Here is a 57,671-nt window from a genome sequence, read left to right as displayed (position 1 = left end):
ACTTCTTTAAAAATACGCGTCCTGATTTCCTTAGCAATTAAAGACGCACTTGGGTTTCCTACTTTGTTCTCAGTAACATCTAAGTAAGCTTCGTCCAAAGAAAGCGGTTCAACCAAATCTGTATAGTCGTAAAAAATGGCTCTGACTTGTTTTGAGATGTCTTTATAACGATCAAATCTTGGTTTTACAAAAATCAATTCAGGGCAGTTGCGTTTGGCCTGGATGCCACTCATGGCGCTGCGTACGCCAAATTTTCGCGCTTCATAACTTGCCGCAGCCACAACCCCGCGTTTCTCGCTACCACCAACGGCTAAAGCTTTACCTTTAAGTTCAGGATGGTCCATTTGCTCCACAGATGCGTAAAAAGCGTCCATATCCACATGAATGATCTTTCTTATTGGTAAATCGTTTGGCATGCCGTAAATTTATAACATCTAAGCGTAACAGAAATTATAAAAAATGGTTAAAACAGCTATTGTTTTGGGGGCGACAGGACTGACAGGGAACATTTTGTTGAAAATGCTCTTGGATGATGAACGTTATGGTCACGTGACGGTTTTTGGAAGAAATAGTTGTGATATTAAGCATCCCAAATTAGAAGAGTATATTATTGATTTATTTCAATTAGAGCATTATGCCAATAAATTTAAGGCTGATGAAGTCTATTGTTGTATCGGGACCACCAAAGCAAAAACTTCAGACAAGGACACCTACATCAAAATTGATTATGGAATTCCTGTGGCTGCTGCAAAACTCTGTAAAGAGAACGGCATTGAAACCTTTGTAGTTATTTCCGCATTGGGTGCCAAAAAGAATAGTAAGGTGTTTTACAATAGAACCAAAGGAAAAATGGAAGCTGAGGTATTGGCACAACAAATTCCAAATACCTATATTTTACAACCTTCTTTGATTAGCGGGAAACGGGAAGAATTTAGATTGGGTGAATATGTGTTTAAAACACTGATGGGTCTTATAAAACCAATTTTTCGTTTTGGAGATCTAAAACGTTACCAGCCCATTGCTCCAGAAACGATTGCGGAGTGTATGGTGTGGTTGACCAATAATGTGTATGCTTCAGTACGCATTAAATCAAAGAAAATCCAGGAAATAGGTGAGTGATTTGATTGAAATAGAGCGTAAATTTTTAGTTGTTTCTGATGCTTTCAAATCCGAAGCTTTCAAGCAAACCCGCATTGTTCAGGCTTTTTTAAATTCAGATAAAAATCGAACGGTGAGAGTGAGGATTAAAGGTGAGCAAGGGTTTTTGACTATAAAAGGGAAATCTTCAGAAGACGGCATATCCCGTTTTGAATGGGAAAAGGAGATTTCCAAATCAGAGGCTGAGGCACTTTTAAACTTATGCGAAGACGGGATGATCGATAAGATTAGATATGAGGTCAAATCTGGTGCCCACGTGTTTGAAGTAGATGAGTTTTTAGGATCTAATGATGGACTCATAGTTGCGGAAGTAGAGCTAAAACATGTTTCTGAAAATTTTAAAAAGCCAAAGTGGTTGGGAGAAGAAGTTACAGGCCAGTTAAAATATTTTAACTCTCACTTGGTAAAGAATCCTTTTAAAAACTGGTCTTTATAATAACCTTATAAAAACGATTGTTATGAAAAATATAGTTTGGATGATAAGCGGCATGCTTTTTTTAACATCTTGTAATGAGAAATACAGAAAAATAGATAAAGATGATGTTATAGTCAGCTCTGAACGATTGGATTCTGTAGTCTCTGAACCAAAAACTCAAACCCAAATTAGAGAGGAATTGCTTACCAATGGGTATCAAATATTTGATATGATTGATGAAAAAACTAAAGACACCATTATTATGCAGCAATATTTTATTGCTTTTTTAAAGAGTGGGCCAAATAAAATTCAAAATGAAGAAGAATCCAAACGTTTGCAAAAGCAGCACCTAGAACATTTAAAGCGTATGTATGATCTTGGTTATGCTGATATTTCGGGTCCGTTTGGAGATGTTGGAGATATCAGGGGCATTACCATTTATAGTGTTCCATCTTTAAAAATGGCTGATAGTTTGGCAAATGCTGATCCTATGGTCAAAGCGGGTGGTTTGGCCATTGAAATGCATCCATGGTGGGCGCCCAAGGGATATTCCTTGAGGTAAGATCAAAAAAAACCACCGTTTTAGTAACAGTGGTTTTATAAATATCTTTTGTAAGATGCCTATGCTTTGCCTTTTTTAGCGCAACATTCTTTTTTACAATCGTCAGAGCATACTTTTTTTTCGGTAAAAGCTTAATCTCCACTTTTTTTGTCTGAGCAACATGCCATTTTACAGTCGGCAGCACAGGCCTGTTCTGTAGAAAAAGCATCAACAGTTTTCATGTCTTTCACACTGTAAGTGTCTGCAACAGATACTACCGCCTCTTCTAGAGATGATGGTGTCACTTTTGCGTTGTCATATTCCACCATAGCCAAACGGTTGTCAAAATCAACCGTAGCTGATTTTACCCCTTCCATTCTGGCAATTTTCTTTTCAATAGTTTTGGCACAACCCATGGCGCAGGTCATTCCTTCGATACCAAATTCTGCTTTTGCATACGTAGCATTGGGATCCAATTGTTTTTCAGAGGACAATTCTGGCTGTTCCATCTCCACTGTTTTTACTTCTGGGGTCGCATTATTATTGCAGCTCACTGTAAATAATGCCAAGGTTGTAAGCAAGGCAAGTGTTTTTAATGTTTTCATAGTTATAGAAATTAGAATTCTGATTGAATTATAGTTTTTTAGAATGGCTATAAAAAACAAAATTAAGAAATTATCACGTTTTTTGCACCAATTAAAATTTTTACTTCAGACATTTAATCAATGAAAGGTATACATATTAAATGGGTTTATCTTATAGTGCTTGCAGTTATTTGGGGGAGCTCATTTATATTGATGAAAAAAGCGCTACTAGGCATAACCCCCTATCAATTGGGTGCATTGAGAACTGTTTTGACAGGTCTATTTCTTTTTAGTGTTGGCATTAAGGCGGTAAAGAGTATTGATAAGCGCCAATGGAAGTGGTTGATTTTGTCTGGATTTTTAGGCTCTTTTTTTCCCGCTTTTTTCTTTGCCATTGCAGAAACTGAGATTGACAGCTCAGTGGCTTCCATACTCAATTCTTTAGTGCCTTTAAATACGGTATTAATGGGATTTGCAGTTTTTGGTATTGCTTCAACCAAACGTCAAATAGTTGGAGTGATCGTTGGTTTTATAGGAACGGCATTGCTGATTTTAAAAGGGGCAGAACTCAATCCTAATCAAAATTATCTGTATGCACTGTTTGTAATACTCTCCACTGTGATGTATGCTGCCAACGTAAATATTATAAAACGCTACCTTCAAAACGTAAAACCGTTGCATATAGCAGTGGGTAATTATGTCGGAATTTTTATTCCCGCACTCGTGGTTCTTTTATGGTCAGGATTCTTTACCGAAACGACCTATACAGCGCCTAATTTTAAAATGGCATTACTTTATGTTGGCATCCTCTCTTTATTTGGAACAGCGCTGTCAAAAGTGTTGTTCAATAGTTTGATTCAAATGTCAACACCTGTTTTTGCTTCGTCTGTAACTTATCTAATGCCTTTAGTTGCCCTCATGTGGGGTGTATTGGATGGGGAAGGATTTAGTGCCTGGCAGGGGTTGGCGGCCTTTGTTATCCTGATAGGCGTATTTTTATCACACAAACGTAAAACATAAAAAAAGTCTGAAGTTTTAGGCTTCAGACTTTTCTATCATGTATTACTTATGTGTTATTTGAAATCTGCTTCAGTAACACCTTCATTAACCTTAACATTGGTCACGTTCATTTTAACAACTTGTGGTCCTGTGGTTACAGACATGCTGTAAGGATACAACACCTCTTTTACAGGTGAATAATTTCCATAATCTTCAACAGTTGTCATTGATTGTCCTTGTACTTCCATTGTTTTCTCAACTCTTTTCAAAAGACCTGACTCTACATCGTAATAGCGGAAAGAATCTTTGTCATCTGCAGAAACTTTTACTTTATAAACATCACTTCCTTCAATACTGGTAACGCTTTCTAAAGACAATGCGCCTGGCTCGTAATAAAGTTCCGGAAAGATGGAATTTTGAGCTTTTTGGTCTGCAATTTGATCAACGGTAAGGTCTTTCTTCGCGCCTTGTTGTTCTATATATCCCGTTGTACCGTCAAACTTTTGTTTCATCACCACGCCCATTCCTTCAATAGACATTTCCATAGAAGTTTTGTTTGGTGCCATAGCTTTCATTTCGCCCATAGGAGAAAAAGGCATTCCTTCAATAGTCACATTAGCGGACGTCCAAACTGATTTTACATTTTCGGCTTTGTCTTTTCCGCCAACGGCTTTAAAATAGGAGTCCATGACCGTTTTTGCGGTTACTCCGGCTGGGATTGGTTTTGAAAATTCAGGTTTGGCAACCGGATTTGCATACGTATCAAAGTACATAATCGGAATTCCTGTTTTTTCAAGGTTTTCTAAAACATCAGCCCCTTTACCTACCACAACAATACGTGCATTTTCTGGTTTGAAATATGTATTGGCAACACGCGTCACATCTGCAGCAGTCACGGCATTTATCTTTTGCAAAAAGGTTTCATAGAAGTCTTTTGGCAAGTTGTTCAATTTGATATTCAAGGCATATCTTGCAACCGTTTGCGGGCTTTCTAAAGCCAATACAAAATCACCTACATATTTTGCTTTTGCGTTTCTAAGGGCTTCAGCTTCTACAGGTTCTGATTTGATACGGTTAATTTCCTTTAAAGTTTGAACCACGGCACTGTCAGTAACCATATTTCTTACCGCTGTACTTGCAGTAAAACGACCAACATACTTGTCAGCATCTACACCAGAGCGAGCGCCATAAGTATACGCATGTTTTTCGCGCAAATTCATGTTGAGGTAGCTATTGAAACCACCACCCAAAATTTTATTGGCGATCAAAACAGCGTGATAATCTGGATCATTCATTTTCAATTCGACATTGTTGGTCAATGAAATGTTTGATTGGACTGCATTTGGCATATCCACAAAATTAATTTGAGTGTATTGTACATTTGGCGTTGCTTCTGGCACGGTAGATTGGATATCTATAGATTTTGTCCATTTTCCAAAACGTTTCTCGATTTGAGATTTGATTTTTTTGAAATCAACATCGCCAATAACTACCAAATAGGCATTATTAGGATTGAAGCTCTCTTCATAAAATGCTGAGATATCTTTATAAGCAATAGTGTTTACAGACTCAGTAGAAACAAATTCACCATAAGGATGTTTTACGCCATAAGACAGGGCGCTTCCTACGCGTCCAGCAACGGCATCAACACTCTTCTCTTGTGTTTTTAAACCTTCAATAAGTCTATCTTTTTCTTTGTTGAACTCCTCTTCAACCAATAATGGGTGAATGGTTGCATCTGCCATTAACTCTAAAATGCGATCAGAATATTGAGAAAGAGTTGTTGCATAAGCTCCCGAAGAGCCAAAGTTCAAACTCGCGCCCAAGAAATCGATTTCTTCGTTAAACTTGTCTTTAGGGACAGACGTTGTTCCGTTACCCATCATAGCACCGACCAAAGTTGCAACGCCAGCAATGGCACCTTCGGTTTCTGGTTTATTGTCAATAGTTAGGTTAAAGGAAACTCTAGGGAGTTTATGGTTTTCTACAACCATTACCTTCATCCCATTTTTAAGGGTGAATTCTTGAGGTGATTTTAAATCAATCTTTGGAGCAGGTCCGGGTTGAGGTTGTTTTGAACGGTCAATTTGTGCATGGGCAGAAAAGGCCATAAAAAATACCATTAAAAATGCTGATATGTAAATTTTCATATGATATGATGTTTGTTTTAGATTTTGATTATTGGTTATCTTTTTTTGGAAGATAGTCAAGTTCTAGACGTTGGTTTGGACTCAAATATTTTTTAGCAACATCTCTAATTTCTTCTCTTGTGATTGAGCGATAGATGTCAATTTCAGTATTGATGAGATTAACATCATCTTTTAGCAAATAATTGGTTGCCAAGTTTTCAGCAATCCCCTCAACACTTGAATTGGAGTTGACATATTGATTCTCAAATTGATTTTTAAGTTTTTGGTAATCTCTTTCAGAAATCAATTTGTTTTGAAGTTTTGCAATTTCCTCATCCATTTCGCTCAATAAAGTGTCCAATGTGACATCGCCCAAAGGCAACGCTAAAATTGCAAAAACGCTATAATCCATTTGAGCTACGTTGATAGCTTGTGCTTGAAGTGCCATTTTTTGCTCATCTACCAATTTTTTGTAAAGTACAGAGCTTTTTCCACCACTTAAATAACTAGAAATCATATCCAAGATATAAGATTCACGTTCTTTAAATCCTGGAGTGCGATACGCAGCAATAACTGCAGGAATTTGAATGTTGTTATCGTACGCTTTTGCTTCAATGGTTTCTGTGATTGGGGTTTCCTTTGGAAAATTTCTCACCACTTCAGCTCCTTTTGGGATAGGACCAAAATAATCTTTGATCATTTTTTTTGCCTCAGCTTTGTCTATATCACCAGCAACAACTAATACGGCGTTATTTGGCACATAATATTTTTTGAAATAGGCCTGAAATTCTTCTAAAGTAGCAGCATCCAAGTGTTCCATTTCACCAATGTTTTTCTCTTTGTAAGGATGCACTTTAAATAAGTTCTCTCCAATAGCACCTAAAAATCCACCGTAAGGCGCATTGTCGTAACGCAATCTTTTTTCTTCCTTAACAACTTCATTTTGAGTATCCACACCTATTTGGTTGATGATTGGGTGCATTAAACGCTCAGACTCCATCCATAATCCTAATTCTAAATTGTTTGAAGGGAAAATCTCATAATAGTAAGTTCTGTCCAAAGATGTATTGGCATTATTGGTGCCTCCGTTTGAAGAAACTACGTTGAACCATTCGCCACGAGCAATATTTTTAGTGCCTTCAAATAAGAGATGCTCAAAAAAATGGGCAAAACCAGTGCGTGAAGGTTCGTAATCTTTTCCGCCTACATCATACATAACTGAGGTGATTACTACCGGAGCTGAATTGTCTTGATGAAGAATAACGTGCAGCCCGTTATCTAAATCAAACTCCTCAAATTCGACCTGTTGTGCATGGGCTATAACGCCAAATAGCAACAAGGAGGCCAAACAGAATAAACATTTTTTCATAGTGTTTTATTTTAAATATTAGTTATTTTACACTGTAAGTAGTATTTATTTTACATTTGTTACAGCTGTTCACGAAAATAATAAATCATTATGCCAATAAGGCACGTGGCCTGAAAATAAATCTTAAAAATTGGTTTAATAGAGATTTTTTTACGAATTTTAAGATTCTAAAAGTTTAAAAACACAATATACATGAACAGATCTTTGTCAGTAGCCTTGAAATACGGGTTGTTTATTGCTGGTAGTTTAATTGCTTATTTCTTAATTTTAAGATTGTTTGATTTACATAATAATGCTTGGTTACGTATGTCCAATGGACTCTTCATGGCTGCAGGCATTTACTTTTCTATCAAGTATTACAAACTCAAATACAAATCAGAATTTACTTACGTAGACGGATTTAAAACAGGATTGGTCACTGGCTTTATTGCCACAAGCGTCTTTATCGTGTTCATGGCCATATATATGTTCCATCTAGATAAAGAATTTGCGCAAACTATTTTAGAAAGATGGTTTGATGATACAAATCAAGGTGCAGGCTTATTAATAATTATTATCTTAATAGAAGGTTTGGCGTCAACAGCTGTGTTGACCTTAACCTGTATGCAGATCTTCAAGAAAAGCAATCATGTAGGACAACAGGAGAAGTTAGTTGATAATAAGTCAAATGACAAACAATTGAATTAAATTCATTCCATCTGTTATAAATCATTTCAAAAATCTTGAACAAAGTTCTTGTTTTTAAGGAGTCGTAGCATCCGCTCCTGTTCAGGTTTAACAATTTTGCAACGACTTTCATCTAAGAAGACCCTAGGGAATCTAAAAATTTTAATTCCTGCTCTAGCGTGATGCCTTCTGATATTCCAATTTTCTGATGTATATAACACAAAAGTGAAGACCACCCTAGAAAAAACATCCAGAAACTCTTTAGGACAGTTTAAAGTCTAAGATTTTTAATTTCCATAGCCGGTTTAGTGCAAGTTTCACAAGTGTTGAAAAACATGGCTCCTATCTTTCATTGAATTTAATAACGAATATTGACCGCCGACCGTAAAAAACGTTTGTAGTTTAATTATTTAGGTGTATATTTGCACCCATTTTAGAATAAAAATTAACTAATTTAAACGTTACGCTATGTACGCAATTGTAGAGATAGCAGGGCAACAATTCAAAGTTGTAAAAGACCAGAAAGTGTTTGTTCACCGTTTAGCAACAGAAGAAGGAAAGACAGTGTCTTTCGATAATGTTCTTTTGATTGGTGATGGTGATACAATTACTTTAGGCGCCCCAGCTATAGACGGAGCTCAAGTAGGAGCAAAAGTCTTAAGTCACCTTAAAGGTGATAAAGTTATCGTTTTCAAAAAGAAAAGACGTAAAGGTTACCGTGTGAAAAACGGACACCGTCAATCTCTGACTGAAATCGTTATTGAAAGCATTGTTGCTTCGGGCGCTGTAAGAGCGACCAAAGATGAAAACAAAGGAGCTAAAAAAGCTGAAAAAACTGAAAAAGCTAAACCAGCTAAGGCTGACAAAGCTGCTCCAGCAAAAGAAGCTAAAAAAGCAACTAAAAAAGAAGTTGAAGTCAGTGAAAATTTGGTAACTCGTGCAGAGCATAGAGCTGAAGATTCAAATATCGAAATGAACATCGATAAAGTACTTCACAGCATCGGTACAGCTACTAAGGCTGAAGCTGATGATCTGAAAGAAATCAACGGTATTGGCCCGGCTTACGAAGAGCGTTTGAACGAAGTAGGTATTTATACTTATGAGCAAATCAGTAAATTGAAAGCTGCTGATAGAGACGAACTTTCAGGTATTGATGGTATCACTCGTGAGAAGATCGAAACTGAAGAGTGGGTGAAACAAGCTAAAGCTTTGTTGAAAGACAAAAAATAATATAGTAACAATTAAAACCTTAAGACAATGGCTCATAAAAAAGGAGTTGGTAGTTCTAAAAACGGTAGAGACTCAGAATCGAAACGCCTTGGTGTGAAGATTTTTGGTGGTCAAGCTGCTATTGCTGGAAATATCCTCGTAAGACAAAGAGGCTATACACATCACCCAGGTGAAAATGTGTATGGTGGAAAAGACCACACATTGCATGCGCAAGTTGATGGTCTAGTGAAATTCACAAAAAAGAGAGACAACAAGTCTTATGTATCAATTGAACCGTTTGAGGTTTAATTTGTACAGATTCTTTTAATACTTCAAAAACCCTTTCTGGTAACAGAGAGGGTTTTTTATTTGAGGGTTAGTTTTTTTTGCCTGATAGGTCTGGGAATTAGATAATCTCCATCTTCTTCAATAGGAAACTAGCATTCATATTCTTGCACACGCCGGTCTTGAAGGTGTAATCAAAATGCAATTCGTCATCGATGATTTCAGCGTCAAAATAGTAGTTCTTTACTTCTGCTAGTTCTTTTTCTATATCACACAAACTTAAATCATGGGTAGCGATAATTCCTGTGGCATCAGAAGCCACTAGTTTTTCCACAAATTTGCGTGATCCAATGGCTTTATCTGTACTGTTGGTGCCTTTCAGAATTTCATCTAGGATAATAAAGTAGGGTTCTTGCTGAATGGCGTCTACGATGAATTTTAAGCGCGTCAATTCTGAAAAGAAGTATGAACTGTCGTCCGTCAACGAATCGCTGGTGCGCATGCTCGTGATCAGCTTAACAGGATTGTATGTGCTAGAAGAAGCACAAACCGGCAGACCAACATTAGCCATGACAATATGAAGCGAAACTGTTCTTAAAAACGTACTTTTTCCGGCCATATTCGCACCTGTAACAATGAAGAATTGTTCATTTTGAATGGTTAAATCATTGTCTACACGCTTTGCAACTTTTAATAACGGATGGCCTAGATCTTTTGCTTTGATAACCTCTTTATCATTCGTAACTTGAGGAAAGACATACTGCGGGTGATTGAAAGCATAATTTCCCAAACTGTTGTAAGCATCAAAAAAGGATACCACCTCAAACCAGTCTTCCACTTTGTTTTTATAATCTGCAAGCCATTGTTCTACTTTATAGCTGTTTTTTAAGTCTGTAAGGAAATAGCCGTTTCCAAAGATGGCTGAAATAAAATTATTTCTATTATCTAAAGCATCCATAACTTTGGACAATTTGTTAAAAATTATTGAAGCCGCTTCTGATTCTGACTTAATTTGCTTTTGCTTATCAACCAATACGTCAGATGTGAAGTTTTCATTTTCAATTTGATCGAGCAGTAGGGCATATTGCTTAAAAGTGTCCTTTATTTTTTCTGTATGATAGGCCAATACGTTGATTTTTTTGAGATAAATCGCAGTAATTGCCAAACCTACAAATAACCAATATCCTAAGAAGTCCACACTTAATACTTTCAAAAAAAACATTGACAATAGGATGACTGACCCCACAACATAGATCGTTGGGATCCACTGCATCGTTTTAGGTAAAAAGGATTTGTGGTCCTTTAACCAACTGATAATTGCATGTGCCGAAGTTTCCACGGTTATCAAACTTGCTGTGGCAGAATATAACTGTCGCCATTCGGGTTTTGAAGCGAGTTCTTTTATAGCCTCTTGACGTTGTTCAATGTCATTTACGTTATTTGCCTTTAATTCGGCTGCTAATTGCTGTGTGCCTTCTTTAATGACAGTTCTGTTGATAAATTGAAAGAATGAACCTCGGCCAAATAAATCGATGTCCAGACTGTAAAAATGTAGAGGGTCTTGAAATGACAGACCTTGATCTCTGTCGTGAAAATTACCTTTACTGATTTCAAGTTCTGTTTTATTGATATCTGTCAAGGCTATTTTTAACTGTCTTTGGGCCTTAATATCTGTGTGTTTAGATAATAGAACTATAAAAATCAAGAGGCCGGCAATAGCGATGCCTGCGGCCAATTGCCAGTTGGAGTAGGTCATGTAAACACCAAAAGCCGTCAACAAAAACACCAAAATACGTAGGGTACTGAAAAGTGTCATTTGTTTATATAAGGCGCTTGCCTCAGTTTGATAGCGCTCTGATTGTTGTTGGTAATATGTATTTGGGTTATCCATAACTAAAAAGTTTAATCTAAAGGCGCATCTTGTCTATTATGGCGAAAATTGAAATCACAGTATTGACGGCCTTTTTGTAAAATTCCGGTTGGATGTTTTCAAAGTCATCCGTTGGTTTATGATAGTCTTTATGATCCTCTACGCCAAAGTATAGAAAAGGTATGTTTTTTTTGTGAAAAGGTGCATGGTCTGATGAATTGGTCCAATTCTCTAGTCCATCTTTACCATCATGACCCATCAACAGCGTGATATCTTTTACAGTTTTATACTTGGAAATTACAGTGCGTAAAGTGTTGTTAAAAGCTGTCCCGACAACATATAGTTCATTGTTATCATTACGGCTAATCATATCCATATTGATGTTTAGGTTAATACGTTCCAATGGAACAATAGAATTATTGACGAAATAGCGTGACCCACTAATCCCCAATTCTTCTGCATCAAAAGCGGCCAAAATAACAGAATGCTCTGGTGGATGCTTTTCAAAATATTCAGCAAAAGCAAATAGGGCTGCTATTCCTGATGCGTCATCATCTGCTCCATTATATATTTGATTATTTTTTATGCCTTCATGGTCATAATGGGCACTGATGACAATATAGTGGTCCTGATGTTTTGAGCCTTTTATATAGCCTAAAACATTCACGCCTTGATACGATTTTCCTCTTGCCGTAAAAGAAAATGGTTGCTGGTAATCATCTGCTAAAGGCTGAATATTAAATTTTTTATACTTCTCTATAATGTAGTCTTTTGCTTTTTTGCCACCTTCAGTGCCGGTGCGTCGGCCTTCAAAGGCATCTGAAGACAGCATCTTAATATTGGCAATTAAACTTTCAGTGTTGAAATTATAGTGGTCTTGTGCTTGTTTTGGTTGCTCAAGTTTTTGTGCGCTGGATAGCGTAACAATGCATAAAAAGAAGAAAATGGAAATGCACAATCTGTGTTTCATGATAGAGGAGATTTAGGATATAAAGAAACAAAAAATCCCAATAATGAATTGGGATTTTGTTAGCGATTAATTTTTTCCCTTTGGGAAGGCTAGAATGGGATTACCCTTTGAAAGTTGCAGATAGGTATTCACGGTTCATGCGTGCGATATTTTCTAGAGAAATGCCTTTAGGACATTCTACTTCACATGCTCCAGTATTGGTACAATTACCAAATCCTTCTTCGTCCATTTGTTTTACCATGTTCAGTACGCGCTCAGTTGCTTCAATCTTTCCTTGAGGCAATAAGGCAAATTGAGACACTTTAGCACTAACGAATAACATTGCGGAAGAGTTTTTACAACTTGCCACACAGGCACCACAACCAATGCAGGTTGCTGCCATAAAAGACATGTCTGCATCATGTTTGTTGACCGGAATAGTGTTTGCATCAACAGTTTTTCCTGAGGTATTCACAGAAATAAATCCACCTGCATGTTGAACACGATCAAAAGAACCTCTGTCTACCACCAAATCCTTGATTACAGGAAAGGCGGTGGCTCTAAATGGTTCAATATGAATGGTATCACCGTCCTTGAACATACGCATGTGTAGTTGACAGGTGGTAACTAAACGATCCGGGCCATGAGCTTCACCATTGATAAACAATGAGCAAGAACCGCAAATGCCTTCACGACAATCATGGTCAAAGGCAACGGGCTCTTCGCCTTTATTAATGAGTTGGCCGTTTAAAACATCCAACATTTCTAGGAAAGACATGTCGCCATCAATACCATCAATTTGGTAATCGACGAGTTTTCCTTTGGTGTCAGCGTTTTTTTGACGCCATATTTTTAAGGTTAATTTCATAACGTTACTTCTTATTTATAACTTCTCTCTTTCACTTCAATATTCTCATACTCCAATTCTTCTTTATGGAGAATAGCATCTTTAGGTTCGCCTTGGTATTCCCAGGCAGATACGAATTGGAATTCAGGACTTCTTAAGGCTTCTCCTTCTGCTGTTTGGTGTTCTTCCCTAAAATGTCCTCCAGCAGATTCTTCTCTTTGGAGTGCATCTTTGGCAAACAATTCGCCTAATTCCAAGAAGTCTGCAACACGCATCGCTTTCGCCAATTCTTCATTCAACTCGTTTTGGGTGCCAGGAACTCTTACATCTTTCCAGAATTCTTTTCGTAGTTCTGAAATTTGGACTATAGCTTCTCTCAAACCTTCTGCATTACGTGCCATTCCACATTTATTCCACATGATCTTTCCAAGTTTTTTATGGAAATAATCTACTGAATGTGAGCCATTATTGTTGATCAAATGATCTAAATTTTCTTTCACATTCTTCTCTGCTTGGTCAAACTCTGGACTATCTGTAGGGATTTTGCCAGTTCTAATATCTTTTGATAGATAATCGCCTATGGTGTAAGGCAATACAAAGTAACCATCGGCTAAGCCCTGCATTAGTGCTGACGCACCAAGACGGTTGGCACCGTGGTCAGAGAAATTGGCTTCTCCAATAGAATATAAGCCAGGAATATTGGTCATCAAGTTGTAATCCACCCAAAGTCCACCCATGGTATAATGCACCGCAGGATAAATCATCATTGGTGTTTCATAAGGGTTCTGGTCTACAATTTTTTCATACATCTGGAAGAGGTTGCCATATTTTTCTTTAATGACTTCTTGACCTAATCTCTTTACCAATGCGGCATCATTTTCATCCAAACCTCTTACGTGTGCACGTTCTTTTCCATAACGTTGAAATGCAGCAGCGAAATCCAAATATACTGCTTCTCCAGTTTTATTGACACCATAACCTTCATCACAACGCTCTTTTGCTGCACGTGAGGCTACATCACGAGGCACCAAGTTTCCAAAAGCTGGATAACGGCGCTCTAAATAATAGTCTCTATTTTCTTCAGGTATGGCTGTTGGTTTTAAATTTCCTTCTCTAATAGCCTTAACATCATCCATGTTTTTTGGAACCCAAATACGGCCGTCATTACGAAGCGATTCTGACATCAATGTTAATTTAGACTGATGGTCTCCAGAAACAGGGATACATGTTGGGTGAATTTGAGTGTAACATGGGTTTGCAAAGAAGGCACCACGTTTGTGGGCTTTCCAAGCAGCAGTCACGTTACTTCCCATAGCGTTAGTGGACAGGAAGAATACGTTTCCGTATCCTCCAGAACCTAAAACTACGGCATGGGCAGAATGACGCTCAATCTCTCCAGTGACTAAATTTCTTGCGATAATTCCTCTTGCTTTTCCGCCAACAACAACAACGTCCAGCATTTCATGGCGGTTGTACATTTTTATTTTACCACGCCCTATTTGACGGTTCATGGCTGAATAAGCACCTAACAATAATTGCTGTCCGGTTTGACCAGCGGCATAAAATGTACGTGACACCAATACCCCACCAAAAGAACGATTATCTAAATAACCACCGTATTCACGAGCAAAAGGAACCCCTTGCGCTACGCACTGGTCAATGATATTGGACGAAACTTCGGCCAAACGATAAACGTTTGCTTCACGAGAACGGTAATCACCACCTTTTACGGTATCATAAAATAAACGGTATACAGAATCACCATCACCTTGATAGTTTTTTGCAGCATTGATTCCACCCTGGGCAGCAATAGAGTGTGCACGTCGTGGCGAATCCTGAAAACAGAATGCTTTTACGTTGTACCCCAATTCTGCTAAAGTTGCTGCAGCTGAACCTCCGGCTAATCCAGTACCAATAACAATAACGTCAATGTTACGTTTGTTGGCAGGATTGACAAGATCAATGTGATTTTTATAATTGGTCCACTTGTCAGCCAGTGGGCCTTCTGGTATTTTTGGATCTAAAGCCATATTAGATATTTTTTTTAGTAATTAAAATGATGGTAAAGTGCGATGAAAATAAATCCTAATGGGATAATGATTGCATACGCCTTACCAAACCCTTTTAATCCTCTTGTATATTTGTTATTGGCTCCTACCGACTGAAATGCGGAGCTGAAACCATGTAATAGGTGTAATGATAAAAACACAAAAGCAAGACAGTAGAGGGCAACGCGCCAAACGTCTACAAATTTGTGCTGTAATTCTTCAAAATAACGGTAATTGCCATCTGGAAGTAATCCAGACATATCACCTTGGATGTATTTGGTATTGATTTCTGGTAACCAAAAATCGTAAAAATGAAGTCCAAGGAAAAGCAAAATTGCGCCACCTGTGTAAATCATGTTTCTGCTCATCCATGTAGAATTGGCATTGCCGTTATTCTTGGCATAGGCGATTTTTCGTGCGTTTCTGTTTCTTACTTCCAATACCATTCCCATCACAAAGTGAAAAATGACACCCAAAATTAAAATGGGTTGAAAAATATATTGCACAATCCAGAACGTTCCCATAAAATGGGAGGTGTTGTTAAAAGCCTCTGGACTAAACACAGAAAGGATATTAATTGCAAAATGTTGTAATAAGAAAATCATAAGGAAGAATGCAGAAAGCGCCATGGCAAACTTTCTTCCAATTGAAGAATTAAAAATTCCGCTCATCGTTTGAAGTTAGTTTATTGAGGCGCAAAGATACGCCTCAAACGTTTGAATGCCAAAAAATAGCTTCATTTATACTTATTTGGAATCATTTTAATTAGAGCTCAAACTTTTCACTCCCGTCACTTCGCGATTGAAAATTGGGAAGTCTGTGAATTACAGTTTAAATCATTTGATCTCCAATTTTGTTTGTTGATCTCCTATTTGAATGGTATACGTCCCTTTTGGGAGATAAAATTTCCCGTTTTTAGATGGATCTATTTTAAGATTAGAATCTTCTTTGAGCAATGCTTTTCTCCCATTGTCGGTGATAGTCAAATCATAGTCTATATAATTAAATCCTTTATTGGCATCTACTTTTATAGTTTGTAAATCAGCGTTTTTGTCTGATAAAATGGTAATCGTTTGTTTGCCTGAATCTTTTGCATAAAATTCTAATGTTGTAGAAGGCTCAAAAGGCTTAGACCAGCTTCCAAAAGTATCTCCCCAACGTGGTGAAAACCTTACCGATTTTGCATCAAAAAGCGTGATGGCTTTATTCATTTTATCGCTATCTATGTTTTGTAACCCTTCAATATTTGCCAAATAAATGCTTCGGCCATGAGTGCCCAATAACAAATCATTAGCTTCTGGTTGAATGGCAATATCGTGTACCGCCACAGCTGTCAAACCGTTGCTAAAGGCATCCCAAGAGTTGCCCATGTCAAAAGATACATAAGCACCATTGTCTGTCCCTACAAAAAGAATATTTTCATTCTTCGGGCTTTCTCTAATCACATTTACTGGAGATGTAGGAATGTTGCTACTGATGCTCTTCCAAGTCTTTCCGTAATCATCACTCATATACAGATAGGTCGTGAAATCATCCCATCGATACCCGTTAAGCGCCACATACACACGCTCCTTTTTATGTTCTGATGCAATAATTCTACTTACCCAAAGATCTTTTGGTAAGGTAGCAGTGATATTTTCCCAACTGCCGCCAGCATCTTTGGTAACGTGTATCAAACCATCATCACTACCAGTATAGAGCAACCCAAATTGAAAAGGCGATTCACTAATGGAAGCCAACGTTCCATAGGCCACGTTTCCTTTTTTGCCACCATTGGTCAAATCATCACTGATAGCTGTCCAATCCGTACCTTGGTTCATGGAACGCATCAATTTATTGCCTCCCAAGTATAAGATGTCTTGATTGTGAGACGATAACAGAATAGGGGTTTGCCAGTTGAATCGATAGGGGTTTTCGCCTAATTCATGTTTGGGTTGAATGTAGGTCTGTTGGTCCTTTTCACGGTCGATTCTGAAATAATTCCCAAATTGAAATCCGGTGTAAACAATGTTCGAATTTCTGCTGTCCACCTGAACTTGCATCCCATCACCACCCATAATACTTTTCCATGGGTATTGGCCAGATTGGTGCCAGCCTACATCTTCTCTGGCATTGTGAGCACCAACCCAAACACCATTGTCTTGCAGGCCACCATATACATTATAAGGTTTTTCATTATCTACAGCAATGGCGTAGAATTGTCCAACCGCAGTTGAATTATGCAAAGTCCAATTGGCGCCATCGTCATACGTCATATTGACGCCACCATCATTCCCGTTAATGATGTGATTTGGGTTTTTCGGATTGATCCAAAGCGCATGATGATCAGCATGTACATTAGGGGCATTCATGGACGTAAATGTCTTTCCGCTATCTTTTGATTTTAAGATTGGTACGCCATAAACATAAATATGTTCTGGATTGTTTGGAGCCACATAAATATGTCCAAAATAATACCCATAACTATAATAGAGGTCATCAATATAGCCCTCGTGTGTTTTTTTCCAAGACTTACCACCATCTGTACTTTTGTAAATTTCAGCGCCAATTACAGGAGTATCGAACAATTGCGAATTGGCATCCTCAAGATATTTTGCCAAATCAATAGGCTTTACAATCCCACTTCTAACCATTTGCTTCACATTTTCTGAACGGTATTTTTCTTGAAAACCGTTCATTCGCAAATAGGAATTTAGCTTTTTGTCTTCAAGCTTTAGGAAATTTTCAACGCTCATCGACTTAAATTCGTCTTTACTCATCACGTCCTTGCTTTCTTTTTTATCATTTGCAGGTCTGTGGAACTGATTGTCGTGAATAGCGTAAATGGTATTGGCATCATAAATAGCCAACCCAATCCGTCCCACGCCTTCGCCAACCGGAAATCCGCTTTTTTCAGTAGTAACTCTAATCCAGGTATTTCCCGCATCGGTACTTTTATAGATGGCAGAATTGTTGCCGCTTCCCTCAAAATTCCAAGCCTTGCGGTCTTTGGTCCAAGCTGAGGCGAACATTAAATTATAATTGTTAGGATCATGTTGCATATCGATAACGCCGGTTAGGTTATCCAAAAAAAGCGTTTGTTGCCAAGTTTTGCCCCCATCCATAGTTTTGTAAATACCACGTTCAGAATTTGGAGAATATAAGTGTCCAGTCACGCCAACAGTCACTTCGTCAGGATTGTTTGGGTTGATGAGAATGCGTCCTATATGATGTGAGTCTGTTAAACCCATGTTTTGCCAAGTACTGCCGCCATCTGTAGATTTTAGTATGCCGATGCCCGCATAGCTTGAGCGTGAGGCATTGTTTTCGCCAGTTCCTACCCAAATCGTATTCGAGTTCCAATCTACTGCAATGTCACCAACATTTTGAGTGTTGGCATTATCCAAAACGGGTTCAAAAGTGGTTCCATTATTTTTGGTATGCCATAGCCCCCCTGAGGCATATGCTGCATAAAATTCGATTGGATTTTCAGGATTCACTGCTAAATCTGTAATACGGCCACTCATAACGGTTGGCCCAATATTTTTAAAAACCACATTTTTTACCAAAGAATTTTTGGTCATGTCGTCTTTCTGCTGAAGTGATTTTTCAATGGTTTTGGATGGGGTGGACGGTTGCTGTCCAAATGTTAAAAAAGAGCATAGGCTCAATAATAAATAGGAGATTTTTGACAATTTCATAAGACTAGTTTTTTTAGCGTTTGAAAATTAACCATAATGTACATGCCAGCAAAATTTGGGGTTAAAAGTTTCATAAAAGAAGGAGATATTTTTTTTAGGGGCACTAAATCTGTAAATTTGGAAAAACTACACATCATGAAATACGATCAAATAGACGGCAACCTCTTTATAAAAAATCGTAAAAAACTTTATGGCTAAGATGAAGCCGAATAGTTTGGCGGTTTTCAACTCTAATGACATCTATCCTATCAGTGCAGATAGCACGATGCCGTTTCAACAACACCGTGATATTTTTTATCTAAGTGGCGTGGATCAAGAAGAAAGTATTTTGGTGCTCTTTCCTGATTGTCCAAAAGAAAAGCATCGTGAAATTTTATTCTTAAAAGAAACCAATGATCATATTGCCGTTTGGGAAGGTGAAAAATTGACCAAGGATGCTGCTTTTGAAACGTCTGGCGTCAAAACGGTGTATTGGTTGAAAGACATGGAAAAAATAATGTTTGAATTGATGACGCAATGCGATACGGTTTACATCAACACTAATGAACACTACCGTGCCAATGTGGAAACTGAAACTCGTGAAGACCGTTTTACAAAATGGTTAAAGGAAAAGTATCCTGCACATGCCGTAGCTAAGAGCAATCCTATTTTACAGCGTTTACGTGCTGTAAAAGATCCGATTGAGATTGATTTGATGCAAAAAGCCTGCAATATTACTGAAAAAGGTTTTAGGAGACTTTTAGGTTTTGTAAAGCCTGGCGTTTGGGAATATGAGATTGAAGCGGAATTGATGCACGAATTTTTACGTAACCGCTCTAAAGGTTTTGCTTACACCCCTATTATTGCTTCAGGTAACAACGCAAATGTGTTGCATTACGTGGTCAATAACCAAAAATGTAAAGCCGGTGATTTGATCCTCTTGGACGTTGGTGCAGAGTACGCCAATTATGCCAGTGATATGACGCGAAGTATTCCAGTGTCAGGGAAATTTTCAAAGCGCCAAAAAGAGGTGTACAATGCTGTTAACCGAGTGAAGAAAGATGCTTCCAAAATGTTGGTTCCAGGGACAGATTGGGCAGAATACCATAAGGAAGTTGGGAATTTGATGACTTCAGAATTAATAGGTTTGAAATTATTGGACAAAGCCGATATTCAAAATGAGGATAAAGATTGGCCAGCCTATAAAAAATACTTTATGCACGGAACCAGCCACAATATTGGGTTGGACACACATGATTACGGAATTTTAACTGAGCCAATGCAAGAACAGATGGTGTTTACCGTTGAACCTGGTATTTATATTCCTGAGGAAGGTTTTGGTATCCGTTTGGAAGATGATTTGGTGATTCAAAAGAAAGGCGAACCGATGAACTTGATGGGGAACATTCCTATTGAAGCAGAGGAGATTGAAGACCTTATGAATTCATAAGAACTAAAATAAGGCACTCAACAAAAGTGCCTTTTTAATTTTAGATTGAAACTTGAGAGGTTGTCGCCGCGAAGCGCTGATGCTCTCAGGTTTTTTTTATGGGGGCACCAAATCAAATACATAGCGGTTGAGTTTTCTTAAAGTCTCTACTTTATCACTCGTGTTGATCAGCAATGAAATGTTATTGTTGCTGCCGCCATATGATATCATTCTAACGTTGACGTCCTGTAATATCTGGAACAATTTTGGCGTATCAGGATGATAGACGATATGGTGGCCTACCAGACACACAATGGTTCGAAATTTATCAACTTCCACCATCGCAAACTTCTCCAACTCCGCAACAATGTCAGACAGATGTTTGGTGTCATCAATGGTCAATGATATGGCAATCTCTGAAGTTGTGATCATATCAATGGAGGTTTCATATTTCTCAAATATTTCAAAAACTTTTTTCAAGAAACCGTGTGCCAATAGCATTCTGGCAGATTTAATTTTGATAGCCGTAATGCCATCCTTGGCGGCAATGGCTTTGATGCCTTCACCATGAATGGCATTGGTAATTAAGGTGCCATAGGAGGAAGGTGACATCGTATTTTTTAAACGGACAGGAATGTCAACATCTCTTACCGGGGTGACGGTTTGAGGGTGTAAAATTTTAGCTCCAAAATAGGCCAATTCGGCTGCTTCATCAAATGACAAATTTGAAATGGCGTGGGTTTCTGGTACAAAACGCGGATCGTTATTGTGAAAGCCGTCAATATCTGTCCAAATTTGAACTTCTTTGGCCTTTAAGGCAGCACCAATAATAGTAGCCGTGTAATCACTGCCGCCACGTTGTAAGTTGGCAATTTGGCCATCAGCATCCAAACAAATAAAACCTTGGGTGATGTAAATATCCGCCTCAGGAAGTTCTTTGATCATACGGTTAAAGTTCTGACGGATATAAAAATTATCTGGTTCATTGAATTTGTCAATCCGCATAAAGTCAAGCGCAGGCAATAGGCAGGCATTCAGACCTTCTTGTTTTAGAAAGCGGCTGAAAATAAAGGTAGATAGCAATTCGCCTTGAGCAATTATTTTGTTGGCAATCAAAGTCGAAAAGTTCGCATTTGCTGCTGCTTTCAAAGTGTCAAAAATGGAACTGACATAAGCATCAACTTCTGTTTTGACATCAAGATGATGAATCAATCGGCTCACCGTAAGGTTATAAGTGGTGTGAAGATCAGAGATAAGCTCCAAAGCGTTTTCTATTTCCTTAAACTTAATACACTCTGAAATTGTGACTAAGGCGTTGGTGGTTCCGGACATGGCGGATAATACCACAACTTTACGCTGACCATCATTGATTATGTTTTTAACGTTGGTCATGTTTTCTATCGACCCTACTGAGGTCCCTCCAAATTTCAATACAAGCATAATCTTAGATTTTAATCGTGCGAAAATAAACGTAACATGTCTTAGCGCCATAGAAATTAAAATATTTGACTAATTTTACACAAAATGTTATATAATTAACAAATGAAAACTATCGCAGCTTGTGTAGGACAGATTTTGATTGGACAGCCTTTTTTGGAGGAGGCTTTGTCAAGAGGGATTATTAATTACTCTGCTTTAGCGGAAGAATTGGTGGTTCCTATTAGTGAGCTGTTGAAAAAACCAGTAAAATCTGGTGCGATTATGATGGCGTTGCGAAGGTACCAGCCGCCCACCGATTTTAGAAATTCATTAAAACTTAAGCGCGTCATTCAAAATCTGGGAGATATTACAGTTCGGTCTAATTTAACCGATTTCACTTTTCAAAATTCAAAAACTTTAATCCATAGCCACTCCAAAATTATGGAACAATTGGACGGGTATTCGAACGTGTTTTATGCGTTTACAAGAGGCATCTATGAAAGCAATATCATTATTTCGACGGCACAGAAACACAATATTCTAAAGAGTTTCCAATACGAGATTTTACTAGGAGAAAAGGCAGAATTATCTGCAATTACCATCAGCTTGCCTTCAGACAATTCGAAGGTGACTGGACTCTATTACCAAATCTTCAAGCGGTTGGCTTGGGAAGACATCGCCCTATATGAAGTGGTCTCAACTACCAATGAGTTTACAATTTTGGTCGAGGATGAGGTGGTGGACAGAGCCTTTTCTGTTATGAAGCGTTTGAAAGATTAAATTTTTGAAAAATGTTAAGCGTCACAAACGCTATTAGAGCAGGAAAAATCCAGCCTAAATTATAGGGTGCCAAAGGAATGACATCAATAATAGTATTCAAACGTTCTGAAGGCATCAAAATTTTCAAAAAGTCTGGAATGCTGAAGATAAATGCCGTGATGACCACGCCTTTAAATACCAGAGCTGAAGCCCATTTTTCTGGAATGACGTTCAACAAAATTAAAATGATGGTAATCGGATAAATAAACATGAGCGCAGGAATGGCTACATCAATAATAAATCCAACATCAAATTGCCCCATTAAAATTCCTAAAAAGCATCCTATCACTGCAGTGAGCGTATAAGCGGTTTGTGAGTTTTTGAAGACGCCTTTTATGTAATCTGCCGTTCCGGTAATAATTCCCACGGCAGTGGTAAAACAAGCCAGTGCTATTAAAATACTCAATAAGCTGGCACCCGCACTTCCTAATGTTTTGTTGCCCAAACCAAGAAGTAATGTTGACCTTGAAATAGTTTCAGGAAATTCGGAATTGTGTAACGCTCCTATCAAAATAAGACCTGTATAGATGATAAACAATCCGAAGCCAGCTAATAGTCCAGATTTAAAAATGAGCTGCTTTTTTTCTGAAGAAGAGCGGGAATCCTTTAAATTGATGGAGATTATTAAAACCGCGCCCACTACAAGTGCTGCAATGGCATCGAACGTTTGGTAACCTTCTAAGATGCCATCAACTACAGGGGTTTTAAATTGTGTGGATTGCATGGTGTCTGGAGATGAAAAAATAGCAATGCCTATAATTGCCAGTAATATAATAATGATGATGGGCGTCAAATATTTTCCCAAGAGATCCAAAACTTTTGAGCGGTTCATCACAAAGATAAAGACCAATATAAAATATAGGGAACTCGTTAAGAGGCTGCTGCTATTAAAAAATGGTGCAATGGCCATTTCGTGAGTTACTGATGCCGTTCTTGGCGCAGGTAGTATGACGCAAATACCATAAACAATCAAGCAATAAATGGTGCTGAAAAGAGGCGACACTTTTTTTCCAAAATCAAATAATGTACCCTGAAGTTTGGCATGTGCAACAATTCCGAAAATTGGAATAATCACTGCGGTAATGATAAAACCAATGGTGACCAACAACCAATCATTTCCAGCTTTAAATCCTAAAAAAGGGGGTAAAATTAAATTTCCAGCGCCAAAAAACATCGAAAATAAAGCGAAACCGGTGATAAAGACGTCTTTGGTTTTATTCATAGTGTGCAATCCTGTTTTGATAGCCAACTCATTACGGTCAACTGAAGACTAAAACATATCTTTGCCGAATATAGCTCAAAAATGATTTTAGAATACAAAGACATCCCAATTTTTTATAAGGATCAAGGCCAAGGAAACGTAGTTGTTTTGCTTCATGGGTTTCTCGAAACCTCTATCATGTGGAAGAATTTGATTTCGGAAATTGATAACACCCACAGAGTTATCGCCATAGACTTGTTGGGCCATGGTCAAACGGGCTGTTTAGGATACATCCATACCATGGAAATGATGGCAGAGGCCGTAGGGTTTGTATTGGATTATTTGAAAATAAAAACAGCTATACTTATTGGACATTCTATGGGTGGCTATGTTGCTTTGGCTTTTGCTGAAGCGCATCCTGAAAAAGTTGAGCGACTATGTTTAGTGAATTCTACACCGTTTTCAGATTCTCCTGAACGCCAAATTAACAGAGATCGTGCGGTGAGGGCTGTAAAACAAAACCATAAAAATTTTATCAGGATGTCCATTGCCAATTTGTTCAGTGTTGACCATAGAGAACAGTTTGTCGAAGAAATTGAGTTCATAAAGATGGTGGCCATGAAGTTGCCAGTTCAAGGAATTGTTGCAGCTTTAGAAGGTATGAAAATCAGGAAAGATAGAAGTGGAATATTAAAGAATAGTGATGTTCCCAAATTGGTCATCCTTGGGCATCAAGATCCTGTATTGGAATATGATACCGTGCTGCCGCAATTGAAAGGTTTAGGGGTTGAAATTGTCGCATTTGTTGGTGGGCATATGTCTTATATCGAAAATATTAAAGAATTTACTTACAAAGTTAAACTCTTTATCGAAAATTAAAGTGTTTTGACGTTAATTTTAGTTTTTTTTTTTAAGTTAGTCATCTCTAACTATAATAACCATGAAAAAAACTACCAATGCTCCAGCCCCAATGAAACTATATTGCAATCTCTTTGGTCACAACTATGAAGTTTCTAAAAAAGTTACCTCGCATGTAAAAGAATATACCTGCAAATGCTGCAAAAAGCAATTAACCACCAACAGCGATGGCGCGTTGACTGAGTTGACGCCCAAATTTAAAGAAATCAATTCAATATTAGAAGAGATGTACGTGCGTAGGATGGAGCGCTCACAAGAAAAAGCTTTCAGTTCTTCATATTGAATTAAAAACAGGCTTTTAATCATGCAATTTTTCTCAGGCAATTTGATAATTAGTACAAGATTAACATATAATTTTTTTAAATCTGATTCAATTTAATTACAATGTCGGATGTTATAAAAGCTTGAGTTTTGAAAAATTTATATTGCAGATTATTTAACCACGATTTTATTATAAAAAGCGAAATCACTAAGTTCGTTAAGGAATATACCTGTTTGAATTGTGGGAAACAATTGACCACGAGTGATCAAGGAGAACTCATCCCCTTGACCGACAAAAGGCGCGAAACCAATGAGGAGTTAAGAAAACTCTACATTAAAAGAAGAAAATTAAAAAAGAATGCTTATTGATCTTTAAGTGCATTCCAGCCCTTAGCAATTAATGGTACAAGAGTTTCTCCACGTGTCACCAAATGCATGCCTCTTTCTTTTTCAGTCATATAACCAATGACCGTGAAATTTGGGTTGCCCTTAATCTTTGGAAAGTCTTCTTGAGAAATGGTCATTAACAATTCATAATCTTCTCCACCATTTAATGCAATAGTTGTGCTGTCCATATTGAATTCTTCACATGTAGAAATGACTTGCGGGTCTAGCGGAATTTTATTTTCGTACAATTCTGCACCAACATCACTTTGCTTGCACAAATGAATGATTTCTGAAGAGAGCCCATCGCTAATATCAATCATTGATGTTGGCTTCACTTTTAAATCTTTCAGAAGTTTAACAATGTCCTTTCTTGCTTCAGGCTTGAGCTGTCTTTCAACAATATAGGTGTACATGTCCAAATCAGGCTGATTGTTTGGGTTGACCTTAAACACTTCCTTTTCTCTTTGTAATACTTGAAAGCCCATATAAGCGGCACCCAAATCACCAGTAACCACTAGTAGGTCGTTAGGTTTGGCACCACTTCTATAAACCACATCGTTTTTGCTGACCTCTCCAATTGCGGTCACAGAAATAATCAATCCGGTAGTTGATGAGGTGGTATCACCTCCAACAATATCCACGTCATAAATTTTTGCGGCAGCTTCAAATCCCGTATAAAGTTCTTCAACGGCCTCTAAGGGGAATCTATTGGAGACGGCAATAGATATAGTGACCTGAGTGGCTGTGGCGTTCATGGCATAAACATCAGACAAATTGACCATAATGGCTTTGTATCCCAAGTGCTTAAGTGGCATGTAGCTCAAGTCAAAATGCACGTGTTCTACCAATAAATCAGTGGTAACGACTACCTGTTTTGATTTAAAATCTAAAACAGCAGCATCATCACCTATCCCTTTAACGGTCGATTTTTGTGTAATTTCAAAATGTTTGGTCAAATGGTCTATAAGGCCAAATTCGCCCAAATCCCCTAAGGACGTGCGTTGCTCGTTTTTATCTTCTATCATCTTGCAAATTTATCAATTAGCCCAGTAATACACGAGCTTTTATTACAAAATTATGATAGAACAGTGCTATGCCAGCATTTGCTAATATAATGTTAGGTTGCATGGTAAAACCCTACTTAAGTTGTATATTCGCAGTCTATTTAGAAATAATCTATATAACGAATGATAAAAGTATCTGAAACAGCTAAAAAGAAGGTCATTGAACTGATGAGTGATGAAGGCTTTAACTCGATAACCGACTTTGTGCGCGTTGGTGTAAAAAGTGGTGGTTGTTCGGGTTTATCATATGATTTGAAGTTTGACAACTCACAGCAAAATGAGGATAAGGTATTTGAGGACAATGGCGTAAAAATTATTGTCGACAAGAAAAGTTTTTTATACCTCATTGGCACCACTCTTGAATACTCAGGAGGTTTAAACGGAGCGGGTTTTGTGTTTAACAATCCAAATGCCAATCGCACGTGTGGGTGTGGGGAATCGTTTTCCCTTTAATAACACCCCAATTCCCTTTAACAATACCCCAATCTTCCCAAGCGGAAGGAGTTGAATAAATAATAAATTCTGAACATGAAGTATACAGAAGACGATTTAAGAGAAGAATTAAAAACTAAGGAATACGAATATGGTTTTTACACAGATATTGAGTCTGATACATTGCCCATTGGTTTAAGTGAAGATGTCGTTCGTGCCATTTCTTTAAAAAAGGAAGAGCCACAATGGATGACTGATTGGCGTGTGGAATCGTTCCGTGCATGGCAAGAAATGATAGAGCCAGAATGGGCAAATGTTAATTATGTAAAACCAGATTTCCAAGCTATTTCCTACTATTCTGCGCCCAATACCAAACCAAAATTGGATAGTTTAGATGAGGTGGACCCGGAATTATTGGAAACTTTCAAGAAACTCGGGATTTCTCTCGATGAGCAGAAAATGTTATCAGGTGTTGCCATGGATGTTGTTATTGACTCTGTTTCAGTGGCCACAACATTCAAGAAAACCTTGAACGAAAAAGGTATTATTTTCTGTTCTATGAGCGACGCTATCAAAGAACATCCAGAACTGGTTAAAAAACATTTAGGTACTGTGGTGCCACAAAAGGATAATTTTTACGCAGCCCTAAACTCTGCCGTATTCAGTGATGGTAGTTTTTGTTACATACCAAAAGGTGTGAGGTGTCCGATGGAACTATCTACCTATTTCCGAATCAACCAAGCAAATACAGGACAATTTGAAAGAACCCTTGTTATTGCTGATGAAGGAAGTTACGTGAGTTATTTGGAAGGATGTACAGCGCCAAGTAGAGATGAAAATCAATTGCACGCTGCGGTGGTAGAATTAATTGCTATGGATGATGCAGAGATCAAGTACTCAACCGTTCAAAACTGGTTCCCAGGAAACAAAGAAGGCAAAGGAGGAGTTTATAATTTTGTGACCAAAAGAGGGATATGTGAGAAAAACGCTAAAATTTCATGGACACAAGTAGAAACCGGTTCAGCTGTTACATGGAAATATCCAAGTTGTATTTTGAAGGGTGACAATTCAGTGGGCGAGTTTTATTCCATTGCAGTGACCAATAATCACCAACAGGCAGATACCGGAACCAAAATGATCCATTTGGGAAAAAATACCAAATCGACCATTATTTCTAAAGGTATTTCAGCAGGTAAATCGCAAAACTCATATAGAGGTTTAGTTCAGATCAATTCAAGAGCTGATAATGCCCGTAATTTCTCTCAGTGCGATAGTTTGCTGATGGGTAACGATTGTGGTGCGCATACCTTCCCATATATTGAAGTTAAAAACAAAACGGCAATTATAGAACATGAAGCAACGACCAGTAAAATTGGTGAAGACCAAATTTTTTACTGTAACCAGCGTGGTATTGACACTGAAAAAGCAATTGCATTGATTGTTAATGGATTTAGTAAGGAAGTTTTGAATAAACTACCGATGGAGTTTGCCATTGAGGCACAAAAACTCTTGGAAATAAGTTTGGAAGGTTCCGTAGGATAATAAGTCCTGCCAGAGCACTCACTTGCAAAACTGACGTTAAGTAGCTGCTCTTTGCTGAGTAAATAAAGTGTTCAAATTAGGAGTACAAAATAGAAAAATATAACACTCAAACTCTGAAAGCCAACGATCAGAATTTGGCCCCCAATTATCGGGAAAATAATAGAAAGTAAATCGTATGTTGAAAATTAATAATTTACACGCAAGTGTTGAAGATAAAGCCATCTTAAGAGGCATCAATTTGGAAGTAAAAGCAGGTGAGGTACACGCCATAATGGGGCCAAACGGTTCTGGTAAGAGTACTTTGGCATCTGTAATAGCTGGTAAAGATGAGTATGAAATGACTGAGGGAGAAATCCTATTGGAGAATGAAAATATTAATGAGTTAGCACCAGAAGAACGCGCTCACAAAGGTATTTTCTTGTCTTTTCAATATCCCATTGAAATTCCTGGTGTTTCTGTAACCAATTTTATAAAAACAGCCATCAATGAAACTCGTAAAGCCAACGGCCTTCCTGACATGCCAGCCAATGAAATGCTGAAAATGATTCGTGAAAAATCTGAGATGTTAGAAATTGACCGTAAATTTTTGTCCAGATCATTGAACGAAGGTTTTTCAGGTGGTGAAAAGAAACGTAACGAAATTTTTCAATTGGCCATGTTAGAGCCAAAATTAGCCATCCTTGATGAAACCGATTCAGGTTTGGATATTGATGCGTTACGTATCGTGGCCAATGGCGTCAACAAATTGAGAAGTAAAGATAACGCTGTCATTGTCATCACGCACTACCAACGTTTACTTGATCATATTGTGCCTGATTTTGTACATGTCTTGTATGAAGGACGCATTGTAAAATCTGGAGGGAAGGAATTGGCTCATGAGCTTGAAGAAAAAGGCTACGATTGGATTAAGGAAGAAGTGAACGCATAATTTAAGTATGCAGTCCACAGTAGGCAGTCTTCAGTGACTGCCAACTGATAACTGCCAACTGAAGACTGAAAAAATGGAACTAAAAGAAAAACTCATAGCCTCATTTATGGCATTCGAAAATCTCGTGGATATTGATTTGCCCGTACATGATGTGCGTAGTGAAGCGATAAAAGAATTTGAAAGTCAAGGCTTTCCGTCCAAACGTGATGAAGCCTGGAAATACACCTCATTAAATAGTATTTTGAAACATGATTACAGTGTTTTTCCAAAGCTTGAAAACCATATCGATTATAACGATATTAAAAAATATTTCATTCACGATATTGACACTTATAAAATTGTCTTTATTGATGGAAAATATTCGTCACATCTTTCTGAAACAACACATGATGGGATTGATGTATGCTTGATGTCGTCAGCATTATCAAAGCCAAAATACCGACTCATTATTGAAAATTATTTCAATAAGGTGGCTACAAAAGACAGCCTCTCCTCATTAAATACTGCCTTTTCACAAGAAGGTGCTTACATCCACATCCCGAAAAATAAATTGGTAGCAAAGCCAATACAGATTGTGCATTTTTCAACCGGTAATGAAGCAGCTTTAATGTTGCAACCCCGCAATTTGATTGTTGTAGATGAAAATTCGCATGTTCAAATTATTGAACGTCATCAAAGTTTGACTGACAATCCAGTATTGACCAATAGTGTCACTGAAGTTTTTGCTAACAAACGCGCCATTGTGGATTATTATAAGATCCAGAATGATAATCAAAATGCATCTTTGATTGACAGTACCTTTGTAAATCAAAAACGCGAAAGTGTGGCTTCAGTGCATACCTTCTCTTTTGGAGGGAAACTGACGCGCAACAATCTCAATTTTTATCAAAATGGAGAGCGTATTGATTCTACAATGAAAGGGATCACTATTATTGGCAACAAACAACATGTAGATCACAATACACTAGTGCATCATATTGAACCAAATTGCGAAAGTCACCAAGACTACAAAGGCATTTATGGAGATAGTTCTACAGGTGTCTTCAACGGGAAAGTGCTTGTGAATAGAGAAGCCCAAAAAACCAATGCGTTTCAGGCCAACAACAATATTTTGTTGAGTGACAAAGCCAGTATCAACACCAAACCGCAATTGGAAATTTTTGCAGATGACGTTAAATGTTCGCATGGTTGTACCATTGGGCAATTGGATGACAGTGCCATGTTCTACCTGCGCTCTAGAGGTATTCCAGAAAAAGAAGCGAAGGCTTTATTGATGTTTGCCTTTAGTAACAACGTGATGAGTTCGGTCAAAATCCCAGAGATTAAACAACGTATCACCAAGATTATCGCTAATAAATTAGGGGTTAATACTGGGTTTGATTTGTAATCTTTATAGGAGTTTAAATCATTTTAATTAAATCTCAATTTTTATTTGGAGCTATTTCCAGCTTTCGGCAGTCGCTCTCTGCGAGGAGCTCCAACAAATGCCTCAATCTGGGCTATGTAAAAAAGACACCTATGTTCAACGTAGAAACCATAAGAAAAGATTTCCCAATACTTCACAGACAAGTCAATGGGAAGCCGTTGGTATATTTTGACAATGCCGCCACCTCACAAACACCACAACAAGTGATGGATGCTATTGTGGAGTATTATTCAAATTACAATGCGAATATCCACAGAGGTGTGCATAGCTTAAGTCAGGAAGCCACTGATAAATATGAACAAGCACGTTTAACGATTCAAAAACATTTTAATGCCAAAGCGTCTCATGAAATCATTATGACCTCTGGTACTACGCACGGCATCAATTTGGTGGCTAGTGGTTTTACGACACTGCTCAAAAAAGGTGATGAAGTAATCGTTTCTGCTCTTGAGCATCATAGCAATATTGTGCCGTGGCAAATGTTGTGCGAACGCACTGGCGCCATTTTAAGGGTTCTTCCTATGAATGATGAAGGCGAATTGGTGATGGCTGCTTACGCCGACTTACTTTCAGAAAAAACAAAACTCGTTTTTGTCAATCATATTTCAAATGCTTTAGGGACCATTAATCCTATAAAACAGATTATTGAACAGGCACATGCCGTTGGCGCAGCAGTTTTAGTGGATGGCGCTCAGGCATGTCCTCATCTCAAACCTGATGTCCAAGCTTTGGATGTCGATTTTTACGTGACCTCAGCACATAAAATGTGTGGTCCAACAGGTGTTGGAATGTTGTACGGTAAGGAAGACTGGCTTAATAAATTACCAGCTTATCAAGGCGGTGGTGAGATGATTGCAGAAGTGACTTTTGAGAAAACGACTTATGCAGATTTGCCACACAAATTTGAAGCTGGCACTCCAAACATCTGTGGAGGGATCGCCTTTGGTGCAGCCATTGATTATATGAACCATATCGGTTTTGAAAATATTGCTACGTATGAGCACGAACTTTTGGAATATGCCACAGCACAACTTCTAGAAATAGAAGGGTTGAAAATTTATGGGACCGCTAAAGAAAAAACTTCGGTGATTTCTTTTAATCTCAAAGGGATTCATCCATATGATGTTGGGACACTACTTGACAAAATGGGTGTTGCCGTGCGTACCGGTCACCATTGTGCTCAGCCTATCATGGATTATTATAAAATTCCTGGCACCGTAAGGGCTTCTTTTGCATTTTACAATACCAAACAGGAAATTGATACTTTAGTTTCAGGCGTTAAAAAGGCCAAAATGATGTTATCCTAAACTTTTCTATTTCAAAGATTCACTTTATGAAATTAAAAGTCTTAGTAGTGCTGTCAGTTGTATTTTTGTTTTTTTCATGCTCCAAAAGTCCGAAAGAAGCAACATGGCTCGTTTCAGGTAACGAAACAGATTGTGTTGGTGAAGCTCCTAATAAGTGTCTTCAAGTTAAAGAAGAAGGACAAAAGGAATGGACTGTTTTCTATGACCAGATTGAAGATTTTGACTATGAAGAGGGTTTTTATTATCGAATTAAGGTAGAAACCGTTGAGGTCGAAAAACCTCCTGTTGATGGGTCTTCGTTGAAATACAAGCTGCTCGAAATCATAGAAAAATCAAAAATCCCTTTAAATCTAGATCACGGCTCTTGGTTGGTGACGCGAATAAAAGAGACAGACAGTTTTGGCCGAAATCCGTTTATTAAAATTGACCTCTCCCAAAATGTTATCAATGGCAACACGAGTTGCAACCGGTTTACGGCAAAAATTGAGGTAAGCAATCATATTGTTGATATTTCTGGACTGTCTTCCACTGAAATGATGTGCAAAGATTTTGAGACTGAAACCTTATTTTTAGAGGCATTAAAAGATGTCAGCAGGTATACCTTAAAAGAAGAAAAGCTACAATTACTTGATAAAAATGATGGGTTGCTAATAGAGTGCAAGTACTTAAAATCAGAGTAATCCAATATTAACAACATATTGATCTCCATGATGTAAATGCTTGAATTGAAGAGATAAATTGTAACTTTGTATAAAATTTTAGAATGACTATAAAAGCGATACAAGAGGACCTTATTGACGAGTTTTCAATGTTTGAAGATTGGGAAGAACGCTATCAATATATGATTGATTTGGGTAAAACCTTGCCTTTAATTGAAGACGCATATAAGACGCAAGATAATGTTATCAAAGGTTGCCAAAGTAAAGTTTGGGTACATGCTGAAATGGACGATGATAAAGTCGTGTTTACGGCAGATAGTGATGCGATTATCACCAAAGGGATCATTGCGATATTAATCCGTGTGTTTTCTAACCAGCATCCAAAAGATATTATTGCTGCAGATACTGATTTTATAGATGAAATCGGACTTAAAGAACACTTGTCTCCAACACGTGCCAACGGATTGGTGAGCATGATTAAACAATTAAAAATGTATGCTATTGCATATCAAACTCAGTTGAATTAACAATAAGAGATTCAAAATTCAAAGTTTCATATTCTACGGAACCAAGAACTTTGAGTCTTAAACATTAAACAAAAAACCATGGAAAGCACAATAGATACCAACGCCTTAGGCGAAAAAATAGTAAGAGTTTTAAAAACTATTTACGATCCAGAAATACCGGTAGACATTTATGAACTTGGATTGATCTACGATGTATTTGTCAATGAAGATACTGATGTCAAGATCCTCATGACGTTAACCACCCCAAACTGTCCTGTAGCAGAAACATTGCCATTGGAGGTTGAGGAAAAAGTAAAATCCTTGAACGAGGTAAAATCTGCTGTTGTGGAAATCACCTTTGATCCACCTTGGACCCAAGAGTTGATGAGTGAAGAAGCTAAGCTTGAATTGGGAATGCTTTAATTAGTCTTCAGTAAGCAGTCTTCAGTCGGTAAGTTGGTGATAGATTTTTATAGCTTTTGGGATGAACTTTCGATTTACGGGATTCATCCCTATTCGTCTCTCTGAAGTTATTTTTAATTGATACCCAAAATCTTAAACCCAATTTGTAAGAACACATATCCAAAACATGCCAAGACCCAATCCTAAATCATTAAAAGACAAAGACAAAACGAGTCTGAGAAAGTCTTTTAGTGCCTTGGTATTCATTCCGCGTTTCTTCAAGGAAATCTGGAAAACCAATAAAAAATTATTTCTTTTATCTTCCTTTTGCCGTTTAATTGGGGCCGTTTTACCGGTGATCATTTTGTGGGTAGGAAAACTTATCATCGATGAGATTATCCTTCAAAGTAAAATAGACACTTCAGATTTGACGCAATTGTGGACCTATGTAGGGATCGAATTTGGCCTCATCGTCCTTTCAGATTTAATGAGCCGTGCCATTTCACTAACAGATAGTCTTTTGGGCGATGCGTATTCTATAGAATCGTCGGTTACCATTATTAAAAAAACCAATCAGATAGATATCAGTCTTCTAGAAGACTCTGAATTCTATGATAAATTAGAACGTGCCAGAATGCAAACCTCAGGTCGTGTCGGGCTCATGTCTAACGCGTTGGGCGAAGTACAGAGTTTGATTTCCATCGCTACATTGGTTGCAGGTTTAATCTACTTTGAACCCTATTTGATTATTTTGCTGGTGCTAAGTATTATTCCATCCTTTATAAACGAAATTTGGTTCAGTCAGCAACAATATTCTTTGGCTCGAGGTTGGACTGCCGAAAGACGCGAGTTGGATTATCTCAGGTTTATCGGTGCAAACAACATTACCGCTAAGGAAATTAAACTTTTCGGGCTGACTGATTTTATCGTAGATCGCTTCAAAAATCTATCCCAAGAATACTTTGAACTTAATAAAAAACTGACGGTTAAACGTTCTGCTTTAGGATTTGTATTTAATGTTTTGGGTACTTTGAGTTATTACGGAGCGTATATTTTTATTATTTATCGCGTCATTTTTGGAGTGATCACGCTTGGAGAATTGACGTTTTTGTCAGGATCCTTTAACAGGTTGACTCGAAATCTTCAGGAGTTCTTTTCAAAATTTACAAGAATCACAGAGAGCGCACTTTATCTTAAAGATTATTTTGAATTTATAGATATCTCTATCACACCTACTCATAGTGAAGATCAGCATTTACCTGAAAAGATGCAATTGGGTTTTGAATTTAAGAATGTCCATTTCTCTTATCCAGATTCTGAACACGAAATTCTAAAAGGGCTCAGCTTTAAAATTGCTGTTGGCGAAAAAATAGCTTTTGTTGGACAAAACGGAGCGGGAAAAACAACACTTACCAAACTGATGTTGCGATTTTATGAGCCAACATCTGGAGAAATATTGATAGATGGCGTCAATATTAATAGATTTAAACAAGACGACTACCAGAAATTTTTTGGGGTGATTTTTCAAGACTTTTTCCGTTATGAATTTACCGTTAGAGAAAATATTGCCATCGGTGATATTGCGCAATTGGAGAATCAGGAAAAAATTGAAAATGCGGCACAATTAAGTTTGGCCAATGAGGTCATTTCTGAATTAAAAAAAGGTTATGACCAACAACTAGGGAAGCGTTTTTACAAAGGACAAGAACTCTCCGGCGGGCAATGGCAAAAAGTAGCGCTGGCAAGAGCCTATATGAAAGATGCTGAAGTCATGATTTTGGATGAGCCCACCTCAGCATTGGACGCCAAGGCTGAAAGTGACGTATTTAAACGCTTTATAGGGTTGACACAAGGTAAAACAAGTATTATCATATCTCACAGATTCAGTACGGTCCGCCAAGCCGATCGTATCTTGGTGTTGGAAGAAGGCAAAGTTTTGGAAATTGGGACACACGAGCAATTAATGGCAAACGATGCCTTATATGCGCAGCTGTTTCAGTTACAGGCGGAAGGGTATCAATAATTAACCGGTCAACACGTCTGTAATTCAAGGCGTTTCACTAATTTATAACTTAATTTTATATTATGGAAGATGAAATTATCAACAGAGTAGCCAGTAGTAAATTGGTGGTGGTAGATCTTGAAGATTACTACCCTAAGGGGAACCGGAGCGTTATCGATATTAAAGATTGGTTGTTTCAAGAATTGGTGCTGCGTGAAAAAGATTTCAGAGAGTATGTCAAACAGCATGACTGGACGCAATATCAAGACCATTATGTGGCGTTGACCTGCACTTCAGATGCCATTGTGCCCGCTTGGGCTTTTATGTTGCTCACCATGCATTTACAACCCTATGCGAAGACCATCGTCATAGGCAGTTTGGAACAATTGGAAACTTCAATCTATCAAGATGTTATTCAAAATTTAGACACAGATTCTTTTGTAGATCAGCCGCTGATCATTAAAGGTTGCGCAAATAAACCAGTACCGGCAAATGCTTATATCATGCTGTCGCAAAAACTGAAACCCATCGCAAAGTCCATCATGTACGGGGAAGCCTGCTCTTCAGTACCCTTGTATAAAAGAAAATAGATCAGAATACTATTTTAGTATAGATAGGCTTAGATTTATAGTTGTAACCTGAAAGATGTACTAACTTAATAAATTGAAGAATGACAAAAAGCATACTGATTACTCTAGGTTTGATGATGAGTATTTCATTTGGTTTTGCTCAAACCAAAGAAGAATTGCAAACTCAAAAGAAGGATAAACAAGCTGTAGCTGATGCGGCGCAAAAAGAGGCGAACGCTTTACAGGCGCAAATAGATGCACTCCCAGGTTGGAAAAGAGGTGCTTTTGGAGTTATTGGTGGTAGTTTTTCCAATTTTAATAATTGGTACTCTCAAGGAGCACCAAACAACAGTTCTGGTAATATAGGTATTAACCTTAATGCTTTTGCCAATAAATTGGAAGACAACTATTTTTGGAGAAACTCTTTAACGGTTAATCTTGCTTGGGTGAAATTTGATGATAAAGATAACCCCAATGACGATGACAGTTTTAGACCAACTACAGACGTGTTCAATATGTCGTCATTGTATGGGCGGAAATTAAACGATAAATGGGCGGCTTCCGCTTTGGGAGAATATAGAACTACGCTTTTAAACAATTTCAACGATCCAGGTTATCTAGATTTGGGTGTAGGTTTTACATGGACACCACTTGATAATTTAATTGTCGTAATCCATCCTTTAAACTACAACTTTGTTTTTGCTGAAAATGATGCGGTGTTTGAATCTTCTTTAGGTGCAAAAGTGGTGGCAGACTATACCAGACAAATAGGAGCCGTTTCTTTTAAATCCAACCTTTCTGCGTTTTTTAGTTACCAAGGATCAGATTTGTCAAACTGGACATGGACCAACGCATTTAGCTACACCCTTTGGAAGAATATTGGTGTAGGCTTTGATTTTGCATTGAGAAACAATAAACAGGAAGCTTTAAACTATGCGTTTGGACAATATAACCCGATGGCTGTGCCAGCAGAAACCGAACCTACTTTCGATAATGTGGATAACGATTTGCAAACCTATTACACGCTTGGTTTGACCTATAAATTTTAAGACCACTTGTAATTTTATAAAAAAAAAAGCTACCTGTTGGGTAGCTATTTTTTGTTTATAATACGTTGAATTTACTCTTCTTCTTCTTCACCTTCATAATCTGGATATAGCAAATTATTATAAGGAAAACGAGTGACATGGATGTCTCTCACTTCATCATAAACCCGTTTTTTAAAGGACTCTAAGTTTTCTTTGTTTAAGGCTGAAATAAAGATGGCATCATTTCCAAGTTGGTTCATCCAGGTCTTTTTCCATTCTTCAAGGGTATAATTGGCTTTGGTTTTAACCGCAATCAAATCATCCTTATCAAATGGCACCGCTTCATAAGCATCTATTTTGTTGAAGACCATGATGGTTGGTTTATCGGCACTGCCAATTTCTCCCAGAATTTTATTGACTGAGGCAATTTGATCCTCAAAGTGAGGATGTGAAATATCCACCACATGCAATAACAAATCAGCTTCTCGCACTTCATCCAAGGTGCTTTTAAAGGATTCTACCAATTGCGTAGGTAATTTTCTGATGAAACCAACCGTGTCACTCACCAAAAACGGAAGGTTGCCAATGACGACCTTTCTGACCGTGGTATCCAATGTGGCAAACAATTTATCCTCTGCAAACACATCACTTTTACTGATCACGTTCATGAGTGTAGATTTGCCAACGTTGGTATAACCCACCAAAGCAACTCGTACCATTTGGCCTCTGTTGCCGCGTTGTACAGACATTTGTCTATCAATGGTTTTAATCTTATCCTTTAATAGTGAAATTCGGTCCCTAACAATACGTCTGTCAGTTTCAATTTCAGTTTCTCCAGGTCCGCGCATCCCGATACCCCCTTTTTGACGTTCCAAGTGAGTCCACATCCCTTTTAGACGTGGTAATAAATATTCACACTGTGCCAATTCAACTTGTGTTCTGGCATAACTTGTTTGTGCACGTTGTGCAAAAATATCGAGGATAAGATTGGTTCTATCCAATACTTTACACTCTAACAGTTTACTGATATTGCGTTCTTGTGCTGCTGATAATTCGTCATCAAAAATGGCGGTTCCAATATCATTTTCCTTAATAAAATTTTGGACTTCCTGCATTTTCCCTGTCCCTATAAAAGTTTTAGGATTTGGCATTTCCATTTTTTGTGTAAAGCGTTTGACTACTTCACCCCCAGCTGTATAGGTTAAGAATTCGAGTTCATCTAAATATTCTTTAGATTTTTCTTCATCTTGTTGCTTGGTGACGACACCAATTAAAACGGTTTTTTCTAAATTAATATCTTTCTTCTCTAACATACATATGATTAAAACACAAAGTTACATAATTGATTGGCTATCATTTAGTATTTTTAAAACTTAAATTACTAAAGTGAGTCCTCAAACCCCAAATCCAGACGTACATACCATTGCATTTTATAACACTGAAAACCTATTTGATTATGTAGATGATCAATTTGTCAATAACAATGACTTTTTGGGAGCTTCAACTAAAGGCTGGAATAAAGAGCGTTATGACAATAAAATTTACAAAACCGGTCTGGTAATTTCTAGAATAGGATTTGAGGAACTTCAAAAGCCACCTTCACTTATAGGTTTGGCTGAGGTAGAAAATGATTCGGTATTAACAGATTTGGTTCAAAGTCCAAATCTAAAAGAATATGGTTATGGGTTTGTGAGATATGACTCCCCAGACGAGCGCGGTATTGACGTTGCCCTTTTATATAATAAAGATAGTTTTACGTTGGAACATTCGGAAAATATTGCACTTCATGTGGAGAGTGAACTGGGTGTAAAGGATTATACTAGGGATATCCTTAAAGTGAGTGGCTATCTAAACGGCGAAAAAATTCATGTGTTGGTCAACCATTGGCCTTCGAGACATGAAGGATCTGATACAACAGGCCATAAGCGCATGTTTGCTGCACAAAAGGTGTCCGCAATTATTGATCAAATACTTACGACGGAAAGGGATGCGAAAATTATCATTATGGGAGATTTTAACGATAATCCAAAAAATGACAGTATTCAATTTCTTAAGAACCAACAGAAACTTTATACTCCGATGGAAACTCTTCTCTCCTATACGAGAGGTAGCGCCAACCATAATTTTAAATGGATCTTATTTGATCAAATTTTGATGACTCCCAATTTTTTAGAATCTCAGAAAGGGAACCTCAAATTTTTTAAAGCAGATATTTTTGACGATAAATTCTTGACACAACTTAATGGAAAGCACAAAGGTCAGCCCTTTAGAACCTATGCTGGAAAAAAATATAAAGGAGGTTACAGCGATCATTTTCCGGTGTACATCCAAGTGAGAAAGAAAGCGCTTTAAACTAATTCAAACCTCAATTTAAACCTAAAAGACTTTTAAAAACAACAATGCTAAAAATACTGCTACTACCGGAATCAACCATAATGTGAAAATTCCATAGGCGTGAGTCTTTTTTTGATTGGCATTCAAGACTTTTCGCTTCTTACCACTGTACTGCATCCAATTTTTGAAGTAAAGCATCAAAGAAGCTATGACAAATAATACCCAGGCTTTGGTTGCGGTCATGGTTGCCACGTGCATTTGGCTGAAGAACTCCGCAAAAAATACTCCCAAAACAAGAAGTAAGGACGCTTGCACAAGTGTAATGTAAAAAATAGCGATCTTATTAGCTTTGCTTTTATTGGCGCCTTTTTTATAATGGTTAAAACTATTGAAAAATAGGTGGTCAAAAATGGTCATGTTCATGCGGTAAAAGTATAAAAAAACGAAGCTGTGTCAGCAAATTTAAAGTTCAATTATACTCAAAGGTTTAATCACGGTCTAGAATTTTGAAATTATCTACTTCAAAGGTGCCATCAATTGTTCCGTTAATGGGGTTGGTATTACCGCTGTTGTCTCCACCAATATATTTGAATGCAATATAGATGGTGCCTGAATAAGGGCTTAAATCAATAAGTCCGGAATCAACCCAATCCTGATAAAACACATCGTCTGATACGATCGTTGCTGGCAAAACCTTCCACGTTGCCGAAGTCACTTGATCAGCCGTTCCATCCCAATTGGAAGAAATCAACAGCTCTAATTCACTCCCATCTTCAGAACTATTTGAGGATATGAAATTGGCATAGGCCTTATCAAGTGCATTCAAATTTATGGGCGGTGTAATCAACCATGCGATATTTACGGGCGTTCCAGAATTGTAGGCTTTCATTGCCGCTATTTTGTTGCCTGGACCAGGATTTCCAATATCAGTCGTGGTTGCAATTTTCCAATTTAATGTCCCCACTTCGGCATAAGATGTCCAGCCGTTGCCACTGATAACCTTATTTGTTGGCATCGATTCAAAATCTTCATTTAAAATAATTGAAAAATCTTCAATAGATACAGGTGAACATCTGGGACCTGTCATTGTAATATCACTAATATCGTTCAAGGCTACAACCAATTTGCTGCCATCAAATGTTCTCGCAATCACACCTCTAACCGTCCCATTTCCTATTGGAAGCAAATGATCCTTAAAGGCCGCAAAAGAACTGGTTTCCAAATTGAAATTGGAATACCCGATACTTCCTGTGCAGCTTTGCATGAGTCTTAGGGTGTCAAAATCCTGTGCAGGATCAAAGTACCGTTTGCCTTCAAGGTTATTAGAAAATTCAACACCGCTGAATTCTGTATAAATTCCGATATGGGTACTGTTAACTTGTGATAAGTTGAGCTTCAATGGCACCAGATCTAAAGTGTTTTCAGAACGGAACATATTTTGGGCACGTTGATTTTCAGTAAGCCGCTCAACAGTAGTTCCAAATTGGTTGGTTTCTGTACTTCCGCCAATGGTTACAACACCATTGCCCACTCTTTCCTCACCAACATATAAACCATTTAGTTTGATATAAACTTCTCTGCCCATATTATATTGATTATAACTCTCTACTTGGTTCACGATGACTTTTATACCTGCCGAGGGATTTTCTGCTGCATTTTGAAGGAATAATTCCTTAAAAAAGTTGCCATTTTTATCCGAAGAGCTCACATAGGCTTTGATGTATACATCCGTATCTATAAGTACAGGTCCATTGTTGTTACTGGTGTATTTTGTTTTTAAATCAACCATAGAAATCTCAATAGCGCCGCTGGACAATAGCGCTTCCAAAGCTTTATTTTCTTCAGTTCCCAAACCTTCAGGAACCGAAAAATCATCGTCTTGTACACAGGAACTTATCGCCATACTGAAAGCTATAATTGTGAAAAATGCGAAACCTTTACTTATTTTGATCATGGCATTATTTTTTGAGTTCTCAATTAATGGTAACCATAATTCTAACTTTTCTATGTTATTAGAATCTGACGTAAACGTTTAGAAAGTAGGTTGTTCCTCGGCCATACCAGTACTTAGCTCCAAATACTGGGATGTCATTGCTGGAATCTTCTTTTAACGCTCTGTAATTGGCATTTCTACCCTGTTCAAAACCACCGGTCTTATGGATCACATCCAAAATGTTGCTGACACTTGCAAAAAAGCCCACAAAATAGTTGTCAATTTTCCATGATTTACCTCCCACAAGATTCACGATCATGTACTTATCAAATTTTTCTTGTTTTAAGAGTTGTCGGGCAATCTCTGGATCATAGTCATTGAATGGCAATCCGTCAGCATCGGAATAGAAATTACGTGTTCTAATCAATGGGCTAACATCTACATAGGTATTGTCAAAAAAGTTTGCAGTGGCACCGAACCACCAATATTCGGGATCGCGATATTCAAAGCCTGCTGAATAAGCAGTCTGAGGACCGTTGGCAAGTTTATAATTTTTTAGATTAGCCGGTCCATAATCGATGCCGTTGGGGTTGGTAAAGCTTGATGAAGTCAGGTATAAATCTGGATTATTGGCATAGGTAAATTGACCTACAGATGCAGCACCTTTTAACTTTATGGTTGGTGTTAATTGCGCTTCGAGTCCCAATTCAGCACCAAAATGTTTTTTATCAACACCCTGCAGGATTTCCTGAACAAAGGCAGAGGTTTGATTTTCTGAGATTTCAAAACTGCTCAAGCCATCTGCATAATAAAAGGAAATTTCATTGGCATCTTCAATTTTTGCATAATAGCCAGTGAGTTTTGCTTTCACGATAGATGAGCGGAAGATATAACTTGCATCTGCAGACTGTATTTTTTCTTCGGTAATATTTTTAACGACACTTTGGTTCTCTCTGGAGTTGGAATAGGTATTTCTAAGCGACGGGGCTTTTGTAAGATATACAGCATTAAAATCCAAAACATGTTTTCCGGTTATTTTATAAGTAAATCCACCTTTTCCGCCCAAACCGGTAAAGCTCAATCGTTCTCCTTTTCCGTAAGAATTATCAGCGTAGGCTTCATGTTGATAAAGTCCTTCCCGCTGATAGGTGGTGTTTGTAACGCTTAATGCGGCGAAGAAGTCCAATTTCTTATATTTGAATTGAGCCTGTGCAAATGAGGAAAGAAGGTTGGCGTACACATTGTAATTGTATCTAAATCGCTCTCCTTCCCCAACAATTCTATTGGGGTTTTTCAAATCATATTGAACAGTATCAAATGCATCCACATTTAATGCTCCGTTGGAGCCCAATAAATCGATGACTTCAGCAAAATTTTCAGATGTTAAATGGCTGTAATTGATAGACCCGTTTAATGTAATATTGTTGGTCATATCATAGGTGAAAATAGTATTTGCCGTTATTTGCGAATCATCATTACGGTCTTCATACAATACATAAGCCGCATTTTCACCAGCGCTGTTATTTGTAATATTGGCATCGTAGATTCTGTTCCAATCAATTTGTCCATCCTTTAAAAACTGTTGCTCCAATTGATATGCGGCAGCATAGTCAGGTCCATTGGCATCTGCCAAGGCATAACTAGGCAATCTTTGGTAATATGCAGCACTCGGATTTGCACCACCAGGATAATCCAAACGGCTGTTTCCGGTTTTGCCAAATTGGTAAGCCACGTTGGTATTTAGAGTGGTTTTTTTGTTGAGATCCCAATCATGATTCATTATAAAAATGGGCTCATTTACTTCCTTCACACGTGAGTTGCGTTTTTCACCATCTTGATAACCCCAATATTCATTGTATGTGATACCTTTTAAATCGTAAATCTCCTGAGTGTTGGGAGAGGATTTTCCTCGGCGATTAGGTGCGTAAATGGCGGTAAGGTTAATACTCTGATGGTCATTGATTTTCTTTTTTACGGAGGCAAATAATGAATTGGAATCATAGAAGGTCGCATCTTGAAAACCTTCTTCTCCCCAACGCTTGCCAACAGCGGCAGATACTGCCCAACCGCCTTTCATAAGGCCTGTCGCATAACTTGCAATAACCCGGTTGGTATAACTTCTGTCAGAAGATGAATAGGTAATACGTCCGCCTTTCTTAAATGTTGAGGCTCTAGTGTTGATATTGCTTGATCCCAAGGCGCCTCCAAACGTATATTGTGAGGGTGCTAAGTTGGAGGCCAATTCTTGGTTCCTGACAACATCGTTCATGCCTCCCCAATTGCTCCATTGTGGCCTGCCACTATAAAACTTGTTCATTTCAATACCGTTGATCAAGACCGTACCATTTTCTGAACTTAAACCTCTGATACTAAAAAAGGAGGAGCTAAATTCAAAGGCTGCAGTGCGTTGAAATATATCTTGGGAGGATTGTAGCAGTCCAGAAATATTATCTGCACCACCACTGGTCTCATCATTCAATTCATCGTCTGATAAAGTAATTGTGTATAGGTCGACTGAATCAGCAACATTGATATCCAACATCATATCACTGATATCCAAAGTTTGCCCTTCATTTATAATAATTGGGAACCTTTTGGTGACATAGCCACTTTTTTCGATTTTTAAAATGTGTTCTCCCAATGGAACATTTGAAGTAAAACTAAATTTACCTTCAGCATCTGTTTGAGCAGTTTGTAAAGTTTCTTCAATGGTAACGGTGACATTGGGAATTGGAACCATGGTGGTGCCATCAATAACGCTTCCTTTTACAACAGTTTGCCGAGCGGATGCTGTAATGACAGTGAAAATTCCAAATAATAGAATAGTAAAACTTTTTGTCATTTGTCACTTCAAGCGGTTAGTTAGACATGTATTTTGGAAGGGATTGCTTTATACTACTTAGGTCTGCTCTAGGTTATTAGTAACAATACTATTTCAGTCGTAATGAAATCTGCATTTTGCAATTAATATTTGTCCCTCTCTATATTGATAAATCAGTCTATGTTCACTATCAATTCGCCTTGACCAAAATCCAGAATACTTATGCTTTAAAGGTTCAGGTTTTCCTATGCCATCGAAAGGGTTTCTAGCTATGTCTTTCAGAAGTTCATTTATTCTCTTTACCTTTTTTTTGTCAGCTTTTTGCCAATACAAGTAATCCTCCCAAGACTCGTCAACAAAAACATATTTCATATTAATTTTCGATTAGCTCTTTATTGAAAGTTACTCCGGTTTTAATTTTTTCAATTGCGGAATCTAATCTCAATTCATTTTTTCGAGAAGACAATTCGTGGTTAGTTGCCATTAGGGAATTGTATTCCTCTAGTGACATCACTACAATTCCTGAATCTTTGCCACGATTTATAATCAAAGTTTCAAAGTTTTTTGCTACTCGATCCAAGTGAGTTTTAATATTTTTTCTAAAATCTGAAACAGTTGTGATTTGCATAATTTTGTGTTTTATGAAGTACAAATATATGTACAAAATATGATTTTATTTTATTTTGATTGTTGTTTTTATACACCATCTTAGGATATAAAATTAATACTCCCAATTTTACAACAACGCTGTTTTTATCTATAAATGAGGTAATTAGCCTTATCAAATGTACATTATTTATAATAAATATTTACATTTGACTTAAGATTTATGTAAGCGTAAAAAAACATAATTTGTAAGAAATGAGATCCCAGAAATTACTTATAACTACAAGTTTTTTAATGTTGGCAATTAACCTGTGGTCTCAGGAGTCAAAAAGATTTAAGATTCATACTGTTGCTTTCTACAATTTGGAAAACTTGTTTGACACTATCAATGACCCCACAAAATATGATGAATCTAGTCCTATGATGGAGTTGAACACAGGCAGACAAGAAGTTTATAATAAAAAGATACGGAATATGGCGCGGGTTATTGCAGATATTGGTGTGGATGGCGCCCATAATACCCCTGCTATATTGGGTGTTTGCGAAATTGAAAACAGAGGTGTTTTGGTTGATTTGGTAAATGATTCCCTTTTATTACGAAAAGACTATGGCATCATTCATTATGAATCTCCAGATATGCGTGGTATTGATGTGGGGATGATTTATCAAAAAGCACTGTTTCAACCCATCAGCACCAGCATCCATACCTTAAAAATTTACGATGACCTCACCAAAGACCGTGTGTATACCAGAGATCAATTATTGGTGAGTGGGAAATTGGATGGGGATTTGATCCATATTATCGTGAACCATTGGCCTTCGCGAAGTGGTGGTGAAGAGCGCAGCCGAAGCAAACGTATAGGGGCTGCAAAGCTCAATAAGCGGCTCATCGATTCCTTACAGATTATCGATCCCTATGCCAAGATCATAACGATGGGCGACTTGAATGATGACCCTAGCAATGCAAGTGTCAAGCACGTCTTGAATGCCAAGTCAGAAAAAGAAGAACTCCAATTGAAAGACATTTACAATCCATATGAGAATTTTCATAAAAGTGGTTTGGGCACAACAGCCTATCGGGATGCGTGGAGTTTGTTTGATCAAATATTAATGACCCAACCTTTGTTAGAAAAGGACTATTCCTCCTTTAGGTTTTACAAGGCTTTTATTTACAATAAATATTATTTGACCACAGCACGCGGCCGTTATAAAGGCTATCCGTTTAGAAGTTTTTCAGATGGCGGATTTACGGGAGGGTTTAGTGACCACTTTCCGGTGTATGTGTATTTGATTAAAGAAGTAGAATAGAAGAGACCAATTAAAAAAGCCACTTCCTTCCGAAAGTGGCTTTGAAAAATTTCATTTATTTAATGTTTACAAATCAAACTTGATCCCTTGTGCCAAAGGTAAATCTGCAGTGTAATTAATGGTATTGGTTTGACGTCTCATATACACTTTCCATGCATCTGATCCTGACTCGCGTCCGCCACCTGTTTCTTTTTCTCCTCCAAAGGCACCGCCAATTTCAGCACCTGAAGTACCGATATTCACATTAGCAATCCCACAGTCAGATCCTTGTACAGATAAGAAAGCTTCGGCCTCACGTAAGTTATTGGTCATAATTGCTGAAGACAAGCCTTGTTTTACTCCATTTTGAATTTCTAGAGCGTTATGTACGTCACCTGAATATTTCAACAAATAGAGTACAGGAGCAAACGTTTCGTGTTGCACGATTTTATAGTCTGGTTGCGCCTCAGCGATTGCTGGTCTTACGTAGCATCCACTTTCAAAGCCTTCGCCAGAAAGTACCTCGCCTCCAACAATGACTTTTCCGCCTTCATCAACTACTCTTTCTAGCGCATCTTGGTACATTTTGACTGCATCTTTATCAATTACAGGGCCTACATGATTATTTTCATCCAACGGATTTCCAATTTTTAATTGGTTGTAAGCAGCCACAACGGCATCCTTGACCTTGTCATACATGCTTTCATGGATGATCAATCTACGTGTTGAGGTACAACGTTGCCCTGCAGTACCAACGGCGCCAAATACAGCACCAATTACGGTCATTTTAATATCAGCATCTGGAGTAACTATAATAGCGTTGTTTCCACCCAATTCCAATAACGATTTTCCTAAACGACCTGCAACTTCCTGAGCTACAATTTTACCCATTCTGGTAGAACCTGTAGCAGAAATTAACGGAATACGTGTGTCTTTCGTCATCATCTCACCAACACGATGATCACCAATAATCAAATTAGAAATACCTTCAGGCAAGTCATTCGCTTTAAAAACTTCGGCCGCAATATTTTGACAGGCAATCCCGCACATTGGTGTTTTTTCACTTGGTTTCCAAATGCAAACATCTCCGCAAACCCAGGCTAAAGCTGTGTTCCAAGCCCAAACGGCTACTGGAAAGTTAAAGGCCGATATAATTCCTACCACTCCTAAAGGGTGATATTGCTCATACATTCTGTGTCCAGGACGTTCAGAGTGCATGGTTAATCCGTGAAGTTGGCGAGAAAGACCCACGGCAAAATCGCAGATATCAATCATTTCCTGAACTTCACCCAAACCTTCTTGATATGATTTTCCCATTTCATAGGACACCAATTTACCAAGAGCTTCTTTCTTTTCTCTTAATTTATCACCAAACTGACGTACAATTTCACCGCGTTGTGGTGCTGGCATTGTTCTCCACGTCTGAAAAGCTGATGTTGCAGCATCCAAGACCTTATCATAATCTTCTTTGGTAGTTGTTTTTACTTTTCCAATCAGTTTTCCATCTACAGGAGAATAGCTTTCAATAACTTCTCCGTTAGAAAAGTTTTTTGAGCCAGTTGAAGTGCCTTCGTTTATATCTTTTACGCCTAATTCCTTTAGGGCTTTTTCAATTCCAAAATCGGTAGCAACTGCTTGCATGTATGTGTTTTTTAATTAATTAATGATAATTGCGAAGATAGCAATAAAATGTCGCTTCGTAAACCCTGAGCTTCTTAAAATAATGCTAACTTTAAGGCTGATTTTCAATTTGTATACTATGAAAAACCTTATCTATTTCCCATTCTTGATGCTTTTATTTTTAGGCTGTAAGGAGGATCAAAAAACTTCTAATTCAGAACAAAATGTAAACTTAGAAGCGACACGTAATAATGACACGACATCTAAAAAGATAAATGAATTTGCTATTGTCATTCACGGAGGAGCCGGTACCATTCTAAAGAAAAACATGTCGGCAGAAGATGAGGCAGCATATAAAGCTAAGTTGGAGGAAGCCATAAAAGTGGGCCATGAGATTCTTAAAAATGGCGGCACAAGTTTAGATGCGGTTGAAAAGACCATCAATGTTTTGGAAAATTCACCTTTGTTCAATGCAGGTAAAGGGGCGGTGTTTACACACGAAGGTGCCAATGAGCACGATGCTTCCATCATGGATGGTGAAACATTGAATGCTGGGGCTTCCGCGGGAACAAAAACAGTAAAAAACCCTATCAATTTGGCAAGGGCCGTTATGGAAAATTCACCACATGTGATGTTGTCTGGCGAAGGGGCAGAACAATTTGCAAAAGAGCAAGGTTTGGAACTTGTAGATCCATCTTATTTTTATACTGAAAAACGTTTCCAGAGCTTGCAAAAGGTTAAAGCGGCTGAAGACAGCAAAACAGCCATTGATAAATCTGCGTTTTATGATCCTACCATTAAAGATTCAAAATTTGGAACCGTAGGTTGTGTAGCCTTAGATAAAAACGGGAATCTTGCCGGAGGAACTTCAACAGGTGGGATGACCAATAAACGTTGGGGACGTATAGGCGATGCCCCAATTATTGGTGCTGGCACTTACGCCAATAACGCCACGTGTGCCGTGAGCAGTACAGGTTGGGGAGAGTATTTTATCCGTGCCATGGTAGCGTATGATATTTCAGCATTAATGGAATATAAAGGCATGAGTCTGCAAGAAGCTGCTAAAGAAGTCATTCAAAAAAAGGTCCCTGCGTTGGGTGGTGATGGAGGTATTATTGCTGTAGATAAAGATGGACACATGGTTATGGAATTCAATACTGCCGGAATGTATAGAGCCTCTATGGATGCTTCTGGAAATTTAACTATCGGAATTTACAAAGACTAATTTTTTGAAGATAGTCCAATACTGAGGACTACCTTAATCTATACATTGCATTTAATACCATCAATTCATGTCTTTTAAAAATGTATTTGCGTTCGCATGCCTAATAGTTCTGGCGATTTCCTGTAAAAAAGAAGTTGTTTCAAACGGAGAAACTGACAATCTTTTTAAATTCCGTGATTATATCAGCTTCACCACTGCTGGTCGTGTATCTATTGCTGATCCCATTATGATCAGTCTGACCGCTGATGTGGAAGGTTGGACCATGGGTAAGGAAATAATGGATAAGATTATTAAAATTGAGCCCAACGTTCAAGGTAAATTAGTGGTTGAAAATGCACATACGCTAGTTTTTAAACCAGACGAAACCTTAAAGCCAGATACAGAGTATACTGTTACGGTTAAGCTGGACGAGATTTACAACGACCAGCCTAAAGCATTTGCAACCTACACATTCCAGTTTAAGACCATAGCACCCAACTTTAACGTCGCCACCAATAATCTACAATCCTACAGCAAAAAATGGCAGTATTTGAAAGCGACTCTAAAATCGGCAGATGTTATTGAGATTAAAGATGCCAAACAGCTTGTGGAAGCATGGCAAAATGGAAAGAAGCTCAAATTGCAGTGGAATGAATTTGCAGAAAGATCTAGGAGTTTTGAGTTTAAGGTTGATAGTATCAATCGGTTGATTGAAGACAGTGAAATCTTGATCAAATGGAACGGAAAAGCTATTAATGCAAATAATACAGGCGAAAATAAAATGCTTATTCCTGGCATCAATAATTTTACGATTGTCAATGTTGAGGTGGTCCAAACACCAGAACAATTTTTGTCGATCAATTTTTCTGACCCTTTAAAAAAGCAACAAAATTTCGACGGATTGGTGACCATTGAAAAATCGAAAAACCCGAAGTTTATTGTAGATGGCAATGTTTTAAAAGTCTATCCAGAGTCGAAGTTGGTAGGCGATGTGTTGATTGATGTTTTTCAGGGGATTGCCAATACAGACGGATTTAAACTTAAAAAACCATTTTCGGAAACCATCTCTTTTGAAGAATTAAAACCACAAGTCCGCTTAATTAGCAACGGGACGATTTTGCCTAATTCGAACGAATTAAAATTCAATTTTGAAGCCGTTAATCTAAAAGCGGTGGACGTTAGGATCATCAAGATTTTCGAAGATAACGTATTACAATTTCTTCAAGATAACGACTTACAGACCACTAATGAATCGGCCATCAAGCGCGTAGGACGAAGAATTGCCAAACAAACCATAACGCTACAAAATGATGCCGTTGAAAATGATGGCAAATGGAAAGCCTACAGTATTGACTTGTCTAAGTTTTTCAATGCTGACGCTGGTGCGATCTATCGGGTAGAGTTGAGCATTAAAAAAGAATACTCAGTAATTAATTGTGATAATTATACCAATGTCGAAAGTGAGGGAGATGGCGATTATTATGACGATTATTACTATGATAATTATTATCAAGACAATTATAATGAGAGCAGCACTGAAGATGAAGATTTGCGTGAAGAGGAATATTGGGACAATTTAATTTACAGCTACCAGAATTCCAATTACAACTGGAATGAGCGCAACAACCCCTGTCATGAAGCCTATTACAATGAAAACCGTGTGGTTGCTCAAAATTTAATAGCATCCAATTTGGGAGTCATTGCAAAACAAGGTGCCAATACTACCTATTATTTTGCAGTTTCCAATATTTTAGATACCAGTCCAGAAGCAGGAGCCATGGTGCGTTTGTTCAATTTTCAACAGCAGGAAATTGGAAGAGCCACCACGGACAGTGAAGGTTTAATTAAGTTTGAAAGCAATAATTTTGCGTCTTTTGCTGTGGTCACCAAAGGCAAAAACACCACCTATCTTAAATTGGAAGATGGCAACTCGTTGTCATTGAGCAAATTTGATGTGTCCGGCAATAGCTTACAACGTGGACTCAAAGGCTACATCTATGGCGAGCGTGGCGTTTGGCGTCCTGGAGACTCACTGTTTTTAACGTTTATGCTAAATGACAATGACAACAAATTGCCAAAAGGTCATCCTGTTAAAATGGAAATTACTGATCCCAGCGGCCAACTGATCTACAAGAATATCAGCACTGAAAATAGTAATAATTTTTACCGATTTACCGTACCTACCCAAAGTGAAGGCAAAACAGGAAACTACAATGCCAAGGTTTCCGTTGGTGGCGCTTCGTTTTATAAAGGGCTGCGTGTAGAAACCGTCAAACCTAACCGTTTAAAAATAAAAATAGATTTTGAAGATGAGGTGTTGTCCAGTAATGAACCTCTTAACGGCACATTGGATGTCAAATGGCTTCATGGCGCACCGGCCAAAAATTTAAAAGCAGAGATTAAAGCTAAATTCAGTACGTCTTATGCCGGATTCAAAAATTATAAGGATTATGAATTTGTAGATCCTACACGTTCATTTTCTTCAGAAGAAATGAACGTGTTTGAAGGCAATTTAAATGAAGAAGGCATCGCTAAAATCAACACTTCATTAAGCGTTGGTAAAAATGCTCCGGGTTTATTGAACGTTCAATTTTTGGTGCGTGCTTTTGAAAATGGTGGCGATTTTTCATTGGATGCGTTTACAAAAACCTATGCCCCTTACAGTTCTTTTGTCGGATTGAAATCGCCAGAAGGTAATCGCTATGGTTCCTTTTTTACAGATGAAAATCAAACATTTGATGTGGTTACTGTGGATGCCAAAGGCAATCCAGTAAAACGTGAAAACCTCGAAGTCAAAGTCTATAAAATTGAATGGCGTTGGTGGTGGAATTCATCTGAAGATAATTTGTCCAGTTATGTATCGAGCACCTACCACAAACCTTATTTGGACAAAAAAGTCACGACAGATGCCAATGGGAAAGGAAAATTCGTCCTCAACATTCCTGAAAATGAACGCGGTCGTTATTTGATAAGAATTGTGGATCCAATAAGCGGGCATGCTACAGGTAGGACTGCTTATTTTTATAAGAATTGGAATCAAAATTCGCCTGATACTGATAAGGAAGCTGCTAAAATGTTGGTGTTTTCGGCAGATAAAGAAAACTATAATGTTGGGCAGTTGGCCAAAATTACATTCCCGTCAGGTACTGAAGGTAGAGCGCTGATCAGTATAGAAAATGGTTCGGAGGTTCTGTCCTATAAATGGGTGCTTACAACACAGGGGGAAACAACGGTCAATATCCCGATTACGGCCGAGATGGCGCCCAATGTATTTATCAATATTTCATTATTGCAGCCGCACTCCACAACCGCCAATGATTTGCCTTTGCGCTTGTATGGCGTGATTCCGTTGATGGTTGAAAACCCAGCCACTAAATTGAATCCTGAAATTAAAATGCCAAATGTGCTCCAACCAGAACAGGAATTTGAAATGGAAGTGAGCGAAAAAAACAAGAAATCAATGACCTACACCATCGCGATTGTGGAGGAAGGTCTGTTGGATTTAACACGTTTTAAAACGCCAAACGCATGGGACGAGTTTTATGCTCGTGAAGCTTTAGGCGTGAAAACTTGGGATGTTTTTGATGATGTCATTGGGGCGTACAGCGGGAGTATCGATCAGGTATTTGCCATTGGTGGTGATGCCAATGCTATGGCAGGTAAAAATAAAAAAGCCAACCGTTTCAAACCCGTCGTCAAATATCTTGGCCCTTTTAATTTGGGAGTAGGCGAACGAAAATCGCATAAAATAAAAATGCCAAATTATATTGGTGCTGTAAGAGCTATGGTGGTAGCTGGTGATGCAAAAACCGAAGCCTATGGCAGTACCGACAAATCTGTACAGGTCAAAAAACCACTAATGGTTTTGGCAACTTTACCGAGAAAATTGAGTCCAGGCGAAAAAGTGACGCTTCCTGTAACAGTGTTTGCTATGGAGACTAAGATAAAAAATGTGACTATCAGCTTGAAACTGAGCGATGGCATTGCTGTCGTAGGAGACAAATCCAAATCGTTGACTTTTGCAAGACCAGATGAGCAAATGGCCTATTTTGAATTGGATGTCAGTAAGGCAAAAGGTTTTAATACCGTTGAAGTTATAGCCACTCGTAACGGTGAGAAATCAACTTACAAAGTAGAAATTGATGTTTATAATCCTAATCCGATCACCTCAAAGGCACTTGATGAAACTTTAGAGGCCAATGCCAGTAAAACCATGGACTTTTCGACCTTTGGGGAAACAGGAACCAATAGCGCCACGGTCGAGTTTTCAACATTGCCGCCTATGGATTTTTCAAGACGTCTACAGTTCTTAGTCCAATATCCTCATGGGTGTTTGGAACAAACTACATCGGCGGTATTCCCACAATTGTATCTGACTGATATTTTCGATTTGACCTATCAGAAAAAACAGGAAATTCAGAAGAATATAGAAAATGGTATCAAGCGTTTGGGTAATTTCCAAATCGCCTCTGGGGGCATGAGTTATTGGATGGGAGAAAATAGTGTAGACGATTGGAGCACCAGTTATGCGGGGCATTTTATGTTGGAAGCTGAGAAAAAAGGGTTTGTACTACCGTTGACCTTTAAAAATAATTGGTTACGCTACCAAAAAAAAGCGTCAAGTGATTGGCGACCAAGTTATAGAACCGCAAATACTGATTTGGCCCAAGCCTACCGTCTGTATACTTTAGCTTTGGCGGGCAGCCCAGATTTGGCAGCCATGAATCGTTTGCGTGAGTTTACTGAAATCTCCAATGAAGCCAAATGGCGCTTGGCAGCAGCGTATGCTTTGGCAGGTCAAAAGGAAGCAAGTGCTAAGATTTCGAGTACGGCCAACATCAATTTTGTACCTCCAAAATATAATTATTACACCTATGGATCGGTTGATAGAAATCGTGCGATGGCTTTGGAAACTATGGTCTTGACCAAAAACCCGAAAATGCGTGAGTTGGCACAAGATATTGCCAAAGACCTCTCGAGCACTAAATGGATGAGCACCCAAACCACAGCCTATAGTTTATTGGCTATGGCAAAAATGGTCGAGGCCAATGGCGGGAAAGCGTTAAAAGTACAGTACACATTCAATGGAAAAACAGAAACTATTGATACTAAAAGCGCCATCGCCCAACGCGAATTGTCCGTAAAAGAAGGTAGTAATGCTCTCAGTTTTAAAAATAATCTGTCTAATGTAGTTTATGTACGCGTATTGAATTCCGGAAAACTCCCTCTTGGTGAAGAAATCTCAGAACAACGTGGGTTGAGTGTTTCCGTGGTTTATAAAGACTTAAAAGGAAATGTGATCGACATCGGGAAGTTGAACCAAGGTCAGGATTTTGTGGCTGTGGTGAAGGTAAGCAATCTCAAAAATCAGGAGGTGAATGACGTGGCGTTGACGCAAATTTTCCCGTCAGGATGGGAGATCGTCAACACACGTTTCACCGCTTTTGGAGACACTACTATAAGTCAGGCAAGATATACAGATATTCGTGACGATCGGGTGAGTTTTTATTTTGATTTACCGCAAAAAGGAAAACAGGACACCAAAACATTTACGGTCATGTTGAATGCGTCTTATTTAGGCACCTATTATTTGCCAGGAATCCAGGCAGAAGCGATGTATGATCATGGGTTTTTGGTGCGAAGTAAGGGGAAATGGATTGTTGTTGAGAAGTAAGGCGGGAATTTCAAATTATAAAAACCACCTCGTCTTCATCCCGTAAAAAACGGGATGAATCCACTCCTCATTAGAAAAGGATGAGAATTTTAGATGTGGATGACAATTTATATTAAAGCTAAACATGAATTCCTTCCCTTTTTGAAGGGAAGGTGGATTTAAACTCTAGTAAGAGTTTAAAGACGGAAGGGTTATTATATTAACACATATAAAAATTTAAACTTAGACCTAACAGGTTTTTGAAACCTGTTAGGTCTTTAACCATGAACAAAATCCTAACCTACATAAAACACCATAAATTTAAAGCAGCCGTCATTTTTATAGTGCTGCTATTATACTATTTGTGCCTGCCAAAACAATTATTTAAAGATCCCACGGCAACGGTAATTACAAGCGCTAATAACGAACTTTTGGGGGCAATGATTGCCAAAGATGGACAATGGCGATTTCCGCAAAATGATACCGTTCCTGAAAAGTTTAAAATCTGTATCCTTCAATTTGAAGATGCCCACTTTTATCAACACCCGGGATTCAATCCTGTTTCGATTTTTAAAGCCTTAAAAGAAAATTTGAGTTCTGATGGTGTTAAAAGAGGCGGTAGTACCATCACACAGCAAGTAATCAGATTATCCAGAAAGGGACAATCCAGAACATATTTTGAGAAAATCAAGGAACTTATTCTAGCCACCCGATTGGAGTTTAGGGCATCCAAAGAAAAAATTCTCTCCTATTACGCGAGTAACGCACCCTTTGGAGGAAATGTTGTGGGGCTTGATGCGGCATCATGGCGCTATTTTAATAGAGATGCTACACAATTATCTTGGGCAGAAAGTGCCACATTAGCCGTGTTGCCAAATGCCCCAAGTTTGATTTATCCCGGTAAAAATCAGGAGCGGTTGTTAGAAAAACGGAATAGGTTATTGGAAAAGTTGATGCAAGAAGAAATTATTGACACCTTAACTTACCAATTGTCTATTGCTGAGTTGCTGCCTCAAAAACCTTATGAGTTACCGCAAATCGCGCCGCATTTGCTTCAAAAAGTGGCCACAACCCATTTTGGAAAGCGGGTTCAGACGAGCATCAGAAAACCTATCCAAGAACAGGTCAATAGAATTGTTTATAATCACTATAACAATCTAAAACAAAACGAAATTTACAACGCCGCAGTATTGGTCTTGGATGTCAAAACGCGAAAAGTTTTAGCGTATGTGGGCAATACACCAACAGATAAAGCCCATGAAAAAGATGTGGATGTTATTGATAAACCGAGAAGCACAGGAAGTATTTTAAAACCCTTTTTGTATGCAGCCATGTTGGATGCAGGAGATATATTGCCTAACACTTTGGTCGCGGATGTGCCTACCCAATTTGGAAGCTATAATCCAGAAAACTTTAACAAACAGTATGATGGTGCAGTGCCTGCAAGCCGTGCCTTGTCACGTTCTTTAAATGTACCGTCAGTGCGGATGCTTCAAGAGTTTGGCTTGGACCGTTTTCACCATTATTTGAAAGCGTTACAATTAAAAGATTTGACATACAATGCCAATCATTACGGTTTGACACTTATTCTTGGTGGGGCAGAAAGCAATCTGTGGGATTTATGCAAAAGTTACGCTGCGTTGTCATCCACTTTAAATCATTTCAACGAAACCTCTAGCGAATATTACACCAACGAATTTTCTGAACCTACATTTTTAGCATCAGAAACGATTGATTTCGGAAAAAAAACATCTGAAAAAACCTTATTTGATGCGGCGTCTATTTATCTGACTTATGAAAGTCTCAAAGAAGTCAACAGACCCGAAGGCAATGAGAATTGGGAGTTTTATGACAGCTCCAAGCAAATTGCATGGAAAACGGGAACGAGTTTCGGATTTAGGGATGCTTGGGCTATCGGCACTACCAAAGATTATGTGGTTGGTGTTTGGGTAGGGAATGCTGACGGCGAGGGAAGACCGGGTTTGGTGGGGGTGCAAACGGCAGCGCCCATTTTGTTTGATGTGTTTGACATTTTACCTAATAGCGATTGGTTTACCAAACCTTTTGATGAAATGCAGGAGGTTGATATTTGTGTCCAATCCGGTTATAGAGCGGGTCCAAATTGTGACCATAGGGTTCAAAAATTTATACAGCGTTCTGGTCTCAAAACAGAGCCTTGTCCTTTTCACATTTTGGTGCATTTGGATAGAAATGAACAGTTTCAAGTCAATTCTTCATGTGAAGATTTGAATGCTATGATCCATAAATCGTGGTTTGTGCTCCCTCCACTCATGGAATATTATTATAAAGCACAGAACCCATTTTATAAAGCGTTGCCGCCCTTTCGTGAGGATTGCTTAGGAGAGAATGCAACCGTTATGGAGTTTATTTATCCTAAGGAGAACAATACTATTTTCTTACCAAAGGATTTTGATGGGCAGACCAATGATTTGATTTTAAAAGTGGCACATTCCAAACCTGCCACTTTGGTATTTTGGTATTTGGATGAGCGTTATTTGGGAAGTACCAAAGATATACATGAGTTTGCGATGCAGCCAAAACAGGGCAAACACGTTATCACCATTGTGGATGAATTTGGCAATGAAAGCAAACGTTGGATTCAAATTTCAGAATAATGCTTCTGAATGAAGATTTAAAATCACTATTTTTGTGTTCAACCTTTCAAAAAAATATCATGTACGAAACCGTAAAAATGCTACATTCCTATTGGGCTTATTTGGCTCTTTTAATGATTGTAATTGCCTCCCTAAATGCCTTGTTCAAATACTTTGGAAAAAAGGAATTTCATCCAATAGATTTTAGGATATCTTTATTTACACTCATCGTAATGCACATCCAGTTGCTTATAGGGATTGTCCTGTTTTTTGCTGCCGATTATGTGAGTTTAATTTCAGAAATGGGAATGAAAAATGTGATGGGGAATGATCTCCTCAGATCAAACATTGTAGAACATCCGTTAATGATGATTATAGCCATCGTTTTAATTACCGTTGGGTACTCTAAACATAAAAAGAAATTGACATCTATACCAAAATTCAAAATGTTGGCAATTTTTTACACTTTGGCACTCATTAGCGTTTTAGTAAAAATTCCTTGGGCCACTTGGTTTTAATAAATCAAGCGCCATTTTATTCCATAAAAAAACCAGAGCTATAAACTCTGGTT

The 57,671-nt window shown here is 38.1% G+C and carries 47 protein-coding genes and 1 pseudogene (1 of these 48 running past the window's edge); 28 read left to right on the top strand and 20 right to left on the bottom strand.

All coding sequences use genetic code 11. The annotated features are described in order from the left end of the window. A protein-coding gene (dinB, locus tag A9996_RS10795; protein ID WP_066434551.1) for a DNA polymerase IV crosses the window boundary here: on the bottom strand, nt 1-416 show its start. It extends 694 nt beyond the left edge of the window; 416 of the gene's 1,110 nt are visible here — the first part of the coding sequence; it begins with the start codon at nt 414-416; its stop codon lies beyond the left edge, outside the window. Nucleotides 417-459: 43 nt separating this feature from the next. On the opposite strand from dinB, the gene A9996_RS10790 reads away from it, so the two are divergent. Genes A9996_RS10790 through A9996_RS10780 form a run of 3 tightly spaced genes read left to right on the top strand, consistent with a single transcriptional unit; the run spans nt 460 to nt 2,135 of the window. Next, complete coding sequence (locus A9996_RS10790; protein WP_066434549.1) at nt 460-1,119, top strand: NAD(P)H-binding protein; 660 nt, start codon at nt 460-462, stop codon at nt 1,117-1,119. 1 nt (nt 1,120) lies between these two features. Then, nucleotides 1,121-1,594 (top strand): CYTH domain-containing protein, encoded by a 474-nt coding sequence (locus tag A9996_RS10785; RefSeq protein WP_066434580.1) that lies wholly within the window; start codon nt 1,121-1,123, stop codon nt 1,592-1,594. 22 nt (nt 1,595-1,616) lie between these two features. After that, nucleotides 1,617-2,135: a YciI family protein gene (locus A9996_RS10780; protein ID WP_066434546.1), complete on the top strand. Its 519-nt coding sequence runs from the start codon at nt 1,617-1,619 to the stop codon at nt 2,133-2,135. Nucleotides 2,136-2,266: 131 nt separating this feature from the next. On the opposite strand, the gene A9996_RS10775 is transcribed toward A9996_RS10780, so the two are convergent. After that, a complete protein-coding gene (locus A9996_RS10775) occupies nt 2,267-2,719 on the bottom strand; it encodes a cation transporter (protein WP_111625777.1) in 453 nt (150 codons plus the stop codon). A 120-nt stretch (nt 2,720-2,839) separates the two neighbouring features. On the opposite strand from A9996_RS10775, the gene A9996_RS10770 reads away from it, so the two are divergent. Then, entirely contained in the window at nt 2,840-3,718 is an 879-nt protein-coding gene (locus A9996_RS10770) for a DMT family transporter (RefSeq protein WP_066434543.1), read from the top strand. Between the two features lie 53 nt (nt 3,719-3,771). Here the strand turns inward: A9996_RS10770 and A9996_RS10765 are convergent, their stop codons facing one another. Both A9996_RS10765 and A9996_RS10760 read right to left on the bottom strand, forming a co-directional pair. Continuing rightward, nucleotides 3,772-5,847, bottom strand: a complete 2,076-nt coding sequence (locus tag A9996_RS10765; RefSeq protein WP_066434578.1) for a M16 family metallopeptidase — start codon at nt 5,845-5,847, stop codon at nt 3,772-3,774. Nucleotides 5,848-5,875: 28 nt separating this feature from the next. Continuing rightward, nucleotides 5,876-7,195 (bottom strand): M16 family metallopeptidase, encoded by a 1,320-nt coding sequence (locus tag A9996_RS10760; protein WP_066434540.1) that lies wholly within the window; start codon nt 7,193-7,195, stop codon nt 5,876-5,878. A gap of 192 nt (nt 7,196-7,387) precedes the next feature. Between A9996_RS10760 and A9996_RS10755 the strand changes: the two genes are divergently transcribed. The 3 genes from A9996_RS10755 (at nt 7,388) to rpmA (ending at nt 9,379) form a co-directional block, all read left to right on the top strand. Continuing rightward, nucleotides 7,388-7,882 carry a DUF4199 domain-containing protein gene (locus tag A9996_RS10755; protein ID WP_066434538.1) on the top strand — a complete coding sequence of 165 codons (495 nt, stop codon included), beginning with the start codon at nt 7,388-7,390 and terminating at the stop codon, nt 7,880-7,882. A gap of 447 nt (nt 7,883-8,329) precedes the next feature. Then, entirely contained in the window at nt 8,330-9,091 is a 762-nt protein-coding gene (rplU, locus tag A9996_RS10750; RefSeq protein ID WP_066434535.1) for a 50S ribosomal protein L21, read from the top strand. Between the two features lie 27 nt (nt 9,092-9,118). After that, nucleotides 9,119-9,379, top strand: a complete 261-nt coding sequence (gene rpmA / locus A9996_RS10745; protein ID WP_066434531.1) for a 50S ribosomal protein L27 — start codon at nt 9,119-9,121, stop codon at nt 9,377-9,379. A gap of 97 nt (nt 9,380-9,476) precedes the next feature. On the opposite strand, the gene A9996_RS10740 is transcribed toward rpmA, so the two are convergent. The 6 genes from A9996_RS10740 to A9996_RS10715 form a co-directional block, all read right to left on the bottom strand. Continuing rightward, nucleotides 9,477-11,246 (bottom strand): MutS-related protein, encoded by a 1,770-nt coding sequence (locus tag A9996_RS10740; RefSeq protein WP_066434527.1) that lies wholly within the window; start codon nt 11,244-11,246, stop codon nt 9,477-9,479. A gap of 16 nt (nt 11,247-11,262) precedes the next feature. Beyond that, a complete protein-coding gene (locus tag A9996_RS10735) occupies nt 11,263-12,195 on the bottom strand; it encodes a M28 family peptidase (protein WP_066434525.1) in 933 nt (310 codons plus the stop codon). Between the two features lie 100 nt (nt 12,196-12,295). Further along, nucleotides 12,296-13,042 carry a succinate dehydrogenase/fumarate reductase iron-sulfur subunit gene (locus A9996_RS10730; protein WP_066434522.1) on the bottom strand — a complete coding sequence of 249 codons (747 nt, stop codon included), beginning with the start codon at nt 13,040-13,042 and terminating at the stop codon, nt 12,296-12,298. Between the two features lie 11 nt (nt 13,043-13,053). Beyond that, nucleotides 13,054-15,051 (bottom strand): fumarate reductase/succinate dehydrogenase flavoprotein subunit, encoded by a 1,998-nt coding sequence (locus A9996_RS10725; protein WP_066434520.1) that lies wholly within the window; start codon nt 15,049-15,051, stop codon nt 13,054-13,056. A gap of 14 nt (nt 15,052-15,065) precedes the next feature. Next, nucleotides 15,066-15,740, bottom strand: a complete 675-nt coding sequence (locus tag A9996_RS10720) for a succinate dehydrogenase cytochrome b subunit (RefSeq protein ID WP_066434517.1) — start codon at nt 15,738-15,740, stop codon at nt 15,066-15,068. A gap of 165 nt (nt 15,741-15,905) precedes the next feature. Beyond that, entirely contained in the window at nt 15,906-18,749 is a 2,844-nt protein-coding gene (locus A9996_RS10715) for a VPS10 domain-containing protein (protein WP_066434510.1), read from the bottom strand. A gap of 135 nt (nt 18,750-18,884) precedes the next feature. On the opposite strand from A9996_RS10715, the pseudogene A9996_RS10710 reads away from it, so the two are divergent. Then, a pseudogene (locus tag A9996_RS10710) lies at nt 18,885-20,178 on the top strand (aminopeptidase P N-terminal domain-containing protein). A 96-nt stretch (nt 20,179-20,274) separates the two neighbouring features. Here A9996_RS10710 and A9996_RS10705 read toward each other — a convergent pair. Further along, nucleotides 20,275-21,597 (bottom strand): aspartate kinase, encoded by a 1,323-nt coding sequence (locus tag A9996_RS10705; protein ID WP_066434505.1) that lies wholly within the window; start codon nt 21,595-21,597, stop codon nt 20,275-20,277. Nucleotides 21,598-21,699: 102 nt separating this feature from the next. Between A9996_RS10705 and A9996_RS10700 the strand changes: the two genes are divergently transcribed. Next, nucleotides 21,700-22,356 (top strand): hypothetical protein, encoded by a 657-nt coding sequence (locus A9996_RS10700; RefSeq protein ID WP_066434497.1) that lies wholly within the window; start codon nt 21,700-21,702, stop codon nt 22,354-22,356. Here the strand turns inward: A9996_RS10700 and brnQ are convergent. Then, nucleotides 22,334-23,617, bottom strand: a complete 1,284-nt coding sequence (gene brnQ / locus A9996_RS10695) for a branched-chain amino acid transport system II carrier protein (RefSeq protein ID WP_066434495.1) — start codon at nt 23,615-23,617, stop codon at nt 22,334-22,336. The two genes, A9996_RS10700 and brnQ, sit on opposite strands and share 23 nt — an antisense overlap. Before the next feature lie 81 nt (nt 23,618-23,698). Here brnQ and A9996_RS10690 point away from each other — a divergent pair, with 81 nt between their 5' ends. Then, complete coding sequence (locus A9996_RS10690; RefSeq protein WP_066434486.1) at nt 23,699-24,475, top strand: alpha/beta fold hydrolase; 777 nt, start codon at nt 23,699-23,701, stop codon at nt 24,473-24,475. A gap of 61 nt (nt 24,476-24,536) precedes the next feature. Next, nucleotides 24,537-24,797 (top strand): DUF1660 family phage protein, encoded by a 261-nt coding sequence (locus tag A9996_RS10685; protein ID WP_066434484.1) that lies wholly within the window; start codon nt 24,537-24,539, stop codon nt 24,795-24,797. Nucleotides 24,798-25,137: 340 nt separating this feature from the next. Here A9996_RS10685 and thiL read toward each other — a convergent pair whose 3' ends face one another. Then, nucleotides 25,138-26,187, bottom strand: a complete 1,050-nt coding sequence (thiL, locus tag A9996_RS10675; RefSeq protein ID WP_066434477.1) for a thiamine-phosphate kinase — start codon at nt 26,185-26,187, stop codon at nt 25,138-25,140. A 162-nt stretch (nt 26,188-26,349) separates the two neighbouring features. On the opposite strand from thiL, the gene A9996_RS10670 reads away from it, so the two are divergent. From A9996_RS10670 to A9996_RS10620, 11 genes are all read left to right on the top strand, one after another. After that, nucleotides 26,350-26,679: a HesB/IscA family protein gene (locus tag A9996_RS10670; protein ID WP_066434475.1), complete on the top strand. Its 330-nt coding sequence runs from the start codon at nt 26,350-26,352 to the stop codon at nt 26,677-26,679. Between the two features lie 75 nt (nt 26,680-26,754). After that, nucleotides 26,755-28,200, top strand: coding sequence for a Fe-S cluster assembly protein SufB (sufB, locus tag A9996_RS10665; protein WP_066434473.1), 1,446 nt, complete (start codon nt 26,755-26,757; stop codon nt 28,198-28,200). Between the two features lie 175 nt (nt 28,201-28,375). Continuing rightward, nucleotides 28,376-29,128, top strand: a complete 753-nt coding sequence (sufC, locus tag A9996_RS10660; protein WP_066434470.1) for a Fe-S cluster assembly ATPase SufC — start codon at nt 28,376-28,378, stop codon at nt 29,126-29,128. A gap of 73 nt (nt 29,129-29,201) precedes the next feature. After that, complete coding sequence (gene sufD / locus A9996_RS10655; RefSeq protein WP_066434462.1) at nt 29,202-30,515, top strand: Fe-S cluster assembly protein SufD; 1,314 nt, start codon at nt 29,202-29,204, stop codon at nt 30,513-30,515. A 131-nt stretch (nt 30,516-30,646) separates the two neighbouring features. Next, the gene (locus tag A9996_RS10650) at nt 30,647-31,861 is read left to right on the top strand and encodes an aminotransferase class V-fold PLP-dependent enzyme (protein WP_066434458.1); all 1,215 of its coding nucleotides are present in this window, start codon (nt 30,647-30,649) and stop codon (nt 31,859-31,861) included. Between the two features lie 26 nt (nt 31,862-31,887). Continuing rightward, complete coding sequence (locus A9996_RS10645) at nt 31,888-32,541, top strand: DUF4377 domain-containing protein (RefSeq protein ID WP_066434455.1); 654 nt, start codon at nt 31,888-31,890, stop codon at nt 32,539-32,541. Nucleotides 32,542-32,624: 83 nt separating this feature from the next. After that, nucleotides 32,625-33,047 (top strand): SufE family protein, encoded by a 423-nt coding sequence (locus A9996_RS10640; protein WP_066434453.1) that lies wholly within the window; start codon nt 32,625-32,627, stop codon nt 33,045-33,047. 78 nt (nt 33,048-33,125) lie between these two features. Beyond that, a complete protein-coding gene (locus A9996_RS10635) occupies nt 33,126-33,449 on the top strand; it encodes a DUF59 domain-containing protein (RefSeq protein ID WP_066434451.1) in 324 nt (107 codons plus the stop codon). Nucleotides 33,450-33,615: 166 nt separating this feature from the next. Then, nucleotides 33,616-35,451, top strand: a complete 1,836-nt coding sequence (locus A9996_RS10630) for an ABC transporter ATP-binding protein (RefSeq protein WP_066434447.1) — start codon at nt 33,616-33,618, stop codon at nt 35,449-35,451. Between the two features lie 62 nt (nt 35,452-35,513). Further along, nucleotides 35,514-36,020, top strand: coding sequence for a DUF2480 family protein (locus A9996_RS10625; protein WP_066434444.1), 507 nt, complete (start codon nt 35,514-35,516; stop codon nt 36,018-36,020). Between the two features lie 80 nt (nt 36,021-36,100). Then, nucleotides 36,101-37,048, top strand: a complete 948-nt coding sequence (locus A9996_RS10620) for a DUF3078 domain-containing protein (RefSeq protein ID WP_066434441.1) — start codon at nt 36,101-36,103, stop codon at nt 37,046-37,048. 71 nt (nt 37,049-37,119) lie between these two features. On the opposite strand, the gene hflX is transcribed toward A9996_RS10620, so the two are convergent. Further along, the gene (hflX, locus tag A9996_RS10615; protein ID WP_066434439.1) at nt 37,120-38,340 is read right to left on the bottom strand and encodes a GTPase HflX; all 1,221 of its coding nucleotides are present in this window, start codon (nt 38,338-38,340) and stop codon (nt 37,120-37,122) included. 73 nt (nt 38,341-38,413) lie between these two features. On the opposite strand from hflX, the gene A9996_RS10610 reads away from it, so the two are divergent. After that, nucleotides 38,414-39,379, top strand: coding sequence for an endonuclease/exonuclease/phosphatase family protein (locus tag A9996_RS10610; RefSeq protein ID WP_066434438.1), 966 nt, complete (start codon nt 38,414-38,416; stop codon nt 39,377-39,379). 24 nt (nt 39,380-39,403) lie between these two features. On the opposite strand, the gene A9996_RS10605 is transcribed toward A9996_RS10610, so the two are convergent. From A9996_RS10605 to A9996_RS10585, 5 genes are all read right to left on the bottom strand, one after another. Then, nucleotides 39,404-39,784 carry a hypothetical protein gene (locus A9996_RS10605; protein WP_245905268.1) on the bottom strand — a complete coding sequence of 127 codons (381 nt, stop codon included), beginning with the start codon at nt 39,782-39,784 and terminating at the stop codon, nt 39,404-39,406. A 64-nt stretch (nt 39,785-39,848) separates the two neighbouring features. Further along, entirely contained in the window at nt 39,849-41,315 is a 1,467-nt protein-coding gene (locus A9996_RS10600) for a DUF5689 domain-containing protein (protein ID WP_066434433.1), read from the bottom strand. Nucleotides 41,316-41,373: 58 nt separating this feature from the next. Then, a complete protein-coding gene (locus A9996_RS10595; protein WP_066434431.1) occupies nt 41,374-44,136 on the bottom strand; it encodes a TonB-dependent receptor in 2,763 nt (920 codons plus the stop codon). Between the two features lie 93 nt (nt 44,137-44,229). Next, on the bottom strand, nt 44,230-44,487 hold the full coding sequence (locus A9996_RS10590) for a Txe/YoeB family addiction module toxin (protein ID WP_066434423.1): 258 nt from the start codon (nt 44,485-44,487) through the stop codon (nt 44,230-44,232). Nucleotide 44,488: 1 nt separating this feature from the next. Beyond that, a complete protein-coding gene (locus tag A9996_RS10585) occupies nt 44,489-44,743 on the bottom strand; it encodes a type II toxin-antitoxin system Phd/YefM family antitoxin (protein WP_066434420.1) in 255 nt (84 codons plus the stop codon). A 233-nt stretch (nt 44,744-44,976) separates the two neighbouring features. Here A9996_RS10585 and A9996_RS10580 point away from each other — a divergent pair, with 233 nt between their 5' ends. Next, nucleotides 44,977-46,029 carry an endonuclease/exonuclease/phosphatase family protein gene (locus A9996_RS10580; protein ID WP_066434417.1) on the top strand — a complete coding sequence of 351 codons (1,053 nt, stop codon included), beginning with the start codon at nt 44,977-44,979 and terminating at the stop codon, nt 46,027-46,029. Between the two features lie 66 nt (nt 46,030-46,095). Here the strand turns inward: A9996_RS10580 and amaB are convergent, their stop codons facing one another. Further along, nucleotides 46,096-47,649: an L-piperidine-6-carboxylate dehydrogenase gene (gene amaB / locus A9996_RS10575; RefSeq protein WP_066434414.1), complete on the bottom strand. Its 1,554-nt coding sequence runs from the start codon at nt 47,647-47,649 to the stop codon at nt 46,096-46,098. A 118-nt stretch (nt 47,650-47,767) separates the two neighbouring features. Here amaB and A9996_RS10570 point away from each other — a divergent pair, with 118 nt between their 5' ends. From A9996_RS10570 to A9996_RS10555, 4 genes are all read left to right on the top strand, one after another. Further along, nucleotides 47,768-48,853 (top strand): isoaspartyl peptidase/L-asparaginase family protein, encoded by a 1,086-nt coding sequence (locus tag A9996_RS10570; RefSeq protein WP_066434410.1) that lies wholly within the window; start codon nt 47,768-47,770, stop codon nt 48,851-48,853. A 67-nt stretch (nt 48,854-48,920) separates the two neighbouring features. Beyond that, nucleotides 48,921-54,506: an alpha-2-macroglobulin family protein gene (locus A9996_RS10565; RefSeq protein ID WP_066434408.1), complete on the top strand. Its 5,586-nt coding sequence runs from the start codon at nt 48,921-48,923 to the stop codon at nt 54,504-54,506. Between the two features lie 263 nt (nt 54,507-54,769). Beyond that, nucleotides 54,770-57,121, top strand: coding sequence for a penicillin-binding protein 1C (pbpC, locus tag A9996_RS10560; protein WP_066434402.1), 2,352 nt, complete (start codon nt 54,770-54,772; stop codon nt 57,119-57,121). 59 nt (nt 57,122-57,180) lie between these two features. Next, nucleotides 57,181-57,618 carry a hypothetical protein gene (locus A9996_RS10555; protein WP_066434573.1) on the top strand — a complete coding sequence of 146 codons (438 nt, stop codon included), beginning with the start codon at nt 57,181-57,183 and terminating at the stop codon, nt 57,616-57,618. Nucleotides 57,619-57,671: the final 53 nt, after the last annotated feature.

Source organism: Gelidibacter algens, assembly GCF_001678675.1.
Classification (GTDB): domain Bacteria; phylum Bacteroidota; class Bacteroidia; order Flavobacteriales; family Flavobacteriaceae; genus Gelidibacter; species Gelidibacter algens.
Note: the sequence above shows the minus strand (reverse complement) of the source record. Positions and strands in the feature narration are given on the sequence as shown.

Bases quoted from the DNA above. Each gene is read 5' to 3' on its own strand.
- A9996_RS10605 (WP_245905268.1), bottom strand. From the start codon at position 39,784: ATGAACATGACCATTTTTGACCACCTATTTTTCAATAGTTTTAACCAT.
- A9996_RS10685 (WP_066434484.1), top strand. From the start codon at position 24,537: ATGAAAAAAACTACCAATGCTCCAGCCCCAATGAAACTATATTGCAAT.
- thiL (WP_066434477.1), bottom strand. From the start codon at position 26,187: ATGATAGAAGATAAAAACGAGCAACGCACGTCCTTAGGGGATTTGGGC.
- brnQ (WP_066434495.1), bottom strand. From the start codon at position 23,617: ATGAATAAAACCAAAGACGTCTTTATCACCGGTTTCGCTTTATTTTCG.
- A9996_RS10760 (WP_066434540.1), bottom strand. From the start codon at position 7,195: ATGAAAAAATGTTTATTCTGTTTGGCCTCCTTGTTGCTATTTGGCGTT.
- A9996_RS10705 (WP_066434505.1), bottom strand. From the start codon at position 21,597: ATGCTTGTATTGAAATTTGGAGGGACCTCAGTAGGGTCGATAGAAAAC.
- A9996_RS10740 (WP_066434527.1), bottom strand. From the start codon at position 11,246: ATGGATAACCCAAATACATATTACCAACAACAATCAGAGCGCTATCAA.
- A9996_RS10790 (WP_066434549.1), top strand. From the start codon at position 460: ATGGTTAAAACAGCTATTGTTTTGGGGGCGACAGGACTGACAGGGAAC.
- A9996_RS10780 (WP_066434546.1), top strand. From the start codon at position 1,617: ATGAAAAATATAGTTTGGATGATAAGCGGCATGCTTTTTTTAACATCT.
- A9996_RS10650 (WP_066434458.1), top strand. From the start codon at position 30,647: ATGTTCAACGTAGAAACCATAAGAAAAGATTTCCCAATACTTCACAGA.
- A9996_RS10715 (WP_066434510.1), bottom strand. From the start codon at position 18,749: ATGAAATTGTCAAAAATCTCCTATTTATTATTGAGCCTATGCTCTTTT.
- A9996_RS10595 (WP_066434431.1), bottom strand. From the start codon at position 44,136: ATGACAAAAAGTTTTACTATTCTATTATTTGGAATTTTCACTGTCATT.
- rplU (WP_066434535.1), top strand. From the start codon at position 8,330: ATGTACGCAATTGTAGAGATAGCAGGGCAACAATTCAAAGTTGTAAAA.
- rpmA (WP_066434531.1), top strand. From the start codon at position 9,119: ATGGCTCATAAAAAAGGAGTTGGTAGTTCTAAAAACGGTAGAGACTCA.
- A9996_RS10770 (WP_066434543.1), top strand. From the start codon at position 2,840: ATGAAAGGTATACATATTAAATGGGTTTATCTTATAGTGCTTGCAGTT.
- A9996_RS10765 (WP_066434578.1), bottom strand. From the start codon at position 5,847: ATGAAAATTTACATATCAGCATTTTTAATGGTATTTTTTATGGCCTTT.
- hflX (WP_066434439.1), bottom strand. From the start codon at position 38,340: ATGTTAGAGAAGAAAGATATTAATTTAGAAAAAACCGTTTTAATTGGT.
- A9996_RS10730 (WP_066434522.1), bottom strand. From the start codon at position 13,042: ATGAAATTAACCTTAAAAATATGGCGTCAAAAAAACGCTGACACCAAA.
- A9996_RS10700 (WP_066434497.1), top strand. From the start codon at position 21,700: ATGAAAACTATCGCAGCTTGTGTAGGACAGATTTTGATTGGACAGCCT.
- A9996_RS10620 (WP_066434441.1), top strand. From the start codon at position 36,101: ATGACAAAAAGCATACTGATTACTCTAGGTTTGATGATGAGTATTTCA.
- A9996_RS10585 (WP_066434420.1), bottom strand. From the start codon at position 44,743: ATGCAAATCACAACTGTTTCAGATTTTAGAAAAAATATTAAAACTCAC.
- A9996_RS10640 (WP_066434453.1), top strand. From the start codon at position 32,625: ATGACTATAAAAGCGATACAAGAGGACCTTATTGACGAGTTTTCAATG.
- sufB (WP_066434473.1), top strand. From the start codon at position 26,755: ATGAAGTATACAGAAGACGATTTAAGAGAAGAATTAAAAACTAAGGAA.
- A9996_RS10635 (WP_066434451.1), top strand. From the start codon at position 33,126: ATGGAAAGCACAATAGATACCAACGCCTTAGGCGAAAAAATAGTAAGA.
- A9996_RS10555 (WP_066434573.1), top strand. From the start codon at position 57,181: ATGTACGAAACCGTAAAAATGCTACATTCCTATTGGGCTTATTTGGCT.
- A9996_RS10755 (WP_066434538.1), top strand. From the start codon at position 7,388: ATGAACAGATCTTTGTCAGTAGCCTTGAAATACGGGTTGTTTATTGCT.
- A9996_RS10735 (WP_066434525.1), bottom strand. From the start codon at position 12,195: ATGAAACACAGATTGTGCATTTCCATTTTCTTCTTTTTATGCATTGTT.
- A9996_RS10565 (WP_066434408.1), top strand. From the start codon at position 48,921: ATGTCTTTTAAAAATGTATTTGCGTTCGCATGCCTAATAGTTCTGGCG.
- A9996_RS10570 (WP_066434410.1), top strand. From the start codon at position 47,768: ATGAAAAACCTTATCTATTTCCCATTCTTGATGCTTTTATTTTTAGGC.
- A9996_RS10775 (WP_111625777.1), bottom strand. From the start codon at position 2,719: ATGAAAACATTAAAAACACTTGCCTTGCTTACAACCTTGGCATTATTT.
- pbpC (WP_066434402.1), top strand. From the start codon at position 54,770: ATGAACAAAATCCTAACCTACATAAAACACCATAAATTTAAAGCAGCC.
- amaB (WP_066434414.1), bottom strand. From the start codon at position 47,649: ATGCAAGCAGTTGCTACCGATTTTGGAATTGAAAAAGCCCTAAAGGAA.
- A9996_RS10720 (WP_066434517.1), bottom strand. From the start codon at position 15,740: ATGAGCGGAATTTTTAATTCTTCAATTGGAAGAAAGTTTGCCATGGCG.
- A9996_RS10590 (WP_066434423.1), bottom strand. From the start codon at position 44,487: ATGAAATATGTTTTTGTTGACGAGTCTTGGGAGGATTACTTGTATTGG.
- A9996_RS10725 (WP_066434520.1), bottom strand. From the start codon at position 15,051: ATGGCTTTAGATCCAAAAATACCAGAAGGCCCACTGGCTGACAAGTGG.
- A9996_RS10600 (WP_066434433.1), bottom strand. From the start codon at position 41,315: ATGATCAAAATAAGTAAAGGTTTCGCATTTTTCACAATTATAGCTTTC.
- A9996_RS10670 (WP_066434475.1), top strand. From the start codon at position 26,350: ATGATAAAAGTATCTGAAACAGCTAAAAAGAAGGTCATTGAACTGATG.
- A9996_RS10580 (WP_066434417.1), top strand. From the start codon at position 44,977: ATGAGATCCCAGAAATTACTTATAACTACAAGTTTTTTAATGTTGGCA.
- A9996_RS10625 (WP_066434444.1), top strand. From the start codon at position 35,514: ATGGAAGATGAAATTATCAACAGAGTAGCCAGTAGTAAATTGGTGGTG.
- sufD (WP_066434462.1), top strand. From the start codon at position 29,202: ATGGAACTAAAAGAAAAACTCATAGCCTCATTTATGGCATTCGAAAAT.
- A9996_RS10630 (WP_066434447.1), top strand. From the start codon at position 33,616: ATGCCAAGACCCAATCCTAAATCATTAAAAGACAAAGACAAAACGAGT.
- A9996_RS10645 (WP_066434455.1), top strand. From the start codon at position 31,888: ATGAAATTAAAAGTCTTAGTAGTGCTGTCAGTTGTATTTTTGTTTTTT.
- sufC (WP_066434470.1), top strand. From the start codon at position 28,376: ATGTTGAAAATTAATAATTTACACGCAAGTGTTGAAGATAAAGCCATC.
- A9996_RS10690 (WP_066434486.1), top strand. From the start codon at position 23,699: ATGATTTTAGAATACAAAGACATCCCAATTTTTTATAAGGATCAAGGC.